The 56,825-nt window shown below is 72.7% G+C and carries 52 protein-coding genes and 1 pseudogene (1 of these 53 running past the window's edge); 21 read left to right on the top strand and 32 right to left on the bottom strand.

Annotated features, from left to right (window positions below):
• The 7 genes and pseudogenes from ACYVJE_RS20930 to ACYVJE_RS20960 form a co-directional block, all read left to right on the top strand.
• A pseudogene (locus tag ACYVJE_RS20930) lies at positions 1-450 on the top strand (hypothetical protein); the annotation flags it as partial.
• 126 nt (positions 451-576) lie between these two features.
• Positions 577-1,056, top strand: coding sequence for an NUDIX domain-containing protein (locus tag ACYVJE_RS20935; RefSeq protein WP_461145800.1), 480 nt, complete (start codon positions 577-579; stop codon positions 1,054-1,056).
• An 81-nt stretch (positions 1,057-1,137) separates the two neighbouring features.
• On the top strand, positions 1,138-1,941 hold the full coding sequence (locus tag ACYVJE_RS20940) for a PhzF family phenazine biosynthesis protein (RefSeq protein WP_461145801.1): 804 nt from the start codon (positions 1,138-1,140) through the stop codon (positions 1,939-1,941).
• A gap of 59 nt (positions 1,942-2,000) precedes the next feature.
• Positions 2,001-3,407, top strand: a complete 1,407-nt coding sequence (locus ACYVJE_RS20945) for a pyridoxal phosphate-dependent decarboxylase family protein (protein WP_461145802.1) — start codon at positions 2,001-2,003, stop codon at positions 3,405-3,407.
• Positions 3,408-3,470: 63 nt separating this feature from the next.
• The gene (locus tag ACYVJE_RS20950) at positions 3,471-4,460 is read left to right on the top strand and encodes an aldo/keto reductase (RefSeq protein WP_459155857.1); all 990 of its coding nucleotides are present in this window, start codon (positions 3,471-3,473) and stop codon (positions 4,458-4,460) included.
• Between the two features lie 137 nt (positions 4,461-4,597).
• Positions 4,598-4,894, top strand: a complete 297-nt coding sequence (locus tag ACYVJE_RS20955; RefSeq protein WP_461145803.1) for a DUF2218 domain-containing protein — start codon at positions 4,598-4,600, stop codon at positions 4,892-4,894.
• 109 nt (positions 4,895-5,003) lie between these two features.
• Positions 5,004-5,366 carry a DUF488 domain-containing protein gene (locus ACYVJE_RS20960; RefSeq protein WP_459155859.1) on the top strand — a complete coding sequence of 121 codons (363 nt, stop codon included), beginning with the start codon at positions 5,004-5,006 and terminating at the stop codon, positions 5,364-5,366.
• Positions 5,367-5,370: 4 nt separating this feature from the next.
• On the opposite strand, the gene ACYVJE_RS20965 is transcribed toward ACYVJE_RS20960, so the two are convergent.
• On the bottom strand, positions 5,371-6,582 hold the full coding sequence (locus ACYVJE_RS20965; RefSeq protein ID WP_461145804.1) for an HD domain-containing protein: 1,212 nt from the start codon (positions 6,580-6,582) through the stop codon (positions 5,371-5,373).
• Positions 6,583-6,931: 349 nt separating this feature from the next.
• Between ACYVJE_RS20965 and ACYVJE_RS20970 the strand changes: the two genes are divergently transcribed.
• Positions 6,932-7,162, top strand: a complete 231-nt coding sequence (locus ACYVJE_RS20970) for a hypothetical protein (protein WP_461145805.1) — start codon at positions 6,932-6,934, stop codon at positions 7,160-7,162.
• 90 nt (positions 7,163-7,252) lie between these two features.
• Here ACYVJE_RS20970 and iolD read toward each other — a convergent pair whose 3' ends face one another.
• The 5 genes from iolD to ACYVJE_RS20995 all read right to left on the bottom strand — a co-directional run bounded on the left by iolD (position 7,253) and on the right by ACYVJE_RS20995 (position 13,875).
• A complete protein-coding gene (gene iolD / locus ACYVJE_RS20975) occupies positions 7,253-9,118 on the bottom strand; it encodes a 3D-(3,5/4)-trihydroxycyclohexane-1,2-dione acylhydrolase (decyclizing) (protein WP_461145806.1) in 1,866 nt (621 codons plus the stop codon).
• Complete coding sequence (gene iolB / locus ACYVJE_RS20980; RefSeq protein ID WP_461145807.1) at positions 9,115-10,014, bottom strand: 5-deoxy-glucuronate isomerase; 900 nt, start codon at positions 10,012-10,014, stop codon at positions 9,115-9,117. Before iolB ends, iolD begins: the two co-directional genes overlap by 4 nt.
• A 17-nt stretch (positions 10,015-10,031) precedes the next feature.
• A complete protein-coding gene (locus ACYVJE_RS20985; protein ID WP_461145808.1) occupies positions 10,032-10,913 on the bottom strand; it encodes a Cgl0159 family (beta/alpha)8-fold protein in 882 nt (293 codons plus the stop codon).
• Positions 10,914-10,929: 16 nt separating this feature from the next.
• Positions 10,930-11,904: a 5-dehydro-2-deoxygluconokinase gene (gene iolC / locus ACYVJE_RS20990; RefSeq protein WP_461145809.1), complete on the bottom strand. Its 975-nt coding sequence runs from the start codon at positions 11,902-11,904 to the stop codon at positions 10,930-10,932.
• 1,275 nt (positions 11,905-13,179) lie between these two features.
• Positions 13,180-13,875 (bottom strand): LysE family translocator, encoded by a 696-nt coding sequence (locus ACYVJE_RS20995; protein WP_461145810.1) that lies wholly within the window; start codon positions 13,873-13,875, stop codon positions 13,180-13,182.
• Positions 13,876-13,906: 31 nt separating this feature from the next.
• Here ACYVJE_RS20995 and ACYVJE_RS21000 point away from each other — a divergent pair, with 31 nt between their 5' ends.
• Positions 13,907-14,383, top strand: a complete 477-nt coding sequence (locus ACYVJE_RS21000; protein ID WP_459162229.1) for an Lrp/AsnC family transcriptional regulator — start codon at positions 13,907-13,909, stop codon at positions 14,381-14,383.
• Between the two features lie 212 nt (positions 14,384-14,595).
• Entirely contained in the window at positions 14,596-15,072 is a 477-nt protein-coding gene (locus ACYVJE_RS21005) for a hypothetical protein (RefSeq protein WP_461145811.1), read from the top strand.
• A gap of 75 nt (positions 15,073-15,147) precedes the next feature.
• Here ACYVJE_RS21005 and ACYVJE_RS21010 read toward each other — a convergent pair whose 3' ends face one another.
• On the bottom strand, positions 15,148-15,999 hold the full coding sequence (locus ACYVJE_RS21010; RefSeq protein ID WP_461145812.1) for an arginase family protein: 852 nt from the start codon (positions 15,997-15,999) through the stop codon (positions 15,148-15,150).
• Between the two features lie 125 nt (positions 16,000-16,124).
• On the bottom strand, positions 16,125-18,497 hold the full coding sequence (locus ACYVJE_RS21015; RefSeq protein WP_461145813.1) for a xanthine dehydrogenase family protein molybdopterin-binding subunit: 2,373 nt from the start codon (positions 18,495-18,497) through the stop codon (positions 16,125-16,127).
• Between the two features lie 415 nt (positions 18,498-18,912).
• On the opposite strand from ACYVJE_RS21015, the gene ACYVJE_RS21020 reads away from it, so the two are divergent.
• Together ACYVJE_RS21020 and ACYVJE_RS21025 are read left to right on the top strand one after the other, a co-directional pair.
• Positions 18,913-20,328 (top strand): Nramp family divalent metal transporter, encoded by a 1,416-nt coding sequence (locus ACYVJE_RS21020; RefSeq protein WP_459155875.1) that lies wholly within the window; start codon positions 18,913-18,915, stop codon positions 20,326-20,328.
• A gap of 108 nt (positions 20,329-20,436) precedes the next feature.
• The gene (locus ACYVJE_RS21025) at positions 20,437-20,925 is read left to right on the top strand and encodes a SixA phosphatase family protein (RefSeq protein ID WP_461145814.1); all 489 of its coding nucleotides are present in this window, start codon (positions 20,437-20,439) and stop codon (positions 20,923-20,925) included.
• A gap of 91 nt (positions 20,926-21,016) precedes the next feature.
• On the opposite strand, the gene ACYVJE_RS21030 is transcribed toward ACYVJE_RS21025, so the two are convergent.
• The 5 genes from ACYVJE_RS21030 to ACYVJE_RS21050 form a co-directional block, all read right to left on the bottom strand.
• On the bottom strand, positions 21,017-21,220 hold the full coding sequence (locus ACYVJE_RS21030; protein ID WP_459155877.1) for a hypothetical protein: 204 nt from the start codon (positions 21,218-21,220) through the stop codon (positions 21,017-21,019).
• Positions 21,221-21,559: 339 nt separating this feature from the next.
• A complete protein-coding gene (locus ACYVJE_RS21035) occupies positions 21,560-22,525 on the bottom strand; it encodes a tyrosine-type recombinase/integrase (protein ID WP_459155878.1) in 966 nt (321 codons plus the stop codon).
• 19 nt (positions 22,526-22,544) lie between these two features.
• Positions 22,545-23,882 (bottom strand): M20/M25/M40 family metallo-hydrolase, encoded by a 1,338-nt coding sequence (locus tag ACYVJE_RS21040; protein WP_461145862.1) that lies wholly within the window; start codon positions 23,880-23,882, stop codon positions 22,545-22,547.
• A 158-nt stretch (positions 23,883-24,040) separates the two neighbouring features.
• Entirely contained in the window at positions 24,041-25,438 is a 1,398-nt protein-coding gene (locus ACYVJE_RS21045) for an MFS transporter (protein ID WP_461145815.1), read from the bottom strand.
• A 183-nt stretch (positions 25,439-25,621) separates the two neighbouring features.
• Positions 25,622-26,290, bottom strand: coding sequence for a TetR/AcrR family transcriptional regulator (locus ACYVJE_RS21050; RefSeq protein WP_461145816.1), 669 nt, complete (start codon positions 26,288-26,290; stop codon positions 25,622-25,624).
• A 127-nt stretch (positions 26,291-26,417) separates the two neighbouring features.
• Between ACYVJE_RS21050 and ACYVJE_RS21055 the strand changes: the two genes are divergently transcribed.
• Entirely contained in the window at positions 26,418-27,320 is a 903-nt protein-coding gene (locus ACYVJE_RS21055; RefSeq protein WP_461145817.1) for a shikimate dehydrogenase, read from the top strand.
• Entirely contained in the window at positions 27,307-29,166 is a 1,860-nt protein-coding gene (locus ACYVJE_RS21060; RefSeq protein WP_461145818.1) for a bifunctional sugar phosphate isomerase/epimerase/4-hydroxyphenylpyruvate dioxygenase family protein, read from the top strand. Before ACYVJE_RS21055 ends, ACYVJE_RS21060 begins: the two co-directional genes overlap by 14 nt.
• 58 nt (positions 29,167-29,224) lie before the next feature.
• Here ACYVJE_RS21060 and ACYVJE_RS21065 read toward each other — a convergent pair whose 3' ends face one another.
• From ACYVJE_RS21065 to crcB, 3 genes are read right to left on the bottom strand one after another with little or no spacing between them, the layout of a single operon-like run.
• A complete protein-coding gene (locus ACYVJE_RS21065; RefSeq protein WP_459155883.1) occupies positions 29,225-29,593 on the bottom strand; it encodes a fluoride efflux transporter FluC in 369 nt (122 codons plus the stop codon).
• The gene (locus ACYVJE_RS21070; protein ID WP_459155884.1) at positions 29,590-29,931 is read right to left on the bottom strand and encodes a DUF190 domain-containing protein; all 342 of its coding nucleotides are present in this window, start codon (positions 29,929-29,931) and stop codon (positions 29,590-29,592) included. The genes ACYVJE_RS21065 and ACYVJE_RS21070 overlap by 4 nt, the downstream gene beginning before the upstream one ends.
• On the bottom strand, positions 29,928-30,425 hold the full coding sequence (gene crcB, locus ACYVJE_RS21075) for a fluoride efflux transporter CrcB (RefSeq protein WP_461145819.1): 498 nt from the start codon (positions 30,423-30,425) through the stop codon (positions 29,928-29,930). The genes ACYVJE_RS21070 and crcB overlap by 4 nt, the downstream gene beginning before the upstream one ends.
• Before the next feature lie 299 nt (positions 30,426-30,724).
• Here crcB and ACYVJE_RS21080 point away from each other — a divergent pair, with 299 nt between their 5' ends.
• On the top strand, positions 30,725-32,425 hold the full coding sequence (locus ACYVJE_RS21080) for an AMP-binding protein (RefSeq protein WP_461145820.1): 1,701 nt from the start codon (positions 30,725-30,727) through the stop codon (positions 32,423-32,425).
• Positions 32,426-32,623: 198 nt separating this feature from the next.
• Here the strand turns inward: ACYVJE_RS21080 and ACYVJE_RS21085 are convergent, their stop codons facing one another.
• The 3 genes from ACYVJE_RS21085 to ACYVJE_RS21095 are packed head-to-tail and all read right to left on the bottom strand — an operon-like array spanning position 32,624 to position 35,321.
• Entirely contained in the window at positions 32,624-33,895 is a 1,272-nt protein-coding gene (locus tag ACYVJE_RS21085) for an amidohydrolase (protein ID WP_461145821.1), read from the bottom strand.
• Complete coding sequence (locus tag ACYVJE_RS21090; RefSeq protein ID WP_461145822.1) at positions 33,892-34,602, bottom strand: hypothetical protein; 711 nt, start codon at positions 34,600-34,602, stop codon at positions 33,892-33,894. The genes ACYVJE_RS21085 and ACYVJE_RS21090 overlap by 4 nt, the downstream gene beginning before the upstream one ends.
• Before the next feature lie 20 nt (positions 34,603-34,622).
• Positions 34,623-35,321, bottom strand: a complete 699-nt coding sequence (locus ACYVJE_RS21095; protein WP_461145823.1) for a DUF5058 family protein — start codon at positions 35,319-35,321, stop codon at positions 34,623-34,625.
• A 128-nt stretch (positions 35,322-35,449) separates the two neighbouring features.
• Between ACYVJE_RS21095 and ACYVJE_RS21100 the strand changes: the two genes are divergently transcribed.
• Positions 35,450-36,502 (top strand): Lrp/AsnC family transcriptional regulator, encoded by a 1,053-nt coding sequence (locus ACYVJE_RS21100; RefSeq protein ID WP_461145824.1) that lies wholly within the window; start codon positions 35,450-35,452, stop codon positions 36,500-36,502.
• Between the two features lie 61 nt (positions 36,503-36,563).
• On the opposite strand, the gene ACYVJE_RS21105 is transcribed toward ACYVJE_RS21100, so the two are convergent.
• The 6 genes from ACYVJE_RS21105 to ACYVJE_RS21130 all read right to left on the bottom strand — a co-directional run bounded on the left by ACYVJE_RS21105 (position 36,564) and on the right by ACYVJE_RS21130 (position 42,183).
• Complete coding sequence (locus tag ACYVJE_RS21105) at positions 36,564-37,784, bottom strand: lanthionine synthetase LanC family protein (protein WP_461145825.1); 1,221 nt, start codon at positions 37,782-37,784, stop codon at positions 36,564-36,566.
• A 106-nt stretch (positions 37,785-37,890) separates the two neighbouring features.
• The gene (locus ACYVJE_RS21110; RefSeq protein WP_459155892.1) at positions 37,891-38,037 is read right to left on the bottom strand and encodes a hypothetical protein; all 147 of its coding nucleotides are present in this window, start codon (positions 38,035-38,037) and stop codon (positions 37,891-37,893) included.
• Between the two features lie 41 nt (positions 38,038-38,078).
• On the bottom strand, positions 38,079-38,225 hold the full coding sequence (locus ACYVJE_RS21115) for a hypothetical protein (RefSeq protein ID WP_461145826.1): 147 nt from the start codon (positions 38,223-38,225) through the stop codon (positions 38,079-38,081).
• Between the two features lie 41 nt (positions 38,226-38,266).
• Entirely contained in the window at positions 38,267-38,413 is a 147-nt protein-coding gene (locus ACYVJE_RS21120) for a hypothetical protein (protein WP_461145826.1), read from the bottom strand.
• A gap of 120 nt (positions 38,414-38,533) precedes the next feature.
• Complete coding sequence (locus ACYVJE_RS21125; RefSeq protein ID WP_461145827.1) at positions 38,534-41,179, bottom strand: hypothetical protein; 2,646 nt, start codon at positions 41,177-41,179, stop codon at positions 38,534-38,536.
• A 2-nt stretch (positions 41,180-41,181) separates the two neighbouring features.
• On the bottom strand, positions 41,182-42,183 hold the full coding sequence (locus ACYVJE_RS21130) for a thiopeptide-type bacteriocin biosynthesis protein (RefSeq protein WP_461145828.1): 1,002 nt from the start codon (positions 42,181-42,183) through the stop codon (positions 41,182-41,184).
• Positions 42,184-42,804: 621 nt separating this feature from the next.
• Here ACYVJE_RS21130 and ACYVJE_RS21135 point away from each other — a divergent pair.
• Together ACYVJE_RS21135 and ACYVJE_RS21140 are read left to right on the top strand one after the other, a co-directional pair.
• A complete protein-coding gene (locus tag ACYVJE_RS21135) occupies positions 42,805-43,803 on the top strand; it encodes an asparaginase (RefSeq protein ID WP_461145829.1) in 999 nt (332 codons plus the stop codon).
• Positions 43,804-43,832: 29 nt separating this feature from the next.
• Positions 43,833-44,708 (top strand): polysaccharide deacetylase family protein, encoded by an 876-nt coding sequence (locus ACYVJE_RS21140; RefSeq protein ID WP_459155898.1) that lies wholly within the window; start codon positions 43,833-43,835, stop codon positions 44,706-44,708.
• A gap of 8 nt (positions 44,709-44,716) precedes the next feature.
• On the opposite strand, the gene ACYVJE_RS21145 is transcribed toward ACYVJE_RS21140, so the two are convergent.
• The 3 genes from ACYVJE_RS21145 to purU form a co-directional block, all read right to left on the bottom strand.
• Positions 44,717-45,994 (bottom strand): hydroxyacid-oxoacid transhydrogenase, encoded by a 1,278-nt coding sequence (locus ACYVJE_RS21145; RefSeq protein ID WP_461145830.1) that lies wholly within the window; start codon positions 45,992-45,994, stop codon positions 44,717-44,719.
• Between the two features lie 56 nt (positions 45,995-46,050).
• Positions 46,051-46,827: an N-acyl homoserine lactonase family protein gene (locus ACYVJE_RS21150; RefSeq protein ID WP_459155900.1), complete on the bottom strand. Its 777-nt coding sequence runs from the start codon at positions 46,825-46,827 to the stop codon at positions 46,051-46,053.
• A gap of 201 nt (positions 46,828-47,028) precedes the next feature.
• Entirely contained in the window at positions 47,029-47,940 is a 912-nt protein-coding gene (purU, locus tag ACYVJE_RS21155) for a formyltetrahydrofolate deformylase (protein ID WP_459155901.1), read from the bottom strand.
• A gap of 282 nt (positions 47,941-48,222) precedes the next feature.
• On the opposite strand from purU, the gene ACYVJE_RS21160 reads away from it, so the two are divergent.
• From ACYVJE_RS21160 to ACYVJE_RS21170, 3 genes are read left to right on the top strand one after another with little or no spacing between them, the layout of a single operon-like run.
• On the top strand, positions 48,223-48,723 hold the full coding sequence (locus ACYVJE_RS21160; protein ID WP_459155902.1) for a 2Fe-2S iron-sulfur cluster-binding protein: 501 nt from the start codon (positions 48,223-48,225) through the stop codon (positions 48,721-48,723).
• Positions 48,720-49,715 (top strand): FAD binding domain-containing protein, encoded by a 996-nt coding sequence (locus ACYVJE_RS21165; protein ID WP_459155903.1) that lies wholly within the window; start codon positions 48,720-48,722, stop codon positions 49,713-49,715. Before ACYVJE_RS21160 ends, ACYVJE_RS21165 begins: the two co-directional genes overlap by 4 nt.
• Positions 49,712-51,790: a xanthine dehydrogenase family protein molybdopterin-binding subunit gene (locus ACYVJE_RS21170; protein ID WP_461145831.1), complete on the top strand. Its 2,079-nt coding sequence runs from the start codon at positions 49,712-49,714 to the stop codon at positions 51,788-51,790. Before ACYVJE_RS21165 ends, ACYVJE_RS21170 begins: the two co-directional genes overlap by 4 nt.
• Positions 51,791-51,833: 43 nt before the next feature.
• Here the strand turns inward: ACYVJE_RS21170 and ACYVJE_RS21175 are convergent, their stop codons facing one another.
• From ACYVJE_RS21175 to ACYVJE_RS21190, 4 genes are all read right to left on the bottom strand, one after another.
• A complete protein-coding gene (locus ACYVJE_RS21175) occupies positions 51,834-52,754 on the bottom strand; it encodes a hypothetical protein (protein ID WP_461145832.1) in 921 nt (306 codons plus the stop codon).
• Positions 52,755-53,609: 855 nt separating this feature from the next.
• On the bottom strand, positions 53,610-55,373 hold the full coding sequence (locus tag ACYVJE_RS21180) for an acetyl/propionyl/methylcrotonyl-CoA carboxylase subunit alpha (RefSeq protein WP_461145833.1): 1,764 nt from the start codon (positions 55,371-55,373) through the stop codon (positions 53,610-53,612).
• A gap of 84 nt (positions 55,374-55,457) precedes the next feature.
• The gene (locus ACYVJE_RS21185) at positions 55,458-55,745 is read right to left on the bottom strand and encodes an acyl-CoA carboxylase epsilon subunit (protein ID WP_461145834.1); all 288 of its coding nucleotides are present in this window, start codon (positions 55,743-55,745) and stop codon (positions 55,458-55,460) included.
• Positions 55,742-56,825: the 3' portion of an acyl-CoA carboxylase subunit beta gene (locus ACYVJE_RS21190; RefSeq protein WP_461145835.1), read on the bottom strand. Its footprint extends 554 nt past the window's final position; the window shows 1,084 of its 1,638 coding nt (coding positions 555-1,638); the start codon falls outside the window, past its right edge; it ends in the stop codon at positions 55,742-55,744. Before ACYVJE_RS21190 ends, ACYVJE_RS21185 begins: the two co-directional genes overlap by 4 nt.

The raw sequence follows: 56,825 nt of genomic DNA on the forward strand, positions 1-56,825 counted from the left end.
ATGAAGTCCAAGGTCAACGAGGAGATGAAGAAGCACTTCCGGCCGGAGTTCCTCAACCGCATCGACGACGTGATCGTGTTCCACCAGCTCACGCGCGACGAGATCGTGCAGATGGTGGACCTGCTGATCATGCGGGTGGAGAAGGCGCTCAAGTCGAAGGACATGTCGCTGGAGCTGACCGACAAGGCCAAGAGCCTGCTGGCCCGCCGCGGGTTCGATCCGGTGCTGGGTGCGCGGCCGCTGCGGCGCACGATCCAGCGGGAGATCGAGGACAAGCTCTCCGAGAAGATCCTCTTCGGCGAGATCGACCCCGGCCAGATGGTCGTCATCGACGTGGACGGCTGGGACGGGGAAGGCTCCGACGAGGACGCCACCTTCACCTTCCGCGGCGAGAGCAAGCCCGCCCTCGTCCCGGACGCCCCGCCGGAGAACCTCACCCGCTCCGAGTGACCGCGATGAGCCCTGCTCACCCGCGGTGAGCGCAGCGGAGGTCCCCGTGCTCGTGCACGGGGACCTTCGCATGTCCGCCCGGTGCCGGCTCGCTCCCGCGGAGACCCCGGCGGCATCCTGGGCGGGATGGGTCGGTACTCCGCGGGCATCCTGCTCTACTCCACGGGCGCGGCGGGCACGCGCGTGCTGCTGGTGCACCCGGGCGGCCCGCTCTGGCGCAACCGCGACGCGCACGCCTGGTCGGTGCCGAAGGGCGAGTACGCGCCCGGACAGCAGGCGCGGGAGGCGGCGCTGCGCGAGTTCGCCGAGGAGACCGGCGCGGTGCTGGACGGAACCGGGTTGCTCGACCTCGGTTCGGTGCGCCAGCGCGGCGGCAAGGCGGTCCACGTGTGGGCGCGCGCGGGCGAGTTCGACGTCGATGCGCTGCGCAGCAACGAGTTCGAACTCGAGTGGCCGCCCCGCAGCGGGCGGGTGCAACGGTTCCCCGAGGTCGACCGGGCGGCGTGGTTCGACCTGGACACGGCGCGGGAGAAGATCAACACCGCGCAGGCGGCGCTCCTCGACCGGCTGCAGGAGGCGCTGGCCGGGCAGGGCGGCGGCTCGTGATCGCGACCCGGGCTCCGGTAGGTTGCGAGCATCGACTCCCGCCCGGCGTGAACGCCGGAGTTCCGCCGATGAGGAGGAACGATGACGCGTTACCACATCGTCGACGCCTTCACCGAGCACGTCGGCGCGGGCAACCCGGCCGCCGTCGTCGCCGCGGCGGAGCCCTACACCGATGCGTGGGCGCAGCGGGTCGCCGCGGAGTTCAACCTCTCCGAGACCGCCTTCGTCCGCCCGCTGGACGGCGACGGGGCCGACTACGAGCTGCGGTGGTTCACGCCGACCACCGAAGTCGCCCTGTGCGGCCACGCCACGCTCGCCGCGGCGCACGTGCTCGCCGGCGCGGAGGGCCGCCGGGGCGAGCTGCGGTTCTCCACCCGGCACAGCGGCGTGCTCACCGTCCGGCAGCGGGAACAGCTGCTGTGGATGGACTTCCCCGCCAACCCGCCCGCCGGGTGCGCAGCACCCGCGGGACTGGCCGAGGTCCTCGGCGCCGCCGTGCGGTGGACCGGCACGGCCGATACCGGTGACCTGCTCGTGTTGCTCGACGACGAGGCGACGGTGCGGGAACTCACCCCGGACGTCCCCCGCCTGACCGAGTTCGCCGAGCGCGGCGTGATCGTCACCGCCGCGGCCGATCCGGGGCAGGAGCACGCGTTCGCCTCCCGCATGTTCGCGCCGGCAGCCGGGATCGGCGAGGATCCGGTCACCGGCAGCGCGCACACCGTGCTCGGGCCGTTCTGGGCGCAACGCCTGGGCGGCGACTCGCTGCGCGCGCTGCAGTGCTCGCCGCGCGGTGGCGAGCTGCTGGTGCAGCTCCCCGGCGCGGGCCGGGTGGACCTGGGCGGCGCGGCGGTCGCCGTGGCCGAGGGCCGCTTGTTGTGCTGACACCGCTTCCTGCCCGAGGATGTCGAACGCAGGAACGAACGCGACGGAGAGGACGCGTGATGCGGAGCCGGAGCGCGGATCTGGAAGCTCCCGCGATGGCCGAGATGCTCGGCAAGACCGCGGAGACGCTGGAGGACTTCCTCACCGAGCTGGATTCCGCTCCGGCCGCGCAGGAGGCCGATCCGGCGGTGCTGGCGGCGCTGGGCACCGCCCCTCCCGAGCAACCGCGGGAGTTCGGCGAACTGCTGCCGCTCGTGCGCGACGCCGCCGCTTCGGGAGTGGACACCGCCGGACCGCGCTACTTCGGCTACATCCCCGGCGGCGGCCTCGCGAGCTCGGCGGTGGGCGAGCTCCTCGGCCGCACCTTCAACCGCTACACCGGCTTCTCCGAGCTCGCCCCCGGCCTGGTCGCGCTGGAGGACTCGGTGCTGCGGTGGATGGCGGCGCTGTTCGCGCTGCCGGAGCAGGCGGGCGGGCTGCTGACCACCGGCGGGTCGCAGGCCGTGCTGTCGATGGTGCTGGCCGCGCGCGAGAGCCGGTTCGGCGAGGCGGACTTCCGCCGCGGCCGCATCTACCTGTCCGAGCAGGCGCACCACTGCGTCCGCAAGGCCGCCCGCGTCGCCGGCTTCCCGTCCACGAGCCTGCGGCTGGTGCCCACGTCCGACGGCCGCCGCCTCGATCCGGACGCCGCCGCGCAGATGATCGCCGCCGACCGCGCGGCCGGGCACGTGCCGTTCCTGCTCGTCGCCAGCGCCGGGACCACGAACTCGGGCAGCATCGACCCGCTGCCCGAGCTGGCCGCGCTGGCCTCCCGGGAGGGCCTGTGGTGGCACGTCGACGCCTGCTACGGCGGGCTCTTCCAGCTCACCGAGCGGGGACGCGACCGCATGAGCGGGATCGAACGGGCGGATTCCGTCTCGCTCGACCCGCACAAGAGCCTGTTCCTGCCGTACGGGTGCGGCGCGCTGCTGGTGCGCGAGGCGCGCGCGCTCACCGCCGCGCACAGCGAGGACGACGCCGAGGACTACCTGCAGGACGTCGGCGACGGCGGCCTGCCGGACTACGCCGCGCGGGGAATCGAGCTGACGCGGGAGACCCGCGGGCTGCGGGTATGGCTGCCGCTGCAGCTGCACGGGGTGGCGGCTTTCCGCGCCGCGCTCGACGAGAAGCTCGACCTGGCCGCGCGAGCCCACCGCGCGCTGTCCGAGGACGACGAGCTGGAGGTCCCGGAGGCGCCGGAACTGTCCACGGTGGTCTTCCGCAGCCGCGCCGGGGACGCCGCGACGCGGGCGCTGCTGGAGCGGATCAACGGCAGCCGCCGGGTGTTCTGCTCCAGCACCGTGCTGGACGGGCGGGTGACGCTGCGGCTGTGCGTGCTGTCGTTCCGCAGCCACCGCGAACACGTGGACGAAGCGGTCGCGATCATCCGCGAGGCGAGCGCTACCGTGGCGGACGGCTCGGTGTGAACGCACCGCCGGGCCGATGCGGGAACTACCTCGAAGCGCGGTGCGAACGCGGAAGGTGGATGCATGCGACAGCGCACTCTCGGCGCCACGGGACCCCAGGTGTCCGCGCTCGGTCTCGGCCTGATGGGCATGTCCGATTTCTACGGCCCCGCGGACCGCGCGGAGAGCATCGCGACCGTGCACGCGGCGATCGACGCGGGGGTGAGCCTGCTCGACACCGGTGATTTCTACGGCAGCGGGCACAACGAGCTGCTGCTGCGCGATGCCCTGCGGTCCGGTGACCGGGACGAGGTGCAGATCAGCGTCAAGTTCGGCGCGATGCGCGATCCGGCCGGCGCGCTCATCGGCTTCGACGGCCGCCCCGAGGCGGTGAAGAACTCCCTGGCGCAGACGTTGCAGCGGCTCGGCACCGACCACGTCGACATCTACCGCCCCGCCCGGCTGGATCCGCAGGTGCCGATCGAGGACACCGTCGGCGCGATCGGCGAGATGGTCGACGCCGGCCACGTGCGCCACATCGGGCTGTCCGAAGTGGGCGCGCGGACGCTGCGGCGCGCGGCCGCGGTCCGCCCCGTGGCGGATCTGCAGATCGAGTACTCGGTAATCTCCCGCGGCATCGAACCGGAGATCCTGCCGACCTGCCGGGAGCTGGGCATCGGCATCACCGCCTACGGCGTGCTCTCGCGCGGACTGCTGTCCGGCCGGTGGGGCAAGCAGGACTCCGAGCGGGATCCGCGCGGGCACTTCCCCCGGTTCGCCGGCGCGAACCTGGAGCAGAACCTGGGGCTGGTCGACCGGCTCCGCGAGATCGCCTCCTCCCGGGGGGTCAGCGTGGCGCAGCTGGCGATCTCCTGGGCGGTGGCGCAGGGCACGGACATCGTGCCGCTGGTGGGTGCGCGGCGCCGCGACCGCCTCGACGAGGCCCTCGGGGCGCTGGACGTGGAGCTGACCGCCGAGGAGCTCTCCGCGATCACCCGCGCCGTCCCGCCGGACCAGGTCGCCGGGGACCGCTACGACGCGGACGGCATGCGGCTGCTGGACAGTGAGCGCTGACACCTCCTCGGCCCGGTGCGCGCCACGTGCGCCCCGGACGCCGGTGGCCGTAGTCTGGGCGGGAGTCGACCGAATCGGGGCGCCGGGGGCGGAGCGCGGTTCCGGCGCCCTCCTTCCACCACGCGAGGAGCTGCCCGATGCCGCAGGCGCATGCGCAGATCCGCACGGAGCGCCCGGAGCGCTACCGCAAGCAGCTCGCCTCCCACCTGGGACGGCGCTGCACGATCTCCGACGAGGCCGACGGCGGCGTCCGCATCACGCTGCCCGCTGACGGCGGCGCCGGGTCGTGCCTGCTGACCTGCCGGGCGGAAGTGCTGTTCCTCGACGCGGCGGGCGACAGCGCGGAGGACCTCTCCCGCGTGCAGGACGTGATCGGCCGCCACCTGGAGCGCTTCGGCGAGCGCGAGGGGCTCACCGTCACGTGGAGCTGCTGACCGCGCTCCGCCGGCGCATCCCTGCGGCCACGGGACGTTTCGGCTCCGCGGGCCGCGGGTAGGGAGCCGAGGCAGCGGGGCGCGACGGTACGACGCGGAGGGCGCGACCATGGCGGGGAAACCCCAGGTGCAGGTGCGCCGGATCTACGAGGAGTTGCGCGAGGACGACGGCACCCGGGTGCTCGTCGACCGCGTGTGGCCGCGCGGGCTGAGCAAGGACAGCGCCGCGCTCGACGAGTGGCGCCGCGACGTGGCTCCGTCCACCGATCTGCGCAAGTGGTACGGCCACGACCCCGAGCGCTTCGATGAGTTCCGCAGGCGCTACGAGCAGGAGCTCGACGCTCCCGAGCAGCGCTCCGGTCTGGAGCACCTGCGCGAGCTGGCGCGGGACGGGACGCTGACCCTGCTGACGGCGACGCGGGATCCGGACATCAGCGCCGCGCGGGTGCTGGCCGAGCTGGTGCACCGCTGAGCGGTCACGCACCGCACCCGTTCCCCCGCTGGTCCTCGCCGGCCAGTTCGGCGAGCAACCGCTCCATGGCGCGGTAGCGGTCGGCCAGCCGGCGGTGCTGGTCGGGGGCGAGGGAGGACAGTCGGGAGGGATCGGCGTTGTGCGCGATGTCCTGCCGCTTGACCAGCAGCGCGCCCGGTGTCCCGGCGACGCGGCGCGCGTAGTCCGCCAGCTCCTCCCCGCAGCGCTTCGTCACCGCCCGCACGATGGCCGCGGTCTCCGGTGCGAGGCCGAGGCGGTCCAGTTCGGCGAAGCACATCACGTCGTCCTCGACGGCGTCGTGCAGCCAGGCGGCGGCGACCTGCTCCGCGCTCCCGCCGTGCGCCCGGACACCGCCGGCCACGGCGGCCAGGTGCTCGGTGTAGGGGCGCCCGGCCTTGTCGGTCTGCCCCCCGTGGCGGCGCCGGGCCAGCCGTTCCACCTCGGAGGTGCTCGGGGCGCGTGCCCACCGCCGGCGGCGGCCGCGGTCGGGTGCGGTGGGGCAGTGCAGCCGCCGCGCTCCGGGAGGCTCGGGTACGGCGCGGTAGATCGCGGCCAGCCGGTGCGGCACGGTGCGGTCCGGCTCGGAGGCGATCCGGTCGAGCCGTTCGGCCACGTGGAGATCGTGCGAGTCCTCCTCCGCGCGGTGGCTGGCCGGGGTGTGGAACTGGACTTCGAACTTCTGGCCGCTCGCGGCTTCGCGCCACGAGGAGTTGATGCCGCGGTAGCCGTGCGAGGTCCAGGCGTTCTTCCACTTGATGCCGGTGAAGCAGTCGGCGAGATCGTCGCGGATCCAGCGCGCGACGGCGGCGTAGTCCGCGTCGGGCAGGACGAAGGCGTAGCGCACCGCGTCGCGGATGCGGTCGATCGGCCAGGACCCCGGCCGCGGTTCCTCCCGCGTTTTGATGACGAGCTTGGTCTTCAGCGACAGCTCGGTCTTGCGGTGCGTGCCCTCGTCGGGACCGAGGAGGCGCGCCTGCGGGCAGCGGTTGCGCACGCGGCGCTCGACGGCGCGCATGAGCGCGGTCAGGTCGGGTTCGCACTGCGCGGCCTGCCGCAGCAGCGCGTCGGCCTGCTCGTTGGCCTCGGGCGGGAGGTACAGAGGCACCCCGCGGCGCACGCCGATCCAGGAACCGTCCACCTGCCTGCCGGAACACGCCTCCAGCGGTGTCCCGTCCCCTCCGCTCGGTGTGCTCACGGCTGTGGCACCCCCGCTCAGCGCGGTCGTCGTCCCGGCAGCGGTCGTTCCCGCTCCGCGCGTGCCGGGCGCGTGCGCGAGCGGCCCGCCGCGCGCGTGCGTTGCCCGCCGCGGGGACAGTACTGACGACTCCGTTTCCACGAAGGATTGTCGCAGCTGTGGGGGCTGGTGGTGTTGAACGACCGAGGTGTTCTCCGCCCCGACCAGCGCGGGCGAGTCCGACCGGGCGCCGCCGCAACACCGGGTGCGGCCGCCTCGCGGCGCTGTACAACGGGTCGACGCTGGTCACGCTCAGCATCGGCGTCGGTTGCCTGTACGCCGGCCTGTTCCCCATCAACGTCGGTGCGGCGTGGTTCCTCGTCCCCGCCCCGGTGCTGGGCAACAGCCTGCAGCACCCACCGCCCCCGGCACCTACGTCAACCTGGCGCGGGGGTTCACCACGATGGGCGCGGTGGCCGGAGCGCTGGGGTCGAGCCTGGGGTCCGACCGCGCGGTGCGGCAGGCCGCCTACGGCTACCGGGAGGAGCAGCGCCGCGCCCGCGAGGCCGCGCAGAAGCAGCAGGACCGGCAGCGCAGCTGACCCGCGCTGCGGGCGGGTGTGCACGGCGTCCCGGTGGGCACCGGTGCGGTCGGTCCGGGAGCGGTGCGCACCCGGACCGCCCGGCTGCGGCTACAGGTGCTGCCGCTGCTGTTCGCGCTGCTGTTCGTAGTGCTTGCGCGCCTGCTGCGTCGAATCGAGCGCGGAAACCTCGGCCACGGGCACGTCCCACCACGCCTCGGGTGGTAGCTGCGCCTTGTTCGGGTCGGTTTCCACGTACACCGCGGTCGGTTCGGAGGCCTCCCGCGCCGTCGCCAGCGCGTCGCGGAGTTCGTCCACGGTGTCCGCGCGCAGCACGTGCAGGCCCAGGCTGCGCGCGTTGCCGGCCAGGTCGACCGGCAGCGGATCCCCGGTGAACCTCCCGTCGGCGTCGCGGAAGCGGTACTCGGTGCCGAACCGCTCCGCGCCGATCTTGCCGGACAGGCCGCCGATGGAGGCGTAACCGTGGTTCTGCACGAGCACGAGGGTGATCTTGATCCCCTCCTGCACCGCGGTGACCAGTTCGGTGGGCGCCATCAGGTAGGTGCCGTCGCCGACGAGGGCGAACACCTCCCGGGAGTCGTCGGCCAGCCGCGCACCGATCGCGGCGGGGATCTCGTAGCCCATGCACGAGTAGCCGTACTCGACGTGGTACTGCCGCACGTCGCGGGCGCGCCAGAGCTTGTTGAGGTCCTCCGGCATCGAGCCGGCCGCGTTGACGACCACGTCCCGGTCGGCGACCACGTCGTCGAGCGCGCCGAGGACCTCGGCCTGGCCGGGGCGCTCGGCACCGCCGGCGCTGCGGGTGGTCGCGTCGATCACCTCGGCCCACCGGCGCGCGCCCGCGCGGTACTCGGCCACGTAGTCCGCGGACACGCGGTGGTCGCCGAGCTGCTCGGTCAGCGCCTCCAGCGCGGCGCGGGCGTCGCCGATCACGGGTGCGGCGGACTGCTTGTGCGCGTCCGCACCGGTGATGTTGATGTTGACGAACCGCACGTCGGGGTTGGCGAACAGGGTCCGCGAGGCCGTGGTGAAGTCGGAGTACCGCGTGCCGACGCCGATGACGAGGTCGGCCCGCCGCGCGATGTCGTCGGAGACGGCGGTGCCGGTGTGCCCGATCGACCCGAGCTCGTTGGGGTGGTCGAACCGCAGCGCTCCCCGACCGGCCTGCGTGGAGGACACGGGGATGCCGGTGGTTTCGGCGAAGTGCCGCAGCTGCTCCTCCGCGGCGGCGTGGTGCACCCCTCCCCCGGCGATGATCAGCGGGCGTTCGGCCGCGCGGATGCGTTCGGCGGCGGTGCGGACCGCCCGCGGGTCGGGCGCGGGCCGGGGGACCGTCCAGACGCGTTCGGCGAAGAACTCCTCCGGCCAGTCGTGGGCCTCGGCCTGCACGTCCTGCGGCAGCGCCAGCGTGACCGCACCGGTCTCGACCGGGTCGGTGAGCACGCGCATCGCCTCGAGCGCGGCGGGGACGAGCGCTTCCGGTCGCCACACGCGGTCGAAGTACTGGGACACCGGGCGCAGGCAGTCGTTGACGGAGACGTCGCCGGCGTGCGGCGCCTCCAGCTGCTGCAGCGCGGGGTCGACGCGGCGGGTGGCGAACACGTCGCCGGGCAGCAGCAGCACCGGCAGGTGGTTGATGGTCGCCAGCGCCGCGCCGGTGACGAGGTTCGTCGCGCCGGGGCCGATGGAGGTGGTGCACGCGTAGGTGGACAGGCGGTTGCTCTGGCGGGCGTAGCCGACGGCCGCGTGCACCATCGCCTGCTCGTTGCGGCCCTGCAGGTAGGGCAGCTCGTCCCGCTGCTCGAGCAGGGCCTGGCCCATGCCGCCGACGTTGCCGTGCCCGAAGATGCCCCAGCACCCCGCGATGAACCGCTCGCGCACCCCGTCGCGTTCGACGTGCTGGTTCGCGAGGAACCGGACCAGGGCTTGCGCGACCGTCAGACGCTGCGTGCTCATCGTCCCTCCACTGCGGTCTCCTGCGGCGCCCGGTAGAGCGGCAGCCGCGGATCGACGTCCTGCTGTGCCCACGTGTCGCGCACCCAGGCGTGCGCCGGGTCGTCGCAGATCCGCCACACGCGCTCCGGCGACGGGCCGGCCATCACGTTGAGGTAGTACATGTCGTAGCCGGGAACGGCCATCGAGGGACCGTGCCAGCCGTCCGGGATGAGCACCACGTCGCCGGTGCGCACCTCGGCGAGCACGTCGGTGGTGCTGCCGGGCCCGGACGGGGCGACGCGCTGGTAGCCCATCCCCGGCGTGCCGCCCGCCTCGGCGATCTCGAAGTAGTAGATCTCCTCGAGCTCGGCCTCGCCCTCGCGTTCCTCGTCGTGCTTGTGCGGCGGGAACGACGACCAGTTGGCGGCGGGGGTGAGCACTTCGACGGCGATGAGCTTGTCGGCCTCGAACACGTGCGCCGCGCCGAAGTTGTTCACCTGGCGGCTGGACTGGCCCGCACCGCGCAGCTCGACGGGCACGTCCGAGGCCGGGCCGTACCGCACGGGCAGGCGGTTGTCGCAGCGCGCCCCGGTGAGCGCGAACCGCCCGCCACCGGAGCTGCGCACGCGCACCTGCGCGTCGCGCGGGACGTAGACGAAGTCGCTGACGCCGGTGAACACGCTGCCGCGGCCGGCGATGTCGTGCACCTGCCCGTCGCACTCGACGGTGCAGCCGCCGGACAGCGACAGGATGATCCACTCGCTGTCCCCGGTGGCGTACTCGTGCTCCTGGCCCGGGGCGAGTTCGAGCACGCGCAGCGAGGAGTAGCCCCAGCCGGCCGAGTCCGGGTCGACGTGGGCGGAGTACGGGTGCCGCGCCGCGGATCCGGCGGGCAGGTAGTGCTGTTGGTCGGTCAACGTCGGCTCCTTCGGGTTCAGAGCAGGTTCACCGCGGTGTCCACCGCTTTGGTCACGTCGCCGTCGTGCGGGTACAACAACGTGCGTCCCACGACGAGCCCGCGGACCGTGGGGATCCGCAGGGCGCGGCGCCACCGCTCGTACGTCGCCTCCGGGTCGGTGCTCACGTCGCCGCCGAGCAGCACCGTCGGCAGCGTGGTGGCGGCCAGTGCGGTCTCGACGGTGTCGACGTCCTCGGTGACGGGGACTTTCAGCCAGGTGTGCGCCGAGGTGCCGCCGAGGCCGGAGGCGATGGCGATCGCGCGGGCCACGCCCTCGGCGGTCACGTCGTTGCGCACCTTGCCGTCGACGCGGCTGCTCATGAACGGCTCGACCATGGTCATCAGGCCGCGGCGGGACATCTCGTTGATGGCGTCGGCGGTACCGGTGAGGGTGTTCAGCGTGCCGGCGTCGTCCGGGGCGATGCGCAGCAACAGCTTGCCGGCGTCGAACCGCAGCCGTTCGATGTCCTCGGGGCGGTGCCCGGTGAACCGGTCGTCCAGTTCGAAGGAGGCCCCGGCGATCCCGCCGCGGTTCATCGAACCGATGGCGAGCTTGTTCTCCAGCGCCCCCATGAGCAGCAGGTCCTCGAGGACGTCGGCGGTGCCGAGCACGCCGTCGACGCCGGGCCGCTCCAGCGCGGTGCACAGCCGCTGCAGCAGGTCGGCGCGATCGGCCATGGCCAGGGCGTCGTCACCCGCGGCCAGCGCACCGCGCGCGGGGTGGTCGGCGGCCACGATCATCAGCTGCCCGCGCTCACCGAGCAGGTCGCGGCGAGCGCGCCGGGAGGCCGCCTCGGCCACGGCCTCGGGGCGCTGCGCCCGCACGGCGGTGAGTTCGGGGATGCTCAGTGCAGTCACTGTGGAAGCCTTTCGGTCAGACCGACGATCCGGCCGGGCTGTTCGGCAGCGCACGCGCCAGAAGATCGTCCACTTCGGACTCGGAGGGCATGGCGGAGGAGCAGGCCAGGCGGGAGGCGACCAGGGCGCCGGCGGCGTTGGCGAAGCGCATGGTCCGCTCGAGGTCCCAGCCGGACAGCAGCCCGTGGCACAGGGCACCGCCGAAGGCGTCGCCCGCGCCGAGCCCGTTGACGACGTCCACCGGCACCGGTGGCGCGACGGCGCGGTCGGTGCTGGTGCGCGCGAGCACGCCGCCCGGGCCCTGCTTGATGACGGCGAGTTCCACGCCGGCCTCGAGCAGCAGGTCCGCGGCTTCTTCGGGATCGCGCGAGCCGACGGCGCGCTCCACCTCGTCGAGGTTGCCGACAGCGACGGTCACGTGCTGCAGCGCCTCGCGGTAGAAGCTGCGGGCCTCGTCGTGGTCGGTCCAGAACATGGGCCGCCAGTCGAGGTCGAAGACGGTGGTTCCGGACTTGGCGCGGTGCCGCAGGGCCTGCAGGGTGGCCGTGCGGCTCGGTTCGTCGGACAGGCCGGTGCCGGTCATCCAGAAGATCCGCGCCCGGGCGATCGCGTCGAGGTCGAGCTCCTCGGGGTGGATCTCCATGTCCGGCGCCTTCGGGTACCGGTAGAAGTGCAGCGGGAAGTCGTCCGGCGGGAACAGCTCGCAGAAGGTGACCGGGGTCGGGTACTGCTGCACCGCGGCGACGAAGCGGTCGTCGACGCCGAACTCGCGCAGCTGGCGGTGGATGTACTCGCCGAACGGGTCGGCACCGGTGCGGCTGATGACCGCGGTGCGGTGTCCCAGGCGCGACCCGGCCACCGCCACGTTGGTCGCCGTCCCGCCGAGGAACTTGCCGAACGACTCGACGTCCGCCAGGCCCACGCCCACTTGCTGGGGGTAGATGTCCACTCCGATCCGGCCGATCGTGAGCACGTCGAAGCCGTCAGCCATGTCGAGCCTCCGAGTTGGGTGGAACGGCGCCCGCGGCGGTGCGGACGCCCTGCATGCCGTACCCGGATGTTTACTGGACCACCCCGAATTTGTCAATACATTATGACTTGAGTGGGTGGTGGAGCGGCCGGTGAAACCGCTCGCCACCGGGGTTCGGGGTCACGCTCGGTGACCGTTGGTCGCTCCCGGAACCCGCTGATCGACGCCGCCGGAAGCACCATTGATCGGGCAGCCCCGGAGAGGTCAGGAGCAGGTGCGCCAGAGGGCTTCGAGCGCGGCCAGCACCCGGCAGCACAGCCTGGTCTTCCCGCTGTTCGAGCACTACGGCGTCAGCATCTGGGTGCCCGAGGTCGGCGGAGCCATCGATCCCGCCTCCGAAGCCCACGAGTTGATCACGGGTGCGTTCGGCGGCATGTCCAAGGGTGAACGCAACAGGATCAAGGTGCGCGTCCGCACCGCTATGAGCTCGCAGTCCCAGCTCGAAGGCCGCTACCTCGGCGGCCGCCCGCCCTACGGCTACCGTCTCATCGCCGCAGGAGCGCATCCCAACCCCGGCAAGGCCGCCGAAGGCAAACGTCTGCACCAACTCGCACCCGACCCCGACACCGCCCCCGTCGTCCAGCGGATCTTCGACGAGTGCTGCTCGGGCCACGGCATCTACGCCATCGCCGAAGGACTCACCCGCGACGGCGTCCCCAGCCCAGCGCTCACGACCCCGCCCGCAACACGCACCGCTCCGGCACCGCCTGGCCCAAAGGCGCCGTGCGCGCCATCCTGCTCAACCCGCGCTACACCGGCCACCAAGTCTGGAACAAACAACGCAAGAAAGAAGTCCTCGTCGACGTCGACGACGTCTCACTCGGCCACCACAGCCGCCAAACCTCACACGCCCTCGACAACGGAGCCAGCCCCGAAACCATCGGCCAATGGATCGCCGACACCGAAGCAGAAAAAGCCAAAGCACACGCGATCCTGCGCGAACACCACCAACCCACGGCTCAACCCGAACCCGAGATGATCACCACACTGTTCCGAGCCTGCCGCGAAGCCACCCGCACTCTCCAGCAAGCACACCCCGAGACCAAGGCGTCCGTCTACCACGCCCTCGGATTCACGATCACCTACCACAAAGAAACCCACACCGCGAAAGTCCAGGTCAACCCGAACCCTCACTGCTGTCAGCAACCTCACCGAACACAACACCAGGTGGAGGTCACGGGTTTCGTTCTCCACCGGGTCGTCCGCATGAACACAGCACCGCGAAGCTCCGAAGAATCACAGGCCACCGAACAAGGCCACGGCGCCCAGACCACCGAGAGCAGCTCCCGCTCCCACGTCGATGGCCGAACGTACCGAAGTTCGGGTCAGCGCCGCGCCCAACAAACCGATCGCCGTGACATACAGTGTCCACCAGCTCGCCGCGCACACCATCACGACAGCCCCCATGACCAACGTCTGAGCGAACACCGGTGTTCCCGGGACCAGGAACTGCGGCATGAAAGTCAGATAATAGATCAGAGCTTTTGGGTTCAGCACGTTGTTGAGAAATCCCTGCACTGCCGGTGATCCGGTGCTGCGCGGTGGGGTCAAGTCGGCCTCCGGGTGCCGTCGCCGCCGCCATGCCGAAACCACCAGCATCCCACCCAACAACACCAGATAACTGCCTCCCAGGACACGCAAGACCATGAGCATCACGGTGTTGGCGACCACGACCGCGGCGAGACCACTGGCCGCCACCAGCGTCAAGAAGGCCAACCCAGTGCAGATGCCCACGACGGTGAAGTACCCCTGGCGCCGATCGCCGGTGACGGCGTTACGTGTGACCACCACGAAGTCAGGGCCAGGCACCACCAGCATCAACAAGGTCGTCGCAACGAAGACGGGTAGATGTGCGATCATAAGCGTCCCATGCAGTGCGGAAGCGGAAATCACCAAAACGGCGGAACACCAGTCTCGCCAAAGAAGCAGCAAGTGAATAGCATCTCCGTGTAGAGTTCGGATGATGCCTCAATCAGTCAAACTAGATCCGGTTGACCTGCAGATCCTGGCAGTCTTGCAGAACAACGCCCGACTCCCCAACAAGGACCTGGCCGCTACGGTCGGCATCGCCGCCTCAACCTGCCTGGACCGCGTCAACAGGCTCCGTGAAGTCGGGGTTATCCTCGGCTACGGCGTCAAGGTCGACGCCGAGAAGCTCGGCAGGCCCCTGCAAGCGCTGCTCTCCATCCGCGTGCAGCCCCACCGGCGTCCGTTAGTCGATCCATTCGTCGAACACGTGCTGTCCCAACCGGAAACCCGCGAGCTCTACCACCTCACAGGTCCTGACGACTTCCTCGTGCACGTGGCCGCGGAAAGCGCCGACGCCCTGCAACGGCTCGTCCTCGACGAATTCACCGCCCGGGACGAAGTTGCCCTCGTACACACCAACCTCATCTTCCAGCGTTGGGAAGGCAGCCCACTACTCCCACCTACCGAGTAACGACAGGCACAGCCCACCAACCAGTCTCGGTCGTCGCTGGGCAGCTGCTGGGCTGCGGCAACGCGCTCGTCGAGCCCGGCGAAGGGATCGAAGCGGGGCAGCTTCGGGTGCGTCGGCAGGCTGAGCGCGTGCAACGATCGCAGGAGGGCGCCGAGCTCGGCCGTCGTGGCCGGGCGATGCTCGCAGCTCCTCGACCTCTACCGCGAGGAGGAATGGTGACCCGTCTCGCCATCACAGGACACCGGGGCCTTCCGACTGCCACCGCCGAGGCCGTCGACCGCGAGTTGCGGCAGATCATCGCCGGCTGCAGCGAGCTCGTCGGGTTGAGCTGCCTGGCCGACGGTGCCGACTCGCAGTTCGCCCGAGCCGTCCTCGACCGCGGCGGCAGCCTGACCGCAATCGTGCCCGCCGCGGAGTACCGCGACGGGCTTCCGGCCGAGCACCACGCCACCTACGACGCACTGTTCGAACAAGCCGCCGACGTGGTCCGCCTCGACCACGTGGAGTCCACCGAGCAGTCCCACATGGACGCGAGCGAAACCATGCTCGACATGACCGACGAGCTCATCGCCGTGTGGGACGGCCAACCGGCACGCGGGTTCGGCGGCACCGCCGACGTCGTCGCCGCGGCCCGCGACCGCGGACTGCCCGTCACCGTGGTCTGGCCCGACGGCGCCAGCAGGGACTGAGCGCTCGCGCTGCCAGTACCGCACGCGCTCGGGCCGATCGGAGCGAACACCACCGACCAGAACGGGCGCGGTTCCTCACGAGGCCGGCACGCCACCCGCGGACACCTCACCGGTGAGCGGAGCGAGCGCGTCGAGCAGTGCTTCGGCCGCAGCGGTGTCGTCCGGCCCCCCGGTTTCGAACTCGGCGAGTTCCACCCCGACCACCTCCCCGCCGGCAAGCGCGCACGCCATCGCGCGCAGGTCCGCCGGCCGCAGCCCACACGGAACGCTGTAGTCGGTGGCCACGAGGCCCGGTTCCAGCACGTCGCAGTCCAGGTGCACGTAGACCGGACGGTCCTCGACGGCCGCGGCCACGCGCTCGGCGAACCCCGCTCCCGGTGGGACCGTCCGCACGCTCGCGTCCAGCAACGGTCGCTCTCCCGCGTCGACGTCGCGCACGCCCGCCAGCACGATGTTCTCCAGCCGCAGCCCCGCGCCGAGCCCGGAGCGCCACAGTCCGGCCGGTCCGGACAGCGCGAGCCCGCCGAGGTACCCGCTCGGCGTCGTCCCCGGCGTGTTCAGGTCGGCGTGGGCGTCCAACCACAGAACGCACGCGTCCGGCCGGTGCCGCACCACGGCGGGCACCGTCGCCAAGGCAGCGGCGCAGCGGTTCAGCACCGTCACCGGAACGGCGCCGTCGCCGAGCACCTGTCCGAGGTGCGCGCCCAGTTCCCGCAGCTGGGGCAGCGCCGCGTCGAGTTCGACCCGCCAGTCGGCGTTCAACGCCGCGCGCGGCGTGCCGAGCACCTCCGGTTGCAGGCCCAGCCGGCGGGACGTTCGCTCTCCCAGCACGCGCGCCCCGGTCATGGCCCGATCGTTGTGGTCACCCGCGCGTCCAGCGAACACCGCCAGCGCGCGTTCCCCGGGCACGTCAGCTGAGCTCGGCACTCCACGCTCCTGTCCCGTCTGCGCCCCATCGTTCCGCCTGGTCCCCGTCGTCGTAACCTCGCGCGCCCCGCCCTCCGCTCGGGGCCGTTCCGTCGGGCGCACCGGCCGGCGCGCTGACGCGCTCCTCACACCACGGCCTCATCGGTCTCCCCCTCGTCGCCGGCCCCGCGCACGGGCAGCGCGTCGAACGCGGCCGGTGGCTCGCGCCAGTTGCGGCCGTCATCGCCGCGGCGGGCCGCCTCGATCGCCCGCCAGACGCGCTCCGGGGTGGCGGGCATGTCGACGTGCCGCACGCCCAGGTGCCGCAGGGCGTCGACCACCGCGTTCTGCACCGCCGGGGTCGCGCCGATCGTCGCCGACTCGCCGATGCCCTTCGCGCCCATCGGGTTGCTCGGCGTGGGCGTCTCGGTGTTGGCCGTCTCCAGCGGCGGCACGTCGGCGGCCGAGGGCACCGCGTAGTCGGCCAGCGTGGCCGTGGCGGGGTTGCCCTCCTCGTCGTAGCGCATGTGCTCCCACAACGCCTGCGCCATGCCCTGCACCGCACCGCCCTGCTGCTGGCCGCGCACGAGCAGCGGGTTGACCACGGTGCCGCAGTCGTCGACGGCGAGGTGGCGCACCGGGGTGACCATGCCGGTCTCGGCGTCGACGTCGACGACCGACACGTGCGCGCCGAACGGGAACGTCGCGCCGTCGGGGCTGAAATCGGTCTGCGCCCGCAACGGCACCTCCTGCTCGTCGGCCGCGGCGACGATCTCGCTCCAGGTCAACGTCGCGCCCGGCACGCCGGAAACCCCGAGACCGCCCGACTCGACGACCTCGATGTCCTCCGAGGAGGCCTCCAGGCGCGCCGCGGCGACCTCCTTGGCCCGCTGCAGCACCTGCTCGCCGGCCTGCCGCACGGCGCTGCCGCCGAGCTGCAGCGAGCGGGACCCGCCCGTGCCGGATCCGCGCGGCACCCGCGCCGTGTCGGACTGCACGAACTCGACATCGGCCATGTCCAGTCCCAGCATCTCGGCGACGATCATCGTGAACGCGGTGGCGTGCCCCTGGCCGTGCGCGGAGGTGCCGACGGCGATGCGGGCGCCGTCGGCGTCCACCGCGACCTCGGCGTACTCGCCGGAACCGCCGCCGGTGATCTCCACGTAGGTGCTCACGCCGATGCCGAGCAGCGTCGTCTCCCCCGCCGCGATGCGCCGCTGCTGCTCGGCGCGGAGAGCCTCGTGGTCGATCACGCGCAGCGCTTCGTCGAGCGGGCGCTCGTAGTCCCCGCTGTCGTAGCGCGCGCCCACCAGCGTGGTGTGCGGGAAGCGCTCGGGCCGCAGGAAGTTCCGCCGCCGCAGCTGGACCGGATCCATGCCGAGATCGGCCGCGGCGACGTCCATCGCGCGTTCCAGCATCGCGGCCGCCTCGGGGCGGCCCGCACCGCGGAACGCCCCCATCGGGGTGGTGTTGGTGAGCACGCCCATGGCGTCGTAGCTGATCTCGGGGACGTCGTAGACGCCCTGGGCCATCAGCCGCGTCGGCCCCAGGGGGAACGAACCGCCGAACCCGGCGTAGGCGCCGGAGTCCCCGAGCACGCGGCAGCGCATGCCCACGAGGCGCCCGTCGCGGCGCAGCCCGAGCTCGACGTACTGCACCTGGCCGCGGCCGTGCGGCATCGCCTGCATGTTCTCCGAACGCGTCTCCACCCAGCGCACCGGGCGGTCGAACCGGCGCGCCAGGGCGATGACCACGGCGTGCTCGGGGGCCAGGCCGGCTTTCCCGCCGAAGGCCCCGCCGACGTGCGGGGTGACGACGCGCACCCGTTCGGCCGGCCAGTCGAACGCGGTGGCCGCGGCGTCGCGCAGGCCGTGCGGCATCTGCGTGGACACGTGGATGGTGACCTCGACGCCGTCCTCGGCTCCGCCGGGTTCGACGAGGATCGCGTTGCCCTCCATCGGCACGACGGCCACGCGCTGGTTCTCGATGCGCACGCGGCTGACGACCTCGGCCTCGCGCAGCACGTCCGCACCCGCGGCGTCGCGGAAACCGCCGGCGACGTTGCCGCCCAGCTCCGGGAACTGGGCCGGCGCACCGTCGGCGACGGCCTGCTCCGGGTCCACCGCGGCCGGCAGCGGGGTGAAGTCGACGTCCACCAGCTCGACGGCGTCGGCGACGGCCTCGGGGCTCTCGCCGACGACGACCGCCACGGGTTCGCCGACGAACCGCACGCGGCCGGTCGCCAGCGGCGGCCGCCGGCAGGCGGGGTTGAACTCCACGAACGGGGGCGGGGTCGGCACGTCGAGCTCGCTCGCCGACAGCGCCGCGACGATGCCGGGCGCGGATGCGGCCGCGGAGGTGTCGACGGCGTCGACGGACGCGTGCGCGACCGGCGAGCGCGCGAATCCCACGTGCAGCATGCCGGGCGCGGAGCGGTTCCCCACGTATCCGGCGCGCCCGCGGAGGAGCTCCGGGTCCTCGACTCGTCGGACCTCGTTGCCGAGCAGCGATCCCACCATGATCACCACCCTAGTGCCCGTGCCCGCCCGACGGCACCACCGAGGTGCGCCACCGGCGCGTCGGGGACGTTCCCACCCCCGCGCGACGCTTCCCCGAGCCGCCGAGCGGTCCGCACCCCGAGGAATTCACAGTGGACGTAACAATTCGGCGAACCCGCGCGTGCGAAATTTCGAACCGCGCGGTTTTCGGGCCCCGAGCAGTGCTCCGAACGGCGGAATTCGTCCGGAGGACTTTGCACCACGTGCAAAACCTGAGCGGCGGCATCCGCGCGGAATCCCCGGTTCCGCAACGGGGCGAATCAGCGTTGTTGACCCGGTCCCCCGGCCGCTGTAACTTGCGTCGGCAACGCAGCCGGATCCCCTCCACAACGGCGAAAACCACTGCCATGCCGACGCCAGCACGAAGGAGTGCTCCATGGCAACGCAACCGGCAACCACACGCGATCCCTACATTCCCACTCCCGAGGACGCGGTCGAGCCCCCGAGCGGATGGCGCCCGAGCTTGCGCTACCTCGGCCCCGGACTGATCGTCAGCGCTTCGATCGTCGGTTCCGGCGAACTCATCGCCACCACCGCGCTCGGCGCCGAGGCCGGCTTCGTCCTGCTCTGGTTGGTCGTTCTGTCCACCGGCGTGAAAGTCGCGGTGCAGGCCGAACTCGCGCGCTGGACGATCAGCACGGGCAAACCGGCGCTGAGCGGATTCAACGACGTGCCACCGCGTTTCGGACGCATCGGATGGATCAACGTCCTCTGGATCGTCCTCGCGCTGTCCAAACTGATCCAGGTCGGCGGAGTCGTCGGCGGGATGGCGCTGTCGTTGAGCGTGCTCATGCCGGTCGGCGGCGATCCGCTGAGCACCGCGTCGCTGACGTTCTGGACGGCCGTGGTCGTCTGCGGCAGCGCGGCGCTGCTGGTCACCAGCGGCTACCGGATGATCGAGCGCGGAGCGTTCGCGCTGGTCGTGCTGTTCTCCATCGGCACGATCGCGATCGCCCTGGGGCTGCCGCTGACCCCGTTCGCCTACTCCGGTGCGGACGTGCTCGGCGGGCTGAGCCTCATGCTCCCGGTCGGAGCGCTCGGCGCCGCGATCGCGATGTTCGGCCTCACCGGTGTCGGCGCGGACGAGATCACCTTCTACACCTACTGGTGCCTGGAGAAGGGCTACGCGCGCTGGGCCGGTCCACCGGACGGCAGCGCAGCGTGGCGCCGCCGGGCGCGCGGCTGGATCCGGGTCATGTACAAGGACGTGTTCCTGTCCTGGATCATCTACACGGTGGCCACGATCGGCTTCTACATCATGGGCGCGGCCGTGCTGCACCCGCGCGGACTCGTCCTCGAGGGCAACGAGATGATCACCACGCTCTCGCGGATGTACACCGACGTGATCGGCGAGGGCATGAGCGTGGCGTTCCTCATCGGCGCGGCCGCGGTGCTCGGCTCCACCCTGTGGGCTTCGATCCCGAGCTGGGCGCGCATGTTCACGAACCTGTTCGCCACCGTGGGACTGCTCGACTGGGGCAACGCGCACGTGCGCGACCGCACGGTGCGCGCCATGACGGTCGTGCTGCCGGTGCTGTGGGGCGCGGCCTACCTGTTCGTCAGCGAGCCGGTGATCATGGTGCAGATCGGCGGGGTGATGACCGGCATCTTCCTGCCGGCCGTGGTCATCGCTACCTGGTACCTGCGGCGCACCCAGGTCGACCCCGCGCTGCACGGCGGGGCGTGGTTCAACGGGCTGCTGCTGATCAGCTCCGTGGCGATCAGCCTGCTCGGCGTGTACACGGTGCTCAACGTCTTCGGCATCACGATCGGCGGCGCCGAGGTCACCTGAGCGCTGCCCGCACCACCGGCCCCGGTCGCCGCGCGGCCGGGGCTGGCCGTCGCTCACCCGGCGTGCTAGGGAATGCGGGGCACCGACGCCGAGGAACGAGGGGGCCGCATGACCGAGCCGCAGCGGACGCTGGTCCTGCTCCGGCACGCGAAATCCGCCAGGCCGGAGGGCGTGCAGGACCGCGAACGCCCGTTGAACGACCGGGGGCGCCGCGACGCGCCGGAGGCGGGCAGGTGGCTGCGGCAGCACGTGCCGCACGTGGAGTTCGTCCTGTGCTCGCCGGCCCGGCGCGCGGAGGAGACCTGGGAGCTCGCCGGCAGCCGCATGCCGGCCGCGCCCTCGGTGCGCCGCGCGGAGCGCCTCTACGAGGCGGGCGCGCAGGACCTGCTCGCCGCTGTGCACGAGCTCCCGGTGGTGCCGCTGACGGCGGTGCTCATCGGACACGACCCGACGATCAGCGAGTTCGTCGGCCTGCTGACCGGTCAGCCGGTGTCGTTGAAAACCAGCGGCATCGCCGTGGTCACGAGCGCGCAGCCGTGGAGCGCGGCGGGGGACGGCTGGGGGCGGCTCACCGAGACCGCCACACCGCGGGGATGATCCGGCGGCGGGCACATCGCTGAACGTCGTGCACCTGCACGTGCAGGCACCGGGCGGAGTTCCGTCCCGCCCGGCCGGCGGTGGGATCCGCTCAGCGGAACCACACTTCGGGCAGCCCGGCGGCTTGCTGCGCCCGCCACGCGGACATGGTGCTGCGGTCGATGCCGAGGTGCCGGCAGTGCTGCAGCACGCGCAGCGCTGCGTGCGTACCGGACCACCCCGGACGGCGGCGCTGGCGGCGGCAGTCGGTGCACAGCGTGACGCACAGGACGCCGAGCGGCGTGTCCACCGCCATCGCCGCCAGATCAGCGCAGGACTGGCAGCGCTCACAGATGCGGTGGGTCGGACACCCGCTCGTGTCCAGCAAGTCCACGGCATCGGACTCTCGAGGGAGAACCACGGGTATTACCCCACATGTCGGGTCATCGCGGCCGAGCCTTCATCACACAACGAACACGGTTCTGCTGATGACTCGCCATCATAGCGCGCCGTGTTAACACTGTGGTGACGCCGCGTACTTCTCTGCGTGCACATCGCCACTTCTTCGCGCGGCGATGCCGCTCGGAGGCACCGCCGCGCATCGGTGCTCCCCGGCGAGCCGCGGTCCGTGGCCTTCCAGGCTGCGCAGCACCGATCACTCCGATGTGGACATCTCCGAGAGCACGCGGAGCGTGCGGTTGGCGCTGACCGACAGGCGCTGCTCCCGGGCGGTGACGTCGATGTAGTTCTGGCTGGCGTTCATCGACGCGTGCCCCAGCAGCTTCGCGATCTCCGCGGCGTTCGCCCCGTCCTCGGCCAGCCGCGTGGCGAAGGTGTGCCGCAGCGCGTGCACCATCGCCCCGGGCTGCACCCGGTCCGCCACGCCGGCGGCGCGGAGGTTCTGCTGGACGAGGTACTGCAACGCGCCCCGGCGCAGCGGAGCACCGCGGGGCGTGACGAACAGCGGCTCCTCACCGCGCGGCTCACCGCCGAACCGCGCGCACCGCGACCGCAGGTAGTCGGCGAGCACGCCGTCGAGCGCGTCGTCGATGGGGACCGAGCGGTTCTTGCCGGCCTTGCCCCGCACCTGCAGGCGGCGGTCGCCGGCCCGCCCGGACAGCGAGTCGACCGTCAACGCCAGCAGCTCGGCGGAGCGCACACCCGTGCACAGCAGCGTCGCGAGCACTGCGAGATCGCGCTCCGGCCACGGGTCGCGCGCCCGCCGTCCGCGCTCGCCGACCTCGCGCAGCAGGCGTTCGGGGGTGTCCTCGCCCTGCAGCGGTTTCGGCGCCGGCGCGGCGCTGCGCGGTTTGGGCACCACCCGCATCGGGTTGCCGTCCACCACGCCCTCGACGACGAGGAACCCGAACAGCCCGTTCCACGTCGACCACGCCCGCGTCACGCTCGCCGCGGAACGGCTGCCGGCGAACCGGGCGAACGCCGAGCGCAGCCGCGCGGGGGTGACGTCGGCCAGCTGCGGGGTCGCGCCGAGCAGCTCGGTCAGCTCCGCGGTGACCGCCTGCAGGTCGCGGCGGTAGGCGCGCACCGAATTCGTGGCCAGCTTCCGCGCCTGCAAGTGCTCCAGGTAGACCTCGGTCCAGTGCGGGACCGTCTCGGCCACGTCCCCTCCTTCCGCCGGTTCAGGTGGGCATGCGCAGCAGGCGGTCGAGCACCCGCGTGCCGAACTGCAGCGCATCCACGGGAACTCGTTCGTCCACGCCGTGGAACATCGCGCTGAAGTCGAGGTCGGCGGGCAGCCGCAGCGGCACGAAGCCGAAGCAGCTCATGCCCAACCGGCTGAACGACTTGGCGTCGGTGCCGCCGGACATCATGTAGGGCAGCGTCCGCGCGGCCGGGTCCTCTGTGAGCAGCGCCTCGCCCATCGCGTCGACGAGCCGGCCCTCGAACCGCGTCTCCACCGGCGGCAGCCCGACCCACTCCCGTTCGATGCCGGGACCGAGCAGCTCGGCGAGCTCCTCGTCGAAGGCCTCCTCCCGGCCGGGCAGGATGCGGCAGTCCACAGCGGCCTCGGCCGTCGAGGGGATCACGTTGTGCTTGTAGCCGCCGGTGAGCATCGTCGGGTTCGCCGTATCGCGCAGCGTGGCACCGACGACGCGGGAGAGGTTGCCGAGCTTGGCGACGGCGCCGTCGACGTCGTCGGCGGGGAACTCCCAACCGGTCAGTTCCGCCACGCCGTCGAGGAACTCGCGCACCGAGTCGTTGAGCACGAGCGGGAACCGGTGCTGCCCGAGCTTGGCCACGGCCTCGGACAGCGCGGTCACCGCGTTGTCCTCGTGCACCATCGAGCCGTGCCCGGCGCGTCCGCGGGCGCGCAGCCGCAGCCAGCGGATGCCCTTCTCGGCCGTCTGCACCAGGTAGGCGTGCACGCCGTCGCGGAAGGTCACCGAGAACCCGCCCACCTCGCTGATCGCCTCGGTGCAGCCGCGGAACAGCTCCGGGCGGTGGTCGGCCAGCCACTGCGCGCCCTGCAGGCTGCCGGCTTCCTCGTCGGCGAGGAAGGCGAAGACGATGTCGCGCGGCGGGGTGATGCCGTCCCGCTTGAACCGGCGCGCCACGGCCAGGCTCATGCCGAGCATGTCCTTCATGTCGACCGCGCCGCGGCCCCACACGTAGCCGTCCTGGACGGCGCCGGAGAACGGGTGCACCGTCCACTCGGCGGGGTCGGCGGGCACCACGTCGAGGTGACCGTGCACGAGCAGTCCGCCCCGCTCGGGATCGGCACCGGGCAGCCGCGCGATGACGTTGGCCCGGCCCCGCTGGTCGCCGGACTCGACGAAGGTCACCTCGTAGCCGACCTCGGTGAGCCGCTCGGCGACGTACTCGGCCGCCAGGCGCTCCGGGTTGAGGGTGTCCGGGTCACCGGTGTTCGAGGTGTCGATCCGGATCAGCTCGCTGGTGAGTCCGGCGACTTCCTCCTCGGCCCGACGCAGTCCCGCGTCCTCCGCTCGGTTGTCCACGTTGCGCTCGCTCACCGGGCCGTTCTACCACTCCGATCATCCTGCCGCCATCGTCGCCCGGACCGGGCGGAGGTGGGCGAAGCGCACCGGTGGTGGACGCGGGGCGGTCCCGCGGCCACCACCGGCCCCTCCCGGAGCGAGGTGAGCGCGCCCGCGGATCAGGCCCCCGTCCTCGCCGGGCGGGCCGGTTCCGCGCCGCTGCCGCGCAGGCCGAGCTGCTCGGTGGGCACCGCGTGCGTCTCGCGCCCGCTGGCCACGGCCACGATGTTCACCGCGCAGATGACGGCCGCGAAGGCCGAGACCGCCAACCACGCGTTCTCGCCGCCGCCGATCGCTTCGGCGATGCTGGGCGAGAAGCCGGCGAGCAGGAACCCGATCTGCGTGCCGACGGCCATCCCGGACAGGCGCACCCGGGCGCTGAACATCTCGCCGTAGAAGGCCGGCCAGATCCCGTTGGCCGCGCTGTAGGCCACGCCGAACATGAGGATGCCGGTGAGGAACACCAGCGGCAGCTGCTGGGCGTGGATCGAACCGAGGTAGGCGAACATGAGCACCGCGCAGGAGGCCGAACCGCCGATGAAGACGGGTTTGCGCCCCACGCGGTCGGCCAGGCGCGCCCAGGCCGGGATGGCGACCAGTCCCACGACGTTGGCCAGGATCCCCACCCACAGCATGGGGGTCTCGGCGATGCCGACGTCGTTCACGGCGTAGCTGAGCGCGTACACGGTGAACAGCGTCTGGATCGCGGCGATGACCGAGGCGGCGACGACGCGCAGCACGTCGCGCCAGTGGTCCCGGAACAGCGCCGCCACCGGCAGGTTCCCGACGTGCTGCCCGGTCCCCGGGGACTCCTCGCGGAGTTCCGGGCTCTCCTCGCGGAACACCGGGGTCTCGTCGAGGTTGCGGCGGATGAGCACCCCGACGAACACCACGACCGCGCTGAGCCAGAACGGCACCCGCCAGCCCCAGCTGGTCAGCTGGTCCTGCGGCAGCGCGGCGATCGGCAGGAACACGGCGGTGGCCAGGATCTGCCCGGCCTGGGTGCCGCTGAGGGTGAAGCTCGTGAAGTAGGCGCGGCGGTGCGCCGGGGCGTGCTCCAGCGACATCGAGTTGGCCCCGGCCTGCTCGCCGGCGGCGGAGAAGCCCTGCAGCAGCCGCAGTGCCACCAGCAGGGCCGGAGCGGCCACGCCGATCTGGTCGTAAGTGGGCAGGCAGCCGATGGCCACCGTCGCCAGCCCCATGAGCAGCACCGTGCTCATCAGGACGCGCTTGCGGCCGAACCGGTCGCCGATGTGCCCGAGGACGAACGCGCCGAGCGGTCGGGCCAGGTAGCCGACGCCGAACGTGGCCAGCGCCAGCAGCGTTCCGGCCGCCGCGGAGGTCGCGGGGAAGAACAGCTCGTTGAAGACGAGCGCCGCCGCCGTGCCGTAGATGAAGAAGTCGTAGTACTCCAGCGCACTTCCGACCCAAGCGGCGAGGGCCGCTCTGCGCGGCGTTCCGCTCGCGGTGGTGCGGGGGTGATCGGTCACGATGTGCTCCAGAAGTCCGTGCGCCACGATGCGCAGGCTGCCGTAATGAACCACCTAGTTAGTTCCCCAAGACTCTGAGGCGCGGTGCCCGACATGTCAAGACGCGCACCGGGACGACCGCCGTTCCGCAGGGCAGCCGAAGGCCCGCCGCACCGGGCTGGCAGGCTCCGCGCGCACCGGGTCGGGCCAGGCGCCGGGCCCGTTCCGGGGTCAGCCCCGGCGGAGGTAGCCCACGACGAGCTCACCGAGCATGGTGCGGTAGTGCTCGCGCCACTGCGGGTCGAGCAGGTCCCGGTCGAAGATGGCGCGGAAGGTGTAGCGGTTGGCCACGCGGAACACGCAGAAGGAGCTGATCATCATGTGCACGTCGAGCGCGTCGACGTCCGCGCGGAACACGCCCTGCTCGCGGCCGCGGCGCAGCACCCCGCCGAGCACGTCCACCGCCGGACTGCCCAGGCCCCGCAGGACCTCGGACTTGGCGAGGTGCACGCCGCGGTCGATGTTCTCGATGCTGACCAGCCGCAGGAACGCCGGGTGCGACTCGTGGTGGTCGAACGTCGACTCGGCCAGCCGCCGGACCGCCTCCTCCGGGCCGAGCCGCTCGACGTCGACGTCCTTCTCCACCCCGCGGATGACCGAGTAGGCCTGCTCCAGCGCGGCGATGTAGAGCTGCTCCTTGCCGCCGAAGTAGTAGTAGATCATCCGCTTCGTCGTGCGGGTGCGCGCCGTGATCTCGTCGACGCGCGCTCCGGCGTAGCCCTTGTCCGCGAACTCCTCGATCGCGACGTCGAGGATCTCACCGCGCGTCCGATCCGCGTCGCGCTGCCGCTCGGGGCGGCCGGACGCGGCGGGCTCGGCGGAGGGCGACGGTTCGGCCACGGCAGGGATCCTCGGGTCGGCTGGGCGATGACCTCCCCACTGTAGTGCAGAGGCCTGGCGCCGATCAGGGGCGACGCGCTAGTGTGTACTAACTAGTTCATTCATTGGAGAGGACGAACCACCAGCCGTGCGCACAACGGACAGCTTCCTCGTCGCGCTCATCGGCGCCGGGATCGGGCCGTCGCTGACACCCCCCATGCACGAACGCGAAGCCGACGAGCTCGAACTGCGCTACCTCTACCGCCGCCTGGACCTCGACGCCCTCGGGCGCACCGCCGGCGACACCGGCGAACTGCTGGCGGCCGCGCAGCTGGCCGGCTACGACGGGCTCAACATCACCCACCCGTGCAAGCAGGCCGTCGTGGCGCACCTCGACGACCTCGCCCCCGACGCCGCCGACCTCGGCGCGGTCAACACGGTGGTCCACGAACGCGGCCCCGGCGGTGCGGTGCGCGCGGTCGGGCACAACACGGACCGCTCCGGCTTCTCCCGCGCGCTCGGCCACGGCCTGCCCGACGCGGAGCTGGCCCACGTGGTCCAGGTCGGGGCGGGCGGCGCGGGCTCCGCCGTGGCCTACGCGCTGCTCGAGCTCGGCGCGCAGCGCCTGAGCCTGCTCGACGCCGACCCGTCCCGCGCCAGCGCCCTCGCCACCGCACTGGCCGACCGCTTCGGCCCCGACCGGGTCACCGCCGCCGCTGCGGACGGGATCACGCTGGCCGCCGAGCTGAACAAGGCGGACGGCCTCGTGCACGCCACCCCTACCGGCATGGCCGCGCACCCCGGGTGCGCGGTGCCCGCAGAGCTGCTCGACCCGCGGACCTGGGTCGCCGACGTCGTCTACCGCCCGCTGGAGACGGAACTGGTCACCGCCGCGCGCGCCCGGGGCTGCCGCGTGCTGCACGGCGGGTGGATGGCGGTGTTCCAGGCTGTCGACGCCTTCCGCCTGTTCACCGGGGTCGAACCCGACGCCGAACGCATGGTGCGGCATTTCGCCGAACTCGAAGGAGTGGTCCTCGATGCCGACAGCTGAGAACCGACGCGCCATCGCCACCGTGTGCCTGTCCGGCACCGTGGAGGACAAGCTCGTCGCCGCCGCCGAGGCCGGGTTCGGCGGCGTGGAGCTGTTCGAGAACGACCTGCTCACCTCCGCGTCGAGCCCGGAGGAACTCCGGAGCCGCTGCGCGGACCTCGGGCTGTCCGTCGACCTGTACCAGCCGTTCCGCGACTTCGAGGCGGTACCGCCGGAGGTGTTCGAGCGCAACCTCCGCCGCGCCGAGCAGAAGTTCGACGTCATGGAACGCCTCGGCACCGACATGATGCTCGTGTGCTCCTCGGTCTCGCCGGACTCCGTCGACGACGACGCGCTCGCCGCCGAACAGCTGCGCGAACTGGCGCGGCGCGCCCACCGGCGCGGCATCCGCATCGCCTACGAAGCCCTCGCCTGGGGCCGGCACGTCAGCACCTACGACCACGCGTGGCGGATCGTGCGCGCCGCCGACCACCCCGCGCTGGGCGTGTGCCTGGACAGCTTCCACATCCTCTCCCGCGGCAGCGATCTCGCGCTGATCCGCACGATCCCGCGCGAGAAGCTGTTCTTCCTGCAGCTGGCCGACGCGCCGCACCTGAACATGGACGTGCTGCAGTGGAGCCGGCACCACCGGCTGTTCCCCGGCCAGGGGTCGTTCGACCTCGACGCGTTCACCGAGGCCGCGCTGTCCACGGGGTACTCCGGGCCGCTGTCGCTGGAGGTGTTCAACGACGTCTTCCGCCAGGCGGACCCGGGCCCGGCCGCCGTCGACGCGATGCGCTCGCTGCGCTCGCTGGAGGAGTCGCTGCACCTGCCGGTCGCGGGCATGCCGCCGGCACCGGCGCTGCACGGCTACGCGTTCACCGAGATCACCACCGGCGAGTCCGAGCGCGAGCAGCTCACCGGCGCACTGTCCGCGCTCGGCTTCGCCCGCAGCGGGCAGCACCGCTCCAAGGACGTGCAGCTGTGGCGGCAGGGCGACGTCCGGGTGCTCCTGAACACCGGCGAAACCCCCGACTCCACGGCGATCGGGGCACTGGCGCTGGAGAGCACGGACCCCGCCGGTTCGGCGCAGCGCGCGCAGGCGCTGCTGGCCCCGCCGATCCCCCGCACGCACGGTTCCGACGAGGCCGATCTCTCGGCCGTGGCCGCACCCGACGGAACCGCCGTGTTCTTCTGCCGCACCGGCGAGGACGCATCCACCGGTTGGCTCGGGGACTTCGCGGCCACCGAGCGCGAACCCCTCGAGCACGGCCCCGGAGGCGGCCTGCTCACCGGCGTGGACCACGTGGCGCTGACGCAGCCGTTCGACCACTTCGACGAAGCCACGCTGTTCTACCGCTCGCTCATGGGACTGCGGCCGGACCCGCTCATCGAGTACGCCGCGCCGTTCGGCATGGTGCGCAGCCGCGGCATGCGCGACCCCGCGGACGCGGTGCGGCTCACGCTGGACGGTGCGCTCATCCGCCGCGGCGAGTGGGCGCCCGGCGTCACCGAACCGCAGCACGTCGCCTTCAGCACCGACGACGTGCTCACCTGCGCCGCGGCGTTCCGGAGAGCGGGCGGTCCGCTGCTGCCGATCCCGGACAACTACTACGAGGACCTCGCCGCGCGCACCGATCTCCCCTCCGAACAGGTGGAAGCCCTGCGCGCCAACGCGGTGCTGCACGACGCCGACGAGCACGGCCGGTTCCTGCACTTCTACACCGACCTGCTCGGCGGGCGCGTGTTCTTCGAAGTGGTGCAGCGCCTCGACGGCTACCGCGGCTTCGGTGCGGCCAACGCCCCCGTGCGCATGGCCGCGCACCGCAGGCGGCGGTGGGCTGCGGCAGGGCCGCCGGCCCAGTGACGCGGCCGGCCAGTGACGCGGCCGGCCGTTCCCGGGTCCTCCGCTGCGGACGCGGTGCTCACCCCACCAGCGCGAGCACCGCCAGGATGCTCACCATCGCCGCACCGGCGGTGGTGAGCACGCTCATCACCACGTACAGCCCCGCGTAGAGGTAGGCGTGGTCCTCGACGAGCCGCACCGCCTCGTACGCGAAGGTGCTGTAGGTGGTCAGCGCGCCGGCTGCGCCCACCCCCAGCAGCGGGCCCACTGCCGGGGGGACGACGGACGCGGCCGCGGCAATCCCGCCGAGGAGCACGGAGCCGAGCACGTTCACCGCCAGCGTCCCCCACGGGAAGACGCCGTCGTGCCGCTGCTGGACCGCGCGGTCGAGCGCGTACCGCGCCGGCGCGCCCAGCATCCCGCCGAGGACGACCCACAGCGCCGTCATCGCCCGCCCTCCCGCGTGTACCGGATGACCTCGACCTCGTCGAGCAGCACCGCACCTTCCTCCACCAGGTCGTCCAGTTCGGGCAGGAACGCGCGGATCCGCTCGGCGCGATCGACGATCACCACCGACACGGGGAGGTCCTCCGCCAGGTCCAGCAACCGCGAGGTGTGCACGCGCGCGGAAGCGCCGTAACCCTCGCAGCCCTGCAGCGCGGTGGCGCCCGCGAGGCCGGCTCGACGCGCGCGGGTGATGATCTCGTGGTACACGGGCCGGTGGTGCCACATGTCGTCCGCACCGACGAACACCTGCATGCGGAGCGCCCGCATCGTTCGCTTCATCGCGGCTCACCCCTCCCGGCGCGGCGGGCGTACCCGCGCCGCACCGCGAGCACCGTCCGCCCCAGCCATATTCCCGCGGTGACCGCGAGCAGCGCGCTCAGCGCGGTGCCGAGCAGGTACCCGAAGGCGGTGCCCACCGCGCCTTCCCGGAGCAGTCCGTCGAACTCCACCACGTAGGCGGAGAACGTGGTGAAGCCACCGAGGAAGCCGATCCCCCAGAACGGGCGGAGCACCCGGTTGGTCGGCCACAGCCGGGTGAGCAGCACCATCAGGACTCCCATGCACAGGCAGCCGGAGGCGTTCACCGCGAACGTCGCCCACGGGAACGCGCCGCCAGCGGGGATCCACTCGCCGAGCGCGTAGCGGGCGAGCGCGCCGAGCCCGCCGCCGAGCGAGACGAACACCGCGGCCGGCAGGCCCTTCCCCCGCCTGCCCAGCAGAGCGCGCGCCCCCACCGACCCGGACGTTCCGGTCGTCGACACATCCGCCTCCACGCAGACACTCCTCGCTCCGTGCCACAGGGACCGTCGGCGACGACGGAGTCGCGGTTCTCCCGGCGGATCGGTGGGCCCCACCACCGGGCAACAGGGTAGCGCGCCCGGCCCGGAACGCCCCTGCGCCCGGACGGCGCTGCGGCCACCACCGGACACGCGCCCCGGGCGGTGTGGACGCGCGGGCGGGCACGCTGGAGAATCCCACGATCACAGCAGTGACACGCGACACGTTCGCGCGGTCTCCGCCGCCGGCAGCCACGCCGGGACGGTGACCACCGGTTCTCTGGGAGGCGCAGCCGATGGCGACGACCGATGCCACGCGTTTCGAGCAGGCACGAGACTTCCTGCTGCACCACGCGCACGACCACGACGCCGCGTGCGCCGGGTTCAGCTGGCCGGAGCTCGAGGAGTTCAACTGGGCGCTGGACTGGTTCGACCGGCTCGCGCGCCGGGAGGGAACCGCCGAGCGGACGGCGCTGCGGATCGTCGAGGAGGACGGGTCCGAGCGGTCCTGGACGTTCGCGGAGATGTCCGCCCGTTCCAACCGGGTCGCCAACTGGCTGCGCGACCTGGGTGTGCGCCGCGGCGACCGCATCATCGTCATGCTCGGCAACCGGGGCGAGCTGTGGGAGTCGATGCTCGCGGCGATGAAGCTGGGCGCGGTCATCATCCCGGCGACGACGCTGCTCACGGCCGCGGACCTGCGGGACCGCGTCGACCGGGGCGAGGCGCGCCACGTCATCGCCGACGCGGGCGTGACCGACCGGTTCGCCGAGGTCCCCGGGACGTACACCCGCATCGCCGTCGGCGGGGACGCACCCGGCTGGCACTCGTTCGCCGGGGCCGACACGAGCCCGGAGCGGTTCCGGGCGGACGGCACCACCCGGGCGGACGATCCGCTGCTGCTGTACTTCACCTCCGGGACGACCGCGCAGCCCAAGCTCGTGGAGCACACCCACGTGTCCTACCCGGTCGGGCACCTGTCCACGATGTACTGGATCGGTCTGGTGCCGGGCGACGTGCACTTGAACATCTCCTCACCGGGCTGGGCGAAGCACTCGTGGAGCAACGTCTTCGCACCGTGGAACGCCGAGGCGACCGTGTTCGTCCACAACTACTCCCGCTTCGACGCCTCCAGGCTGCTCGAGCAGCTCCAGCAGCAGGGGGTCACGAGCTTCTGCGCCCCGCCGACCGTGTGGCGGATGCTCGTGCAGGCCGACTTGGCGCAGGTCACCACTCCCCCGCGCAACGTGCTCGGCGCCGGCGAACCGCTCAACCCGGAGATCATCGAGCAGGTGCGGCGCGCGTGGGGCGCGAGGCTGCGCGACGGCTACGGGCAGACGGAGACCACGGTGCAGGTGGCCAACACGCCGGGGCTGCCGCTGAAACCCGGGTCGATGGGGCGCCCCGCGCCCGGTTACACCGTCGATCTCGTCGACCCCGCCACCGGTGAGCCGGCCGACGAGGGCGAGATCTGCCTCGACCTCGCCCACCGCCCGCTCGGGCTCATGGTCGGCTACCACGGCGACGAGGAGCGCACCGCCGACGTGATGCGCGACGGCTACTACCACACCGGCGACGTGGGCTCGCGCGACGCGGACGGCTACATCCGCTACGTGGGGCGCACCGACGACGTGTTCAAGTCCTCGGACTACCGCATCTCGCCGTTCGAGCTGGAGAGCGTGCTGCTGGAGCACGAGGCGGTGGCCGAGGCCGCCGTCGTCCCCTCACCGGACGACATCCGCCTGTCAGTGCCGAAGGCGTACGTGGTCCTCGCCGCGGGCTGGCCGGCCACCGCGGACACGGCCCGGCAGGTCCTCCGCTACGCGCGGGAGAACCTCACCCCGTACAAGCGCGTCCGGCGCCTCGAGTTCGCCGAGCTGCCCAAGACGATCTCCGGCAAGATCCGCCGCGTGGAGCTGCGCTCCCGCGAGCACGAGGAGTTCGACGCCGACAGCCGGCCCGGCACCGAGCACCGGCTCGACGAGTCGGCGCAGTAGCGAACGGGTGCCGGAGCCGGGGGTCGGCCCCGGCACTCCCGACTTCGAAACCCCGCCCCGGCACCGGAGCCCGGCCGCTGCGGACGCCTCCCGGCAGCCCTGCCCGGCAGCACCTCCCCGGCCGGGCGGGCAGCGCGGCGGCCCGGACCGGCGCGGGTGGGCGGCCCGGGCGGGATCGGGCAGCGGTGCCGCGCCGGTTCACGTGCGCAGGAAGGCCAGCGTGCTCAGCACCGCGGCCTGCACCATGCTCGGCAGCGTCGGCTCGGGGGCGGGTGCGAAGAACGGTGAGTGGTTGCTCGGGACGTCCTCCTCGAGCGAACCGCGCTCCTCCGAGGCGTGGTAGGCGTCCGGAGCGGTGCCACCGATGAACCAGAAGCAGGACGGCACGCCGATCGCCCCACCGAGCACGCCGAAGTCCTCGCTGCCCATGAGCCGACCGCCCTCGCGCACCTGCCCGTCGGCGAAGTGCCCGGCGAGCGCCTCCGCGGCGCGCTCGGTGACCCCGGCGTCGTTGACGAGCTTCGGGAACCGGCTCAGTTCGGTGATCTCCGGCTCGGGCGCGCCGGAGGCCGCCGCCTCCGCGCTGACGATCCGCCGCAGCGCCCCGAGCGCGCGCTGCCGCACCTGGTCGTCGAAGGTGCGCACGTTGAGCGTGAACATCGCCGAGTCCGGGATGATGTTCTCCTTGAGCCCGCCGGCGACCTGGCCGACGGTCACCACGGCCGACTCCACCGGGTCGACCTCGCGGGAGGTGACGGTCTGGATCCGGGTGATCGCGTGCGCCACCTGCACGATCGGGTCGATCCCCCGGTGCGGCTGGGAGCCGTGCGCACCGCGGCCGTACATGGTGACCTTCCACGAGTCGGCCATGGACGCGGCCACGCCCGCGCGGTAGCTGATGCGACCGGCCGGTTCCGGGCTGACGTGCTGGCCGAGGACCACCTCGGGGCGCGGTGCCCGGTCCCACAGGCCGTCGTCGACCATCGCCTGCGCCCCGGCGCCCACCTCCTCACCGGGTTGGAAGACGAACACGACCGTGCCGGCCCAGCTGTCCCGCGCCCCGCTGAGCAGCGCGGCCGCGGCGAGGGCGGCGGCGGTGTGCGTGTCGTGCCCGCAGGCGTGCATCACCGGGGTGCTCGTCCCGTCGTCGCGCGTTGCCGTGGCCGCGGACGCGTAGTCCAGGCCCGTCCGCTCGGCCACGGGCAGCGCGTCGGTGTCGGCGCGGAAGGCGACCGTCGGACCGGTACCGTTGCGCAGCACGCCGACCACGCCGGTGCCGCCGCAGCGGAACGTCTCCGCACCGAGAGCGGTGAGCCGCTGCTCGACGAGCGCGGCGGTGGCGTGCTCGCGCATCGACAGCTCGGGGTTGGCGTGCAGGTGGCGGTACAGCGCGTGCAGGTCCCCCTCGAGCTCGCCGTAACCGGCCAGCACCCGCTGCCCCGCGCTCGTTGCGATGTTCCCCGCGGTCATAGCGAAACCTCCTGTTTCTCCTCGTCCACGCTGCTGCGACCGCGCTCGCGGGTGAGCACGGACAACCCGATGGCGGCGAGCACGCACAGCGCCATCGCGTAGGTCTCCGCTCCCGGCAGGAGCGGCACGATCACGAACACCCCCGCGATGCCGCAGCCCAGCGCGATCGCCACGACCCGGAACCGCTTCGCGGTGAGGATCGCCTGGACCAGCACCGGACCGAAGATCGCGGGCACCACGTAGTCGAACACGGCCCGCACCGAAGCCGGCAGCACCGCCACGATCCACGAACCGAGCAGGCCGACGAACACCAGCAGCGACAGCAGGTGCACCACGGCGGCGCCGACGATGGCCGTGACGGCGGCGAGCTCGGCCTTCGCCGTGCCCTGCCGGGCGCCGACCGCGTTCTGCGCGGCCACGGCGGACGGCAGGATCTTGTTGGCGATGTTGCCGATCATGAACGCCTGGTACATCGCCGCCGGTCCGAGCATCGGGTAGTAGGTGACCGGTTCGGCGATCCACAGCACCCCGAACACGGCGGCGACCGAGAGCCAGGCCTGCGACACCGGGCCGAAACCCGGCCAGTGCCCGGTGCCGAACATGAACCACAGCGGGCCGGCGAGGGTCAGCGCCAGCGCCACGGTCATCGTCGCGCTGCCCCAGCGGGCGGTGGTGCGGTTGAAGTCGGCGAGGGCGGGTGCGGACATGCGGTCTCCTTCCCGGACGATCACATCGCCGCGCCGGCGGCGAGCAGGGCCACGGCCATGGACAGCCCCAGCGACCACTCCTTGAGCCACTGCGCGCGCAGCACCCGGGCGAGCCCGTGCGCGGCGAGCATGGCCAGCCCGCCCGCGACGAAGGCCACCAGGTGCGCGCTCGACTTGCCCACCTCGTCCAGCCCCAGGTAGGTGAACCCGGCGATCATGCCCGCGCTCGGCACGATCGCCATGACGGCGGGGTCGAAGCGGCGGACGCGGTGGTCGGCGCGCCGCAGCAGCGGTGTCAGCACCAGCGTGCTCACCATCCACGCCGCACCGCCCGCGGTCATCGTGAACAGCACGAGGGCGAACGCCTGGTCGTCGTAGCCCGCACCGCCGAGCTCGACGCCGAGCGTGTCGGCGGCCGTGCGGGCCGAGAGCGTTTCGAAACTGGCGGATCCGATGAGGCCGATGCGCGTGAGCACGGCGGGTGTGCCGAACGCGGACAGCAGGCTGATCGCGATGAACACCACGGCCAGCGACGGTCCGAGCGCGGAGACCGCGCCGGTGCGCAGCGCCGTGGTGCGCTCGGAACGGGTCATCCCGGCCGCGTCGGCGGCGCGGCGCGCCGCGCGCAGGTACACGGCCGACTGCACGATGATCACGCAGAACACGCCGACTGCGGCGATCCACAGCAGCGGCGCGTCGGCGAGTGCCGGAGTGCGCACCTCCACCTCCTTCCTTCCGGGGACCACGTCAGGCAGCGGGCCGGTCCTCCCGCGAGGTGCGGCGAGTATGGCCAGAGGTGGCAGGTGGTCCTTGCGATCGCACGAATCGTCAGTTCTGATGCGTTTCCATGCACGATTCCGCGAATCTGGACGAGACGGACCTGGCTTTGGTGCACGGGCTGCAGTTGCAGCCGCGCGTTTCCTGGGCCCAGCTGGCCGAGGTGCTCGACGTGCACCCGGCAACGCTGACGCGCCGCTGGGAGCGGCTCAGCCGCGAGGGGCTGGCCTGGTTCTCCTGCTATCCGCAGCCGACGCGGAACTGGACGGACCACGCCTGGTCCGCGGGCGCCTTCGTCGAGGTGGAGTGCGCGCCCGGTCTGCGCGGACAGGTCGGCGAACGCATCGCGCAGCTGCCCGCGGTGTGGAACATCGACGCCACCTCCGGCCCGCGCGACCTGATGCTGACGATGCGCGCGCCGAGCCTCGTCGACCTGGACCGCGAGGTCGGCGAGGTGATCGCGAGGATCTCCGGCGTGCGGGCCACGCGCACGCACTTCTTCCGCTCGCTCGTGCGGGACGGGTCGTGGTGGCGGCTCGACGCGCTGTCCGACGAGCAGCAGCGGGCGCTGCGCACCGCGGAGCGGCGGGAGCCGAGCACGCGTCCCGAGGCGCAGGACTTGGCGGTGCTGCGGCTGCTGGGTGCGGATGCGCGGCTGCCGGCCGCGTCGGTCGCCCGCGCGCTGGGGTGCGCGCACAACACCGCCGGGCGCTGGATCAGGCGGGTGCTCGGTGCTGATTTCACCGCGGTGCGCTGCGAGGTGGCCCACAACGTGGCCGGTTGGGGTGTCGCGGCCACGCTGTGGCTCGACGCTCCGCAAACGGAGCTGATCTCCACCGCCGAGGCGATCGCGCGGCTTCCCGAGATCCGGTTGTGCGCCACCGTCGGCAGCGAGGCCAACCTGGCGGTGCAGATCTGGTTGCACCACATGGCGGACCTGGACCGGTTCGAGACCTTGCTGTGCACCCGGTTTCCCGGGACCCGCGTGCTGGACCGGTGGATCACGCCGCGGTTCGTCAAGCGGCTGGGGCACCTCATCGGCGAGGACGGCCGGCGGAGGGGGTTCGTCTCCCCCCTGGGCGACCACGACGGCGATCTCGCCCCCCGGCGTTCCCAGCAGTGACGGCGCTGCCGTGCGCCGCCCACCGCAGGAGACGGCGCAGCCGGGGCGCGGTGGCCCCGGTTCACCGCAGGCCGAGGCACAGCATCCACGAGCGGTCCGCACCGCTGCAGCTGAGCAGCGCCGCAGCGGCCCCGCACGCCCCGTTCAGCAGCGCGCGGTCGGTGCCGGCCAGCGCGGCGAGCTGATCCGCCCGATCGGTGATGTACCGCCGCAGGTCCTCCCGCAGCACCCCCGCGGAGGTGGACCCGGCGTGGCGGTGGAAGCAGTCGGCGAGGCCGAGCACCCCGGCCGCGCCGTGGCACAGGGTCAGGGTCTCCTCGGCTCCCCCGCCGAACAGGTGCCAGTCGGGGTCGTAACGCCGCGCGACCGAGTCGAAGGCGTCCGCGGCGAACCGCTGGATCCGCCCGTCCCCGAGCGCCGCACCGGCTTCCCACAGCGCCCAGGCGACGCCGGGGGTGCCGTAGCACCAGGCCTGCCGCCGCATCGGCCCCGGCGGAGGCTCCTCCCCGTCGAACAGCTGCCCGCCGTACCAGCAGGTGCTGCCGTGCTCGTCGGTGAACGCCCGCGCCATCAACCACTGCGCGGCTCGCCGGAGAGGGGGGTGCAGCTCCGCGTCGCCGAGGTGGCGCACCGCGGCGGCGAGGGCCAGCAGCACGCCGGGGACGCCGTGCCCGATCCCGGTGTTCACGCGTCCCTGCATCCAGTCGAGGAGTTCGTGCCCCGCGTAGGCGGACACGCGCAACCCGTCGAGGTCCGCGGTGTCGCACAGCTCGGCCAGGTGCGCCGCGAGCAGCGCGACGAGGTCGTCGACGGTCGCGTCGGCGTGCGGCTCCGCGCCCGACCGGTCGACGAGGGCGGCGAGCAGAGTCCCCGCCGGACCGATGATGAGGTCGTAGTCGCCGAACCCGCGCTCGCCCCTGCGCGCTCGTGCCAGCTGTGCGGGCATCGAGCGGTGGATCGCGGCCAGCAGTTTCGCTTCCAGCGCGCCCAACCGCTCGTCGAGGTGCCTGCCCGTGCGCACGCCGACGAGCAGCCCGCCCGCTCCCCCGGACAGGCCGAGGTGCGGTTGCGCGCGGCGCGGCGCCGTCGACCACGCCCGCAGGGCGGAGAGCGCCAGGCGGTGTTCGTCATCACCGCCCCCGTCGGCCAGCAGGCGGGCGAGCGCGGCCGGGGCGGGGTCGAAGGGATCAGCGCCGTCGCCGGCGAGATGGGCGCGCAGCACGGCACCGGCGGTCGCGCGGATGTGCTCCTCGTCCGCGGACGGGCGTTCCGGTGCGGTCATCCTCTGCCTCCTGGCCGGGTCGGAAGGGGTCGCTGCGCTGCGGGTGGTTCGGCGGGCGGCACCGGTGCCGCCCGCCGAACCGTGGTTCCCGGGATGACCTCCGGGCTCAGGCGCAGATGACGAGCGTGCACGCGAGACCGGTGTGGCACAGCGCGCTGCCACCGGCGGCCTCCGGCACCTGCTCCTCGGTCACCTGGGCGTCCAGGTCATCGATGAGCGTGTCCAGTTCTTCGATCGGCAACGTCGATTCCATGGCGGTTCCTTTCCGTCCGACGTGCACGGTTGGCGCGGGAGTCATGCGCAGATGAGGATCGTGCACAGGGCCCCGGTGTGGCACAGCGCGCTGCCACCGGCGGCCTCCGGCACCTGCTCCTCGGTCACCTGGGCGTCCAGGTCATCGATGAGCGTGTCCAGTTCTTCGATCGGCAACGTCGATTCCATGGCGGTTCCTTTCCGTCCGACGTGCACGGTTGGCGCGGGAGTCATGCGCAGATGAGGATCGTGCACAGGGCCCCGGTGTGGCACAGCGCGCTGCCACCGGCGGCCTCCGGCACCTGCTCCTCGGTCACCTGGGCGTCCAGGTCATCGATGAGCGTGTCCAGTTCTTCGATCGGCAACGTCGATTCCATGGCAATTCCCTTCCGGACGGAGGACGTTCTCGCACCGGCGCGTTCGCGGTGCGCTTCCGCGGCACACCTCCTTTCTCGTCGGTTCGCACCCGGTGGTCGCGGTCGGGGCGTCCGCGCCGATCAGCGCGGGGCCAGCACCTCGGTGCGCAGGTGTGCACCGGCACGTCCCGCGAGCGCGCCGATGCTCTCCTCGCGGGGCAGGCGCAGCGCCACCTCGACCGCGTGGTCTGCGTGCTCGGCATCCGTGCCGTCGTGGGCGAGCAGGTGCCGCGGGTCCGGGATCATCTCCTCGAACAGGAGCGCCTCCCCGCAGGCGCGTGCGGCCACGCGTTCCACGGTGCGCAGCCCCGGAAGCGAGGCGAGATCCGCGGGGACGGCCTTGCCCTCGGACTCGGTGGAGACGAACGCCCACCGCGGCAGGCCGCGACCGCGCCACAGCCCCGCGGCGTCGCGGATCTTGACCCAGTCGGACGCGGCGGTGTCCCACAGCCGCTCCGGGGGGATCCGCCAAGCCGCGGGGGCCAGCACCACCGGTCCCGCGGTCAGCCTCGGGACCGACGGCGCGTCCGGGAAGGCCGTGATGAGTCGGTCGAGGCGGGTCTGGTGCAGCGCCCTCCCGGGTCCGGCGGCCAGCAGCAGGTGCAGCAGCAGGTCGTACGGCGGCAGCGGCGGACGCGTCGCGTGGTAGACGGGCAGCAGCGGAGTACCCGCCGATTCCGCGCGTACTCCACCGCCGGACCGGAACACCCGCACCCGTTCCAGCGGGAGGTAGGCGCTGCCGGGCTCTTCCGCGCGGTGGTAGGGGTTCCAGTCGGCATCGCCGGTCCACAGGCCGGTGTACGCGGGGCGGCACACGGCGTTGGCCGCGCGTTCGTGCGACGGGGGGAGCAGCAGTTCCACGAACCGCGCTCCGCTGTCGCGCTCCACCTCCCGCAGGAACCGGCGGTACCGCGCGGCGTTGCGGTACTCGCCGTGCGCCTGTGCGAACGCGTCGCCGAACCGGGCATCCAGGTTGCCGGCCGGGGACTCGACGACGAGCGCCCCGGCGTACCGCGCTCCCCGCGCGGGCCGCACGAGGCAGTCGGTGGGCCACACCGGGTCCTCCCCGCCGGGAACGCCGAGGGCGTCCAGCACCGCCTCGGGGACGTCGCACTCCTCATCGGACAGTCGTTCGCGCACGTGCTCGACCACCCGCCGGTACGCCTCGCTGGTGCCGGTGGGTTCGTGCCACCCGGTGTAGGCGCGCTGCCGCAGCGCCGACAGGTCCACGTCCGCGGCGAGCAGGTCGGTGAGGACCTCGGTGGCCGGTCGCGGCTGTTCGGTGAGGTACCCGCTGAGGTCGACGCGTCCGGTCGCGCCGTCCTCCTCGCGCAACCGCGCCAACCGGCGGGCCGCGCGCAGCGCTGCGTCCACTCCGGAGGGACCGCGGGCGGTGCTCGGCGCGGTCGTCCCTTCGGACGTGCTGATGCGCCGGTGGACGTCGACGAACGCGTCCGCCGTCCCGCCGCGGTGCGCGGCGTGCTCGGCCGGCGCCGCTTCGGCGGGCGGGGTCCAACCGCCCCAGCTGCGCCTCGGTGCGCCGCACACCCGCACCACGCCCAGGTCCTGCACGTAGGCCAGGAACTCCCGGACCTTGCCGATCTGCTCCGCCGTGGCGTTCGTGCCGACGAGCGCGCGCTGCACGTCTCCGAGCGGGCGGACGCCGTCGCGCAGGATGCGGCACAGGGCGGCGAGCGCGGCGGTGCGCCGCATCCGGACCTCGCGCATCCGCGTGGCGTCCTGCTGGTCGAGCGCGAAACACCGGAATTCTGCACCGTTCTCCGCGTACAGGTTCGCCAGTGCCAGCGGTGTCTCCTCCCCGGCCCGGCGCAGCTCGGTCGCGTCGAGACGCGTGCGCAGCGCGTGCAGGTTCTCCGCTGTTTCGGTGGTGAGTTCGCCGAGGACCAGCGGCGCGGCCCACCAGTCCCCCGCCGGGTGCCCCCGCCGCGCCCTCGGCACCGGCAGGGTCCCGACGTGGCCGAGCCAGCTGCGCGGCGTGGTCTTGGCCGCTCCGCGGGCGATGATGCGCCACAGGTAGTCCACGCGGTGCCGCAGGCGCTTGCTGGTCCACGCCTCCCCCGTGGCCAGTCGGTGCTCGATCTCGGCGACGAGGTCGGCCGCGTCGGCATCGAGGAACGCGGCCGCGGTCGGCGTGTTCCGCACGGATTCCCAGGCCAGTGGCCCGGTTCTCGCGCGCTCGTGCGCCACGGCCCGCTGGGCGCGGGCACCGGCCGCGCGGTGGTCCACCGCGCGGGAGGCGAGCGCGAGCAGGTCGGCCGCGATCCGCGCGGGCACGGCCGGGGCCCCGAGCAGATCGGTGAGCTCGTCCGGCTCGGGGACGTCACCGCGGTGCAGGCGGCGCCGGACCACGAGCGCGGCACGCCGGTGGGGCTTGTCCAGCTCCGGTTCGGGGATGACCTCGTCACTGATCCGCTCTGCGAGCTCGTGCGCCCGCTCGTGCAGTTCGGCGTGCTGCCGCTGGTGCACGTCGACGGTGCGGAACAGGTCGGGGTTGCCGCCGCGGGTCCACAGATGCGCGGGGAAACCGGCCGCGCGGACGACGATTTCCGCCCCGATCGGGACATCGGCGTCCTCGGCCTCCCGTTCGGGCGCGCGCCCCTCCGGGACGTGCGCGGAGGGGGAAGTCGCGGGACCGGCGCGCTCTTCCGAGGTCGGCTCGGCGGTACGGCGGGGCTCCTCGAGGACCTGGCGGGCACGTGGTTGCATGCTCACATCCCTCCGTCCCGGACCAGCGCATCGGTCAGCAGGCACTGCCGGCTCATCGGGATCCGGGCGCGGTTCCAGTGGAAGATCGTCCAGAAGGCGGCGGCGCGGCGCGGGCCCGTTTCAGCGTGGTCGCGCTCGAAGTACTCGCGGCGCCACCGCTGCGCGGTCCCGGCCAGGGCCGCGCGGTGCTGCGCGAGGTCCTCCCCGCCGGGCAGGCTCTCCAGCGCGCGTTCGCCGAGGTCCCACTGCGCGCGGATGCCCTCCCCGAGACGTGCGCGCCGCTCCTCGGGCAGTCCCGCGGTCAGCCACCGCCCGCCGTCGCGGCGGACGGCGTCCCACACCCCGCGGTGCTCCCAACCCGCGATGCCGAGACCGTCGACGAGGGACCGCACGAGTGCCAGCGACACGGCCCAGTTGGGCGCGGCGTCCGCGGAACGGGCGCTGCGGACGTGCTGGTCGAGCCAGGCGAGCGAGTCCACCGTGAACGAATCGTGCACCAGGGGCATCGACCACGGACCGCCGAAGAGGTAGGACTCCGGTTCGTAGACGCTCCGGCGGACGTCGGTGAACACGTCGGTGCGCTGCCGGAACGGTTCGGTCAACGCGCGCGGTGCTCGTCGCGCGCCGTCCGGCAGCTGGAAGCGCACCCGCAGCCCGGGGGGTTTGTGCATGAAGAAGAAGTTGCGCGCTTCGGATCGCTCGAGCGCGGTGCGCGCCGTCTCCGCGAGGAAGGAGTAGGCCTGTGGCCACGTGTCCGCGCGGACTCCGAGGTTGAGCTGGATCCACCGGCCGGATCCGGAAAGCCCCTGGAGCGCGGAGATTCCGGCGGCGAGGAAGGCTTCGCGAGCGGCGGCGTAGCCGGTGCCGCCCTGCTCGGGGCTGCCGAGGGGGATGGTGCGCTGCGCCGCGTGCGCGGGCAGTTCGTGCAGGCAGTCGGCCAGTAATGTGGCCAGATCGATCTGCGACGTCGATTCGCCGGTGGGCGGATCCGCCTCAACAACCATCGAATTCCCTTTCGCAGCACGATCATCGCGGAGTTCGCCGCTGTGGGGTCCGCAGGTTCGTCCGATCAGGACCGGTGAGTCGTCGCCCTCGACCGCGGGGGCACCGCAGGTCGCTCGGAGGCCCGTTCTGCGGTCCCGGTGGTGCGACCGCAGCGCAGCGGCGAGGCGGTTCCGGGGTCCTCCCGTGGGTTCTGGGCGCGACCGAGTTCTCAGCGCTCGCCTCGGTTTCGCTCCACTTCCGCGACAGTAGGCCACCGCGGGGGGCGGAACAACGTCAACGCACCACTTTCGTCACCACGAGTGAGCACACGCTCCGCTGCGTGCAGACGATCTGTCGCGGCCGCGCGTTTCGGCCACGGGACGGCGACCACCCCGCCACGCCGCGGGAGGCGCCGACACCCCGCGTGCCGTCGACCAGCTGTCCGGCGACCGTGCACACAGGACGCTTTCGAAAAGGGGCGCGCGGAGCCCCTTCCGCTTTCCCCCGTCCGCGCGCGACCGACTCCCGGCGGCGGATGTGCCGGTGCTCACTGTGCCGACCGCCACCGGGGGTGCGGTTGACGCGGGTCGTGGGCGGCCGCACGATCAACAGTGCCCGATCCCCGCTCTCCCGGAGGTCACGTGCGTCAGCTCGCCCTACTCGCCACCGGCGGCACCATCGCCACGCGCGCCGGCGCGCAGGGACGCCAGGTCGCGGTCGGTGCTGCCGACCTGCTCTCAGCGGCGCGCGGGGTGCACCCGCTCGACCACGTGCACGTGCACGTGCACGACACCGCGGCGATCCTCAGCTCCGCCGCGACCGTGCCCGACGTGTTGTCGCTGGCCGGCGAAGCGCGCCGCGCGTGCGCGGAGGCCGACGGTGTGGTGATCACCCACGGCACGGACACGATGGAGGAATCCGCGTTCCTGCTGTCGCTGACGCACGCGGGTTCCGCGCCGGTGGTGTTCACCGGCGCGCAGCGCCCCTTCGACGACGCGGCGGCGGACGGCCCGCGCAACCTGTCCGCAGCCCTGCGCTGGGCCGCTGCGGAGGAAGCCGCCGACACCGGGGTCAGCGTGGCCTTCGCCGATCGCATCCTCCCCGCCGTCGGTGCGCGGAAGGTGCACAGCCTGGACCTGGCCGCGTTCGACGCGCCCGGCCGCGGTCCGGTGGGGCGCGTCGACGAGACCGGGGTCCGCAAGCACGCGCACCCGCAGTGGGAACCGCTGCTCGGGCCGGACGTCGCCGACCTGCCGCGCGTCGACGTGATCGGGCAGTACCTGGGCGCGGACGGCGGTGCCGTCGACCACGCGGTGGCCTCCGGCGCGCAGGGGCTCGTGCTCGCCGGTTTCGGTGCCGGCAACGCCACCCCCGCGACGGTCGACGCCTGCCGCCGGCACCTCGCCGCGGGACTGCCGGTGCTGGTCACCACGCGCACCGGGGCCGGGCCGGTCGCCCCGCTGTACAGCGGGGGCGGCGTCGCCCTCGCGGAGGCGGGTGCGCTGCTCGCCGGGGACCTGCCGCCGTGGCAGGCCCGGTTGCTGCTGGCCGCTGCGCTGGCCTGCGAAGGCGAACCGCGGCGAGCCGTGGTGCGATGCGAGCAGTGGCTGCGCGCGGTCGGTGCGCTGCCGAGCACGTGACCCGGCGAACCGGAAGGGATGTGTCTGGCATGGCCAAGGAGATCCTCGTCGCCTACGGCGTGGACGTGGACGCGGTCGGCGGCTGGCTGGGCTCCTACGGAGGGGAGGACTCCCCGTGCGACATCTCCCGCGGCATGTTCGCGGGTGAAGTCGGTGTTCCCCGCCTGCTGCAGCTGTTCGAGCGCTGCGGGATCCCGTCCACGTGGTTCTGGCCGGGCCACTCCATCGAGACGTTCCCGGACGAGTTCCAGGCGTGCGTGGACGCGGGGCACGAGATCGGGGTGCACGGCTACAGCCACGAGAACCCGATCGCGATGTCCCGCGAGCAGGAGCGCGACGTGCTGGACCACTGCATCGGGTTGATCGAGCGGCGCGCGGGCGCGCGGCCCACCGGCTACGTCGCCCCCTGGTGGGAGTTCTCCCCGGCCACCAACGAACTGCTGCTCGAGCGCGGCATCAAGTACGACCACTCGCTGATGCACCACGACTGCGTGCCGTACCGGGTGCGCGTCGGCGACTCGTGGACCCCGATCGACTACTCCCGGCCCGCCTCGGAGTGGATGCGGCCGCTGCAGCGGGGCGCGGAGACCAAGCTGGTCGAGATCCCGGCCTCGTGGTACCTGGACGACCTGCCCCCGATGCTGTTCGTCAAGGCCAACCCGAACAGCCACGGTTTCGTCAACCCGCGCGACATCGAACAGCTGTGGCGCGACCAGTTCGACTGGATCCACCGCGAGTACGACTACGCCGTGTTCACCATGACCATCCACCCGGACGTGTCCGGTCGGCCGCAGGCGCTGCTCATGCACGAGCGCCTGATCCAGCACTTCAACGCGCACGAGGGCGTGCGGTGGATGACCTTCGACGCCATCGCCGAGGACTACCTGACCCGCGCACCGGCGTGACCCGCCGGTCACCAGTTCACCAGCGAGTCCTCCACGACGGTGCGCAGGTCGGCCGCGCCGACGTCGCGCGGGCACATCGTCAGCAGCCGCTGCTGCTTCAGCGCGCCGTCGACCAGCGCGGGCACGTCCTCGCGCCCGTAACCGACCGCGGAGACGCCGTTGGCGATGCCGATGTCGCGCATGAGCGACACGAGCGCCGCGGGCAACCGCTCGGCCCGGTCGGCGATGTCCGCCACCGCCGGGTCGAGCAGCTCGGCGGCGTGCACGTGCCGCTCCGGCGCGGCCGGGAAGGTGAGGCGGAACGCCGCCGGTGCGGTCAGCGCCACCGACTCGCCGTGCGGCACCATCGGCTCCTCGGCGGAGTAGTCCGGCGGGTGGAAGTCGGTGACGCGCCCGGCGATCGGGTAGGCGCACGCGTGCGGGACGTGCACCCCGGCGTTGCCGAACCCCATGCCCGCGAACGAGGCCGCGAGCATCATGTCCGTGCGGGCCTGCTCGTCGTGCCCGCGCATCACCGCGGGGCGCAGGCTGCGGGCCACCAGCGGGAGCGCCTTCTCGACGAACGCGTCCGAGACCGGGTTGGCCCCGACGTAGGTGGGCCGTTCCGCCGCGCTGCGCCGCGGGTACGCGTGGTGCGGGCGCGCGGTGTACGACTCGAGCGCGTGGCAGAGCACGTCCATGCCCGCGCACGCGGTCACGTGCGGCGGCAGCGGCAACGACAGCTCGGGGTCGACGACCGCTTTGACCGGGCGCAGGCGCGCGTGGCTGATGCCCGACTTCACCTGCAGGTCCAGCAGGTCCAGGATGCACACCGCGGTGCTCTCGGCGCCGGTGCCGGCCGTGGTCGGCACGGCGACCACGGGCTTGACCGGCCCCGGCGGGGCTTTGCCCTCCCCGATCGGCTGGTTGACGTACTCGAGCGGATCGCCCGGGTGCGTGCTCAGCAGAGCGACCGCCTTCGCGGTGTCGATGACCGATCCGCCGCCGACGGCCACGACGCCGTCCCAGTCACCGCCGCGGACGTCGTCGACGGTCCGGCGGATGCTCGCGTCGGTGGGTTCGCTGCGGGCCCCTTCGTAGACCTCCGCCCGGATCCCCGCGGCCCGCACCGCGTCGCGGGCGCGGTCGGCGGCGCCGGTGGCGGCCACCGCCCGGTCGGTGACGATCAGCACGCTGCCGAGGCCGAGCTGCTCGCACTCGAAACCGAGTTCCCCGACCGCGCCGGCACCGAACTTCAGCGGCGGTGCCGCCCAGGTGAACACGGTTTCGCTGGTGCGCTCGGACATGGATCACCCCTCGGCGGTCGGTTCTCGTTCCGGCAGCTCACTCGTAGGCGTGCGGTTCATTCGTAGGCGTGCGGTGCGTGCTGGTGCGCGGCCCAGTCCTGCGGGTCGTGCGCGATCCACACGGGCGCGTCGTGGGCCGTGGACAGCCTCCGCAGCCTGCGGATCGACTCCACGGCCTGCTGCGTGTTGAAGTCCGACGGCATCGGCAGATCCCCGTCCAGGGCGCTGCGCAGGTGCACCGTGTCCGCCGAGAGCAGGAACGCGCTGTGCTCGAGCTGCACCAGCACGCTGCAGTTGCCGGGCGTGTGGCCCGGCAGCAGCAGGACGACGACGCTGCCGTCGCCGAACACGTCGTGATCACCGGTGAGCGGGTTCCAGTGGAACTGCCGCGTGGCGTCCAGGTCGGCGGTGTGGAAGAACGGCGCCGCACCCGGGTTGGGCCAGAACGCGTACGGCAGGTCGTCGGCGCCGGCGTAGAGCTCGGCGTGCGGGAACAGCCGCAGCCCGCCGGTGTGGTCGAAGTGGGTGTGCGAGCAGACCACGTGGCGCACGTCGGTCAACCGGTAGCCGAGGGACTCGATCTGCCGGTCGACGCGCTGCTCCGGGCCGAACTCGATGTTCACCGCGTCGACCAGCGAGCCGTACACCTCGTAGGGGTCGTCGGCGGCTTCCGGGGCCAAGCCGGTGTCCACGAGCACCAGCCCCCGGTCGTGCTCGACGAGGAAGGACGGCACCGGCAGCGTGACCGTGCCGCTGTCACCGAGCACGAGGTCGCCGCGCGGCATCGTCAGCCGCGCCCCGTCGAGCGCCCACAGTCGTCGTGCCCTGCCCATGGCGTACCCGCCCCTCGCGCACCGTCCTCCGCCGCGTCCTCGGCGACCGCGGCGCGGTGCCGCCGCGAGCGGTGCCGATCACGGCCCGAGCGAACGCCACCCATCGTGGGGCGCGGGCGCACGAGCTGTAAATGCCCGCGTCCGAGGGGCGCACGAACGGTGCACGCGCAGCGGGCAGCTCCGGGAGCGGCCGCGGGGCGGTCAGAACACCACGGTGGTGTTGCCGTGGCGCATCACCCGGTCCTCGCAGTGCCACCGCACCGCCCGCGACAGCACGGTGCGCTCGACGTCGGCGCCGAGCCGGACGAGGTCGGCCGTGCCGTGCTGGTGCCCGACGCGCACGACGTCCTGCTCGATGATCGGCCCCTCGTCGAGGTCCTCGGTGACGTAGTGCGCGGTGGCACCGATGAGCTTGACCCCGCGCTCCTTGGCCTTGCGGTACGGGCCGGCGCCGATGAACGCCGGCAGGAACGAGTGGTGGATGTTGATCAGCGGGCAGCCGATCCGCGAGAGGAAATCACCGGAGATGATCTGCATGTAGCGGGCGAGGACGACGAGGTCCACGTTGCCGCGGAGCACGTCCAGCTGCTGCTGCTCGGCCTGCGGCTTCGCGTCCCGGCTGACCGGGATGTGCACGAACGGCACGCCGAACGACCGCACGTCCTCGGCGAGGTCCGGGTGGTTGGACAGCACCATGGCCACGGTCATGTCCAGTTCCCCGCGCCGGTTGCGCCACAGCAGGTCGAGCAGGCAGTGGTCGAGTTTGGACACCATGATCGCGACCCGCTTGGGCTTGGCCGCCTCGGAGAACGCGAACTCCATGTCCATCGGCCCGGCGACCTCCTCGGCGAAGGCCCGTTCGAGCTCGGCGCGCCGCGCCACCAGCCCGGGCAGGTGAAACACGGTGCGCTGGAAGAACATGCCGTTCTGCGGTTCCGAGGAGTGCTGCCCGAGCGAGACGATGTTCGCCCCCGCTGCGGTCAGGAACGAGCTCACCGCCGAGACGATGCCGGGGCGGTCGGGACAGCGCACGAGCAGCCGCGCCACGTCCTCCGAGGGCGCCGTGCCGTCCCCGGAGCGGTGGACGGCGGGCGGGGTCGGGCTGTCGCTCATGGGTTCGGCTCCTGCGCTTCACACGGCGGGGACGGCACGGCAGGCTCGCTCGCGCAGAGCGCTCCGCCTGCGGTGCCCCGGGAGGGCGGGTGCACAGCCTAGTAGCACCGCCGCCAGCGCGGACTCCGCGGGCGCGGCGGTGCGGCGCAACGCACACGCCCGTTCGCCGCACACATCGCGCGCGGCCGGCGGGCCGCCTGCGCAGCCGGGGATTAGCACGCTGCACAGCCGGGTAGTCAGCCGAGTGGCCTCGTGTGCCGCGCGGGAGCGGAGGAACTGCCGATGGAGGCGGAGATCACGCTGCACGTCGACGGGCAGCAGCACCGGCTCACGGTGGACACGCGCACCACGGTGCTCGACGCGCTGCGGGAGCAGCTCGGCAGCACCAGCCCCAAGAAGGGGTGCGACCACGGGCAGTGCGGCGCGTGCACCGTGCTGGCCGACGGTCGCCGCGTCACCACCTGCCTGTCGCTGGCGGTGGCCAACCAGCACGTCCGGTTCACCACGGCCGAGGGGCTGGCCGCCGGCGGGCTGCACCCGGTGCAGGAGGCGTTCCTCGACCACGACGCCTTCCAGTGCGGCTACTGCACACCGGGGCAGATCTGCTCGGCGGTGGGCATGCTCGCCGAGGCCCGGGAGGGCCGGCCGAGCGCGGCCACCACCGACGACGCCCGCGCCGGTGAGCTCGACGACGCGGAGATCCGCGAGCGGATGAGCGGCAACCTCTGCCGGTGCGGTGCCTACGCCAACATCGTCGCAGCGATCCGCGAGGTACGCCCGTGATTCCGTTCGACTACCAGCGCGCCACCGACACCGACGAGGCGATCGCCACCGTGTCCGGTAGCCCAGGGGCCGCGTTCCTCGCCGGCGGCACGAACCTCGTCGACCACCTCAAGCTCGGCGTCGCGGTCCCCGAGAAGCTCGTGGACATCACCGGACTCGCGCTCGACACCGTGGACGAGCGCGCGGACGGCGGTCTCGTGATCGGCGCGAACGTGCGCAACAGCGATCTGGCCGCCGAGCAGGCGGTGCGGCGGCGCTACCCGGTGCTGTCGCAGGCCCTGCTGTCCGGCGCCTCGGGCCAGCTGCGCAACCTCGCCACGACCGGCGGCAACCTCATGCAGCGGACCCGCTGCGCCTACTTCCAGGACACGAGCACGCCGTGCAACAAGCGCGAGCCCGGTTCCGGGTGCTCGGCGCTCGGCGGGTGGACGCGCTACCACGCCGTCTTCGGCGCCTCCCGGGAGTGCGTGGCGGTGCACCCCTCGGACATGGCGGTGGCGCTGTGCGCGCTGGACGCGGAGGTGCTGCTGCGCGGACCGCGGGGGCAGCGCCACGTGGGCTGCGGTGATTTCCACCGGCTTCCCGGGCAGGAGCCGCAGCGCGACACGGTCGCCGAGCACGGCGAGCTCATCACCGCCGTGGAGCTACCACCGCTGCCGGCCGCGGTGCACTCGACGTACCGCAAAGTGCGCGACCGCGCTTCGTACGCCTTCGCCCTCGTGTCCGTGGCGGCGGTGCTGCGGCTGCGCGGTGGCCGGGTCGACGAAGTGCGCATCGCCCTGGGCGGGGTGGCGCACAAGCCGTGGCGCGCCGCGCAGGCCGAGGAGGCGCTGCGCGGCGCGTGGGCGACCGAAGACCGCTTCCGCGCCGCCGCCGAGGCCGAGCTCGCGCACGCGGAGCCGCTGGCGGGCAACGAGTTCAAGGTTCCGATGGTGCGCGGAGCCGTGACGGGTGCGCTCGTGGACCTCGCCGCGCAGCAGGAGGCGTTGTGACCGAGAACCTCACCGCCCGCGCCATGGGCACCGACCGGCGCCGCGAGGACGGCATCGCGAAGGTCACCGGACGTGCCCCGTACGCCCACGAGCACGGTACGCACGCACCGTGCTACCTCGCCCCGCTGCGGTCGACGATCGCTCGCGGGCGCGTCCGCGGCATCGACGCCGCCGCGGTGCGGCGGCCCGGTGTGCTCGCGGTGCTCACGCACGAGAACGCGCCCCCCGCACCGGGCGAGGACGCCGAACTGGCGATCCTGCAGTCGCCCGAGGTGCACTTCCGCGGGCAGCTCATCGGGGCGGTGCTCGCCGAATCCCCGGAGGTCGCGCGGCACGCCGCGGCGGAGATCCCCGTGCGGTACGAGCAGGACGAGCACGACGCGCACTTCGCACCGGACCGCACCGACCTGCGAGCTCCGACCGACGTGACGCCCTCCTCCCCCGCGGACGCCGAGACCGGAGATCCGGACGGGGCCCTCGCAACAGCACCGATCACAGTGGACGCCACGTACCGGACGCCGCCCGAGTTCAACAACCCGATGGAACCGCACGCGACCGTGGCCGTGCGCGACGGCGCGAAGCTCACCCTGCACGACTCCACCCAGGGAGTCCACCCCGTGCGCGAGACGGTGGCGCGGGTGCTCGGGATCGACCCCGACGACATCCACGTCGTCTGCCCGCACGTCGGCGGGGGGTTCGGGTGCAAGGGGCTGCCGCACGCGAACGTCGTCCTGGCGGCGATGGCGACGTGGCTGGTGGAGGAGCACCGCCCCGTCAAGTACGCCGTGTCGCGGCAGGAGATGTTCGGGTTGACCGGTTACCGCTCCCCCACGGTGCAGCGGCTGCGGCTCGGTGCCGACCGCGAGGGGCGCCTGTCGGTGATCGTGCACGACTCGGTGGAGCAGACCGCGCGCATCAAGGAGTTCTCCGAGCAGAGCGCGGTGTCCACGCGCAGCGTCTACGCCGCACCGCATCGCCGGACCACGCACCGGCTGGCCGCGCTGGACGTGCCGGTCCCGTCGTGGATGCGGGCGCCGGGCGAGTGCCCCGGCATGTTCGCCGGCGAGGTCGCCGTGGACGAGCTCGCCACCGCCTGCGGACTCGACCCGGTGGAGCTGCGGGTGCGCAACGACACCGCGGTGGACCCGAGCACCGGCAAGCCGTTCTCCAGCCGCAACCTGGTCGCCTGCCTGCGGCGCGGGGCGGAGCGGTTCGGCTGGTACGGGCGCGATCCCGCACCGGGCACCCGCCGCGAGGGGGACTGGCTCATCGGCACCGGGGTGGCCGCCTCGATGTACCCCACGCACCGCATCCCGGGGTCGACGGCGGCGATCACCCGCACCCCGGAGGGCTACCTCGTGCGCATCGGTGCAGTGGACCTCGGTACGGGGGCGTGGACGTCGCTGCGCCAGATCGCGGCCGATGCGCTCGGCGTCGACGTCGAGGTGGTGGAGCTGCACATCGGCGACACAGCACTGCCGTTCGCGACGGTGGCCGGAGGCTCCTCGGGCACGACGAGCTGGGGAACCGCCGTGGCCGCCGCGGCCGAGGAGTTCCGCGAGCGGTACGGGTCCGACCCTCCCGAGGGAGCGGAGGCCGCGGCGAGCGCGGCCGGGAACCCGGACAAGCGGCAGCACGCGATGAGCGCGTTCGGGGCGCAGTTCGCCGAGGCGCGGGTCCACGCGCGGACCGGGCAGGTGCGCGTGCCGCGCATGCTCGGCGTCTTCGCCGCCGGCCGCATCGTCAACCCGCGCACGGCGCGCTCCCAGTTCCTCGGCGGAATGGTGATGGGCGTGTCCATGGCGCTGCACGAGGAAGGCGTGCTGGACGCGCGGTTCGGGCACGTGGTCAACCGGGACTTCGCGCAGTACCACGTGGCCGCGAACGCGGACGTGGGCGACATCGGCGCCGAGTGGCTCGACGAGGAGGATCCGCACGTCAACCCCATGGGGTCCAAGGGGATCGGTGAGATCGGCATCGTCGGCGCACCCGCAGCGGTGCTCAACGCGACGTACCACGCGACCGGGCGGCGCGTGCGGGACCTGCCGCTCACCCCGGACAAGTTCCTGCCCTGATCCGCACCCCTCCACTGCGATCCACTGCGGACGCTCCGTCGCGTCAACTGGTGCGGCGCTGCGCGGGGATGTCGCGCTCCTCGGTGACTTCCGGGAGCTGCCACCGCCCGTGGCGGGCGGACACGCGCGGTCGGTCGTGCAGGATCACCGGCGAGGCCAGCACCGACCGGTCATCGCCGTGGTCCCCGGTGAGCACCGGCCACAGTCGACGGTGGACGCACTCGCGAGCGAGCTCCCCGGCCCAGTCCGGCGGATCGAGCACGGACAGGAACCGTCCGCGCGTCACCGACAGCAGCAGGTGCGGGCTGAGCAGCGAGCGGTGCAGCGCGCGCTCGCGCGCTGCGCGCTGCACCCGGTCGTGAGCGTCCCCACTGGACACCGTCGTGTTGACCAGTTCGAACCGCAGCTTCCGCACTCCGCGGGAGCGCCTCCCGGGGGTGACGCGCAGCCGGGCGTCCACGGGCTGGCGCGTGCGCACGACGCGACCGCGCTGGGACCCGCGATCGCTGTGCAGGGGGGCGAACTGCCGCGTGCCGGGCACGCGCAGCAGCTGGTCCACCGGCCTCTCCCCCAGCTCGCCGAGTTCGCGGGTGACCACGTGGATGTCGTGCTCGACTTCTTCGCGCCCGCTCAGACATGCACCGCAGTCGAGTTCGGCGACCGGCGCGAATTCCGGGGGCTGCTCGTGCGCGGAGACGAGCTGTTCGACACCGCGGTCCTGCAGCTGCAGGAAGCGCAGCCGCACCCGCAGTTCCGCCGCGGGTTCGTCCACCACGAGGCAGTCGGTGACCATCGTCGCGTCCTCGCCGACGTCGCGCCCCACCGCGTCCGAGGGGCTGAGCACGCCGAACTGCCACCGGAACCGTTCCGGAGCGTCCGCTGGTCGTGCGGAGGAGGACCGGGATCCCTTGTAGAGGACCGCCGCCGCGATGGCAGCGGCATGGTCCTGACCGGAGTCGGACATCACGCCTCCCGCAGCGCGGAGCGCACCCTGCGTGCGCGCCGTCTCCACCGCAGGGGCGCCTCTGTGTGCGCACGCGGCCGGGTCTCCGGCACTGCCGGGGGCCGGTGCGGCCCTGCGGCACAGGGTCGTCCTCGGGAACCCCACCGAGGACGAATGATTTTCGAAAGAGCACGCACCGGGTGAGTATTGGTCCGCCGCACCGCTGCCGCAAGCGCGCGAACCGCGGGAGGAGGTGTCGATCGCGGCACGGACCACCGAACGGGACGGTCCGGCTCACAGCCAGAACCGCCCCACCGGCGGTCGTGTCCCGCGGAGTCAGATGTGTAATAAGCGGCCGGACGCGTACGCGTCGCACGATGCGCACGCGCACCCGGCTCCCTCGCAATGCCGTGCCGTGTTGCCGAACAACGTTTCACCGCCTGATGTCGACTCACCGCATCGACGTGGTGACGATGCGTATCTGTTCGACATCACTGTCCTATCACGGCGGCATCGGCCTCGCCCGCTGGCGAGGAGCGCTCCCCCGGTCGGTGGGCCACGCGCCGCGGGTGCGGAAGCGGCCGGGGCCACGGGATCTCGGGGCGGGCCCGACCGCACCCGGCCGAACGCGGGTTCGGTCCCGCCGCGGTTCCAGGCGGCCGATCTCCGGTCCACAGTGGCTGCGGGGAGGAGCCCGCGGAGGATGCGGGAGATCCCGCGGAGGTGTCGGTGGAAGACCGCGGGGCGTCACGGACGTCCAGCCGCGCCCGACGCGCCGCCGAACGGCTCAGTCCGACGGCGCGTCGCACGTCCGCGGTGGACGCGCCCCGTCCGCGCGGGGTGCAGTCACACTCCGAACGGCGGAGCGGGTGCGGGTCAGTTGATCTCGCAGAGCACCGTGCCCTGGGAGACGGAGTCCCCGGCCTGCGCGGTGAGCCCGCTGACGGTGCCGTCCTTGTGCGCGGTCACCGGGTTCTCCATCTTCATCGCCTCGAGCACGACCACGAGATCACCGGTGGCCACCTCGTCGCCGTCCGCCACGGCGGCCTTGACGACCGTGCCCTGCATCGGCGCGGTCACGGCGTCACCCGAGACGGCACTGGACGCCTTGCTCGCGGAGCGCTTGCGCGGCTTGGCCGCCTGCTTGGCCGCCGCGGGCGCGGGTGCGGCGAACTCGGCGGGCAGGGACACCTCGAGGCGCCGACCGCCGACTTCGACGGTGATCGTCTGCCGCTCCTCCGGCTCGGCCACCTCGGCCCCGCCGGCGTGCGGCTCGATGGTGTTCTCCCACTCGGTCTCGATCCAGCGGGTGTGCACCGTGAAGCCCTCGACGGCCGTGAACGCCGGGTCGCGCAGCACGGCGCGGTGGAACGGCACGACCGTGGCCAGGCCCTCGACCCGCATCTCGGCCAGCGCCCGGCGCGACCGCTCGATCGCCTGCAGCCGGTTGGCACCGGTGACGATGAGCTTGGCCAGCATCGAGTCGAACTGGCCACCGACGACGCTGCCGCTCTCCACCCCGGCGTCCAGGCGCACGCCCGGCCCCGCGGGCGCGTGGAAGGCGGTGACGGTGCCCGGTGTGGGCAGGAAGTTCCGCCCGGCGTCCTCGCCGTTGATGCGGAACTCGATGGAGTGCCCGGTGGGCGCGGGGTCGTGGGTGATGTGCAGCTTCTCGCCGCTGGCGATGCGGAACTGCTCGCGCACCAGGTCCAGTCCGGTGGTCTCCTCGGTGACCGGGTGCTCGACCTGCAGCCGCGTGTTGACCTCGAGGAAGGAGATCGTGCCGTCTTCGCCGACGAGGAACTCGACGGTGCCCGCACCGTGGTAGCCGGCCTCGCGGCAGATCCCCCGCGCCGCCTCGTGGATGGTGTGCCGCTGGTCGTCCGTGAGGAACGGCGCCGGTGCCTCCTCGACGAGCTTCTGGTGCCGCCGCTGCAGCGAGCAGTCGCGGGTGCCGGCGACCACGACGTTGCCGTGCTGATCGGCCACGACCTGGGCCTCGACGTGCCGCGGCCGGTCGAGGTAGCGCTCCACGAAGCACTCCCCGCGGCCGAAGGAGCCCTCGGCCTCGCGCACCGCGGAGGAGAACAGCTCCGGGATCTCCTCCGTCGTGCGGGCGACCTTGAGACCGCGGCCGCCACCGCCGAACGCGGCCTTGATCGCGACGGGCAGGCCGTGCTCCTCGGCGAAGGCGACGACCTCGTCCGAGCCGGCGACCGGGTCCGAGGTGCCCGGCACCAGCGGAGCGCCCGCGCGGGTGGCGATGTGCCGAGCGGTGACCTTGTCGCCGAGGTCGCGGATGGCCTGCGGCGAGGGACCGATCCAGATCAGCTCCGCGTCCTGCACCGCCTGGGCGAAGTCGGCGTTCTCGGACAGGAAGCCGTAGCCGGGGTGCACCGCGTCGGCACCGCTGCGCCGCGCGGTCTCGACGATCTTGTCGATGTCCAGGTAGCTCTCCCCGGCCGTGGCACCGCCCAGGGCGAACGCCTCGTCGGCCAGGCGGACGAACGGGGCGTCGGCGTCCGGCTCGGCGTACACGGCGACGGAGGTGATGCCCTCGTCGGCGCACGCCCGGATCACGCGCACCGCGATCTCACCGCGGTTGGCGACCAGCACCTTGTTGATCGGCGTCACGTCCACAGTGGTCCACTCCTCTTGTTCCCGGCGCGACGCCGGAGTGTCGTTCGATCCATCAGCACGTGCCTCCCCGCCCGGTCGGCGTTCTCACCGCGGCAGCGCGGAGGCGCGCCAGCCGTCCGGGCCCGGGCGCAGCGGCCGCCGGCCGTGCGGCCACCGCAGTTGGGTGTCCCGCGCGCCCCACCGGTTCAACCGCTCCGGACCGGTCTCCGGCGCGGCCGCGGAGCCGGCGGCGGCACCGCTGAGCGCGGCGACCAGCGCGGCGATCTCGGCGTCATCCGGGTTGCCGCGCACCACCCGCAGCTCGGGGCGGTGCGCACCGTCCCCGACACCGGCGCCGGTGTCGTTCTCGGCCATCGATTCCCTCCGGCTCACAGCGGAATGTTGCCGTGCTTCCTGGCCGGCCGGTCGTCCCGCTTCGTGCGCAGCATGCGCAGACCGCGGGCGACGTAGCCGCGGGTGTAGGACGGCGGGATGACCGAGTCCACGTACCCGCGCTCCGCCGCCTGGTACGGGTTGCACAGCGTGTCCTCGTACTCCTGCTGCAACCGCGCGCGCTCGGCTTCCACGTCCCGCCCGCTCTCGGCGGCCTCGGACAGCTGCCGGCGGTGCAGGATGTTCACCGCGCCCTGCGCACCCATCACCGCGATCTCCGCGGTCGGCCACGCGAAGTTGAGGTCGGCGCCGAGGTGCTTGGACCCCATCACGTCGTACGCTCCACCGTAAGCCTTCCGAGTGATCACCGTCACGAGCGGAACCGTGGCCTCGGCGTAGGCGTACAGCAGTTTGGCGCCGCGGCGGATGATGCCGTTGAACTCCTGGTCGGTGCCGGGCAGGAAACCGGGCACGTCCACGAAGGTCAGCACGGGGATGTTGAAGGCGTCGCACGTGCGGACGAACCGGGCCGCCTTCTCGCTGGCCTCGATGTCGAGCGTGCCCGCCAGCTGGGTGGGCTGGTTGGCGACGATGCCGACGGAGCGGCCCTCGACGCGTCCGAACCCGACGATCATGTTCTGCGCGAACAGCGGACTCGTCTCGAGGAACTCCCCGTCGTCGACGACGCGGGAGATCACCTCGTGCATGTCGTAGGGCTGGTTCGGCGAGTCCGGGACGAGCGCGTCCAGCTCGCGGTCGGAGTCGGTCAGCGACTCGACGACCGCGCCGGCCTCGGCCGGCCCGTCGAAGACGGGCGGCTCGGCGAGGTTGTTCTCCGGCAGGAACGACAGCAGCTCCTTGACGTAGGCGACGGCGTCGTCCTCGTCCGAGGCCAGGTAGTGCGCGTTGCCGGAGGTCGAGTTGTGCGTGCGCGCACCGCCGAGCTCCTCGAAGCTCACGTCCTCGCCGGTGACGGTCTTGATGACGTCCGGACCGGTGATGAACATGTGCGAGGTCTGGTCGACCATGACCGTGAAGTCGGTGATCGCCGGCGAGTAGACCGCGCCCCCGGCGCACGGC

This window comes from Salinifilum aidingensis, from assembly GCF_054782015.1.

Coding starts and splice junctions, on each gene's coding strand:
- ACYVJE_RS20935 (WP_461145800.1), top strand. CDS start 577: ATGGGTCGGTACTCCGCGGGCATCCTGCTCTACTCCACGGGCGCGGCG.
- ACYVJE_RS20940 (WP_461145801.1), top strand. CDS start 1,138: ATGACGCGTTACCACATCGTCGACGCCTTCACCGAGCACGTCGGCGCG.
- ACYVJE_RS20945 (WP_461145802.1), top strand. CDS start 2,001: ATGCGGAGCCGGAGCGCGGATCTGGAAGCTCCCGCGATGGCCGAGATG.
- ACYVJE_RS20950 (WP_459155857.1), top strand. CDS start 3,471: ATGCGACAGCGCACTCTCGGCGCCACGGGACCCCAGGTGTCCGCGCTC.
- ACYVJE_RS20955 (WP_461145803.1), top strand. CDS start 4,598: ATGCCGCAGGCGCATGCGCAGATCCGCACGGAGCGCCCGGAGCGCTAC.
- ACYVJE_RS20960 (WP_459155859.1), top strand. CDS start 5,004: ATGGCGGGGAAACCCCAGGTGCAGGTGCGCCGGATCTACGAGGAGTTG.
- iolD (WP_461145806.1), bottom strand. CDS start 9,118: ATGAGCACGCAGCGTCTGACGGTCGCGCAAGCCCTGGTCCGGTTCCTC.
- iolC (WP_461145809.1), bottom strand. CDS start 11,904: ATGGCTGACGGCTTCGACGTGCTCACGATCGGCCGGATCGGAGTGGAC.
- ACYVJE_RS21000 (WP_459162229.1), top strand. CDS start 13,907: ATGCCTCAATCAGTCAAACTAGATCCGGTTGACCTGCAGATCCTGGCA.
- ACYVJE_RS21005 (WP_461145811.1), top strand. CDS start 14,596: ATGGTGACCCGTCTCGCCATCACAGGACACCGGGGCCTTCCGACTGCC.
- ACYVJE_RS21015 (WP_461145813.1), bottom strand. CDS start 18,497: ATGGTGGGATCGCTGCTCGGCAACGAGGTCCGACGAGTCGAGGACCCG.
- ACYVJE_RS21020 (WP_459155875.1), top strand. CDS start 18,913: ATGGCAACGCAACCGGCAACCACACGCGATCCCTACATTCCCACTCCC.
- ACYVJE_RS21025 (WP_461145814.1), top strand. CDS start 20,437: ATGACCGAGCCGCAGCGGACGCTGGTCCTGCTCCGGCACGCGAAATCC.
- ACYVJE_RS21030 (WP_459155877.1), bottom strand. CDS start 21,220: ATGGCGGTGGACACGCCGCTCGGCGTCCTGTGCGTCACGCTGTGCACC.
- ACYVJE_RS21060 (WP_461145818.1), top strand. CDS start 27,307: ATGCCGACAGCTGAGAACCGACGCGCCATCGCCACCGTGTGCCTGTCC.
- ACYVJE_RS21065 (WP_459155883.1), bottom strand. CDS start 29,593: ATGACGGCGCTGTGGGTCGTCCTCGGCGGGATGCTGGGCGCGCCGGCG.
- ACYVJE_RS21070 (WP_459155884.1), bottom strand. CDS start 29,931: ATGAAGCGAACGATGCGGGCGCTCCGCATGCAGGTGTTCGTCGGTGCG.
- ACYVJE_RS21080 (WP_461145820.1), top strand. CDS start 30,725: ATGGCGACGACCGATGCCACGCGTTTCGAGCAGGCACGAGACTTCCTG.
- ACYVJE_RS21085 (WP_461145821.1), bottom strand. CDS start 33,895: ATGACCGCGGGGAACATCGCAACGAGCGCGGGGCAGCGGGTGCTGGCC.
- ACYVJE_RS21090 (WP_461145822.1), bottom strand. CDS start 34,602: ATGTCCGCACCCGCCCTCGCCGACTTCAACCGCACCACCGCCCGCTGG.
- ACYVJE_RS21100 (WP_461145824.1), top strand. CDS start 35,450: ATGCACGATTCCGCGAATCTGGACGAGACGGACCTGGCTTTGGTGCAC.
- ACYVJE_RS21105 (WP_461145825.1), bottom strand. CDS start 37,784: ATGACCGCACCGGAACGCCCGTCCGCGGACGAGGAGCACATCCGCGCG.
- ACYVJE_RS21110 (WP_459155892.1), bottom strand. CDS start 38,037: ATGGAATCGACGTTGCCGATCGAAGAACTGGACACGCTCATCGATGAC.
- ACYVJE_RS21115 (WP_461145826.1), bottom strand. CDS start 38,225: ATGGAATCGACGTTGCCGATCGAAGAACTGGACACGCTCATCGATGAC.
- ACYVJE_RS21120 (WP_461145826.1), bottom strand. CDS start 38,413: ATGGAATCGACGTTGCCGATCGAAGAACTGGACACGCTCATCGATGAC.
- ACYVJE_RS21125 (WP_461145827.1), bottom strand. CDS start 41,179: ATGCAACCACGTGCCCGCCAGGTCCTCGAGGAGCCCCGCCGTACCGCC.
- ACYVJE_RS21130 (WP_461145828.1), bottom strand. CDS start 42,183: ATGGTTGTTGAGGCGGATCCGCCCACCGGCGAATCGACGTCGCAGATC.
- ACYVJE_RS21140 (WP_459155898.1), top strand. CDS start 43,833: ATGGCCAAGGAGATCCTCGTCGCCTACGGCGTGGACGTGGACGCGGTC.
- ACYVJE_RS21145 (WP_461145830.1), bottom strand. CDS start 45,994: ATGTCCGAGCGCACCAGCGAAACCGTGTTCACCTGGGCGGCACCGCCG.
- ACYVJE_RS21150 (WP_459155900.1), bottom strand. CDS start 46,827: ATGGGCAGGGCACGACGACTGTGGGCGCTCGACGGGGCGCGGCTGACG.
- purU (WP_459155901.1), bottom strand. CDS start 47,940: ATGAGCGACAGCCCGACCCCGCCCGCCGTCCACCGCTCCGGGGACGGC.
- ACYVJE_RS21160 (WP_459155902.1), top strand. CDS start 48,223: ATGGAGGCGGAGATCACGCTGCACGTCGACGGGCAGCAGCACCGGCTC.
- ACYVJE_RS21175 (WP_461145832.1), bottom strand. CDS start 52,754: ATGTCCGACTCCGGTCAGGACCATGCCGCTGCCATCGCGGCGGCGGTC.